38 protein-coding genes, 1 tRNA gene, 1 pseudogene and 1 CRISPR repeat array (1 of these 41 running past the window's edge) are annotated in these 45,316 nt (G+C 38.1%); of the genes and pseudogenes, 23 read left to right on the plus strand and 17 right to left on the minus strand.

What is annotated here, in order from left to right; translation table 11 throughout:
- Nucleotides 1-475, plus strand: partial view of a YtxH domain-containing protein gene (locus VER_RS05095; RefSeq protein ID WP_162099798.1) — the final stretch only. Its footprint begins 1,091 nt before the window's first position; 475 of the gene's 1,566 nt are visible here — the last part of the coding sequence; its start codon lies off the left edge, out of view; it ends in the stop codon at nucleotides 473-475.
- A gap of 490 nt (nucleotides 476-965) precedes the next feature.
- Here the strand turns inward: VER_RS05095 and VER_RS05100 are convergent, their stop codons facing one another.
- Nucleotides 966-1,904, minus strand: coding sequence for a LysR family transcriptional regulator (locus VER_RS05100; RefSeq protein ID WP_162099799.1), 939 nt, complete (start codon nucleotides 1,902-1,904; stop codon nucleotides 966-968).
- A gap of 284 nt (nucleotides 1,905-2,188) precedes the next feature.
- Between VER_RS05100 and VER_RS05105 the strand changes: the two genes are divergently transcribed.
- The 4 genes from VER_RS05105 (at nucleotide 2,189) to VER_RS05120 (ending at nucleotide 5,026) form a co-directional block, all read left to right on the plus strand.
- Nucleotides 2,189-2,566 (plus strand): CidA/LrgA family protein, encoded by a 378-nt coding sequence (locus VER_RS05105; RefSeq protein ID WP_162099800.1) that lies wholly within the window; start codon nucleotides 2,189-2,191, stop codon nucleotides 2,564-2,566.
- Nucleotides 2,560-3,279: an LrgB family protein gene (locus VER_RS05110; protein WP_162099801.1), complete on the plus strand. Its 720-nt coding sequence runs from the start codon at nucleotides 2,560-2,562 to the stop codon at nucleotides 3,277-3,279. The genes VER_RS05105 and VER_RS05110 overlap by 7 nt, the downstream gene beginning before the upstream one ends.
- A 288-nt stretch (nucleotides 3,280-3,567) precedes the next feature.
- Nucleotides 3,568-4,383, plus strand: coding sequence for a sulfite exporter TauE/SafE family protein (locus VER_RS05115; protein ID WP_162099802.1), 816 nt, complete (start codon nucleotides 3,568-3,570; stop codon nucleotides 4,381-4,383).
- A gap of 274 nt (nucleotides 4,384-4,657) precedes the next feature.
- Entirely contained in the window at nucleotides 4,658-5,026 is a 369-nt protein-coding gene (locus VER_RS05120; RefSeq protein ID WP_162099803.1) for a hypothetical protein, read from the plus strand.
- A gap of 255 nt (nucleotides 5,027-5,281) precedes the next feature.
- Nucleotides 5,282-5,718: a CRISPR direct-repeat array (repeat unit 23 nt; unit sequence TTTCGGGGAGCGTGGATTGAAGT).
- A gap of 536 nt (nucleotides 5,719-6,254) precedes the next feature.
- Here the strand turns inward: VER_RS05120 and VER_RS05125 are convergent.
- The 3 genes from VER_RS05125 to VER_RS05135 all read right to left on the minus strand — a co-directional run bounded on the left by VER_RS05125 (nucleotide 6,255) and on the right by VER_RS05135 (nucleotide 11,462).
- The gene (locus VER_RS05125; protein WP_238390143.1) at nucleotides 6,255-8,051 is read right to left on the minus strand and encodes an ABC transporter ATP-binding protein; all 1,797 of its coding nucleotides are present in this window, start codon (nucleotides 8,049-8,051) and stop codon (nucleotides 6,255-6,257) included.
- Nucleotides 8,052-8,162: 111 nt separating this feature from the next.
- Nucleotides 8,163-10,004 (minus strand): ABC transporter ATP-binding protein, encoded by a 1,842-nt coding sequence (locus VER_RS05130; protein WP_162099804.1) that lies wholly within the window; start codon nucleotides 10,002-10,004, stop codon nucleotides 8,163-8,165.
- A 111-nt stretch (nucleotides 10,005-10,115) separates the two neighbouring features.
- Nucleotides 10,116-11,462, minus strand: a complete 1,347-nt coding sequence (locus VER_RS05135; protein ID WP_162099805.1) for a hypothetical protein — start codon at nucleotides 11,460-11,462, stop codon at nucleotides 10,116-10,118.
- 358 nt (nucleotides 11,463-11,820) lie between these two features.
- Here VER_RS05135 and VER_RS05140 point away from each other — a divergent pair, with 358 nt between their 5' ends.
- On the plus strand, nucleotides 11,821-14,493 hold the full coding sequence (locus VER_RS05140) for a YadA-like family protein (RefSeq protein WP_162099806.1): 2,673 nt from the start codon (nucleotides 11,821-11,823) through the stop codon (nucleotides 14,491-14,493).
- A 158-nt stretch (nucleotides 14,494-14,651) separates the two neighbouring features.
- On the opposite strand, the gene VER_RS05145 is transcribed toward VER_RS05140, so the two are convergent.
- Nucleotides 14,652-14,933 (minus strand): helix-turn-helix domain-containing protein, encoded by a 282-nt coding sequence (locus tag VER_RS05145; protein ID WP_238390144.1) that lies wholly within the window; start codon nucleotides 14,931-14,933, stop codon nucleotides 14,652-14,654.
- Nucleotides 14,934-15,208: 275 nt separating this feature from the next.
- Between VER_RS05145 and VER_RS05150 the strand changes: the two genes are divergently transcribed.
- Nucleotides 15,209-15,297 (plus strand) — tRNA-Ser (locus tag VER_RS05150).
- Between the two features lie 260 nt (nucleotides 15,298-15,557).
- On the opposite strand, the gene VER_RS05155 is transcribed toward VER_RS05150, so the two are convergent.
- Nucleotides 15,558-16,820, minus strand: a complete 1,263-nt coding sequence (locus tag VER_RS05155) for a site-specific integrase (RefSeq protein WP_162099807.1) — start codon at nucleotides 16,818-16,820, stop codon at nucleotides 15,558-15,560.
- Nucleotides 16,821-16,833: 13 nt separating this feature from the next.
- Nucleotides 16,834-17,436 carry a helix-turn-helix transcriptional regulator gene (locus tag VER_RS05160; protein ID WP_162099808.1) on the minus strand — a complete coding sequence of 201 codons (603 nt, stop codon included), beginning with the start codon at nucleotides 17,434-17,436 and terminating at the stop codon, nucleotides 16,834-16,836.
- A gap of 249 nt (nucleotides 17,437-17,685) precedes the next feature.
- Between VER_RS05160 and VER_RS05165 the strand changes: the two genes are divergently transcribed.
- From VER_RS05165 to VER_RS05180, 4 genes are all read left to right on the plus strand, one after another.
- Complete coding sequence (locus tag VER_RS05165; protein ID WP_162099809.1) at nucleotides 17,686-17,889, plus strand: hypothetical protein; 204 nt, start codon at nucleotides 17,686-17,688, stop codon at nucleotides 17,887-17,889.
- Nucleotides 17,890-17,902: 13 nt separating this feature from the next.
- Nucleotides 17,903-18,103, plus strand: a complete 201-nt coding sequence (locus VER_RS05170) for a hypothetical protein (RefSeq protein ID WP_162099810.1) — start codon at nucleotides 17,903-17,905, stop codon at nucleotides 18,101-18,103.
- Complete coding sequence (locus VER_RS05175) at nucleotides 18,097-18,327, plus strand: transposase family protein (protein ID WP_162099811.1); 231 nt, start codon at nucleotides 18,097-18,099, stop codon at nucleotides 18,325-18,327. Before VER_RS05170 ends, VER_RS05175 begins: the two co-directional genes overlap by 7 nt.
- A 202-nt stretch (nucleotides 18,328-18,529) precedes the next feature.
- Nucleotides 18,530-19,084: a hypothetical protein gene (locus VER_RS05180; RefSeq protein ID WP_162099812.1), complete on the plus strand. Its 555-nt coding sequence runs from the start codon at nucleotides 18,530-18,532 to the stop codon at nucleotides 19,082-19,084.
- Between the two features lie 1,862 nt (nucleotides 19,085-20,946).
- On the opposite strand, the gene VER_RS05185 is transcribed toward VER_RS05180, so the two are convergent.
- Nucleotides 20,947-21,696, minus strand: coding sequence for a type II toxin-antitoxin system PemK/MazF family toxin (locus tag VER_RS05185; RefSeq protein WP_162099813.1), 750 nt, complete (start codon nucleotides 21,694-21,696; stop codon nucleotides 20,947-20,949).
- A 117-nt stretch (nucleotides 21,697-21,813) separates the two neighbouring features.
- Entirely contained in the window at nucleotides 21,814-22,236 is a 423-nt protein-coding gene (locus tag VER_RS05190) for a LexA family protein (protein ID WP_370456470.1), read from the minus strand.
- Between the two features lie 46 nt (nucleotides 22,237-22,282).
- Here VER_RS05190 and VER_RS05195 point away from each other — a divergent pair, with 46 nt between their 5' ends.
- The 4 genes from VER_RS05195 to VER_RS05210 all read left to right on the plus strand — a co-directional run bounded on the left by VER_RS05195 (nucleotide 22,283) and on the right by VER_RS05210 (nucleotide 26,608).
- Nucleotides 22,283-22,462: a hypothetical protein gene (locus VER_RS05195; protein ID WP_162099815.1), complete on the plus strand. Its 180-nt coding sequence runs from the start codon at nucleotides 22,283-22,285 to the stop codon at nucleotides 22,460-22,462.
- A 68-nt stretch (nucleotides 22,463-22,530) separates the two neighbouring features.
- Nucleotides 22,531-24,012 carry a Sau3AI family type II restriction endonuclease gene (locus VER_RS05200; protein WP_202922132.1) on the plus strand — a complete coding sequence of 494 codons (1,482 nt, stop codon included), beginning with the start codon at nucleotides 22,531-22,533 and terminating at the stop codon, nucleotides 24,010-24,012.
- Between the two features lie 49 nt (nucleotides 24,013-24,061).
- Nucleotides 24,062-25,312 carry a DNA (cytosine-5-)-methyltransferase gene (gene dcm / locus VER_RS05205; RefSeq protein ID WP_162099817.1) on the plus strand — a complete coding sequence of 417 codons (1,251 nt, stop codon included), beginning with the start codon at nucleotides 24,062-24,064 and terminating at the stop codon, nucleotides 25,310-25,312.
- A gap of 111 nt (nucleotides 25,313-25,423) precedes the next feature.
- On the plus strand, nucleotides 25,424-26,608 hold the full coding sequence (locus VER_RS05210) for a PTS transporter subunit EIIC (RefSeq protein WP_162099818.1): 1,185 nt from the start codon (nucleotides 25,424-25,426) through the stop codon (nucleotides 26,606-26,608).
- Between the two features lie 262 nt (nucleotides 26,609-26,870).
- Here the strand turns inward: VER_RS05210 and VER_RS05215 are convergent, their stop codons facing one another.
- Nucleotides 26,871-28,238, minus strand: a complete 1,368-nt coding sequence (locus tag VER_RS05215; RefSeq protein WP_162099819.1) for an NCS2 family permease — start codon at nucleotides 28,236-28,238, stop codon at nucleotides 26,871-26,873.
- Nucleotides 28,239-28,396: 158 nt separating this feature from the next.
- Between VER_RS05215 and VER_RS05220 the strand changes: the two are divergent.
- From VER_RS05220 to VER_RS05240, 5 genes and pseudogenes are all read left to right on the plus strand, one after another.
- Nucleotides 28,397-28,789: pseudogene (locus VER_RS05220) on the plus strand (Rrf2 family transcriptional regulator); the annotation flags it as partial.
- Nucleotides 28,790-29,074: 285 nt separating this feature from the next.
- Nucleotides 29,075-29,530 carry a MarR family winged helix-turn-helix transcriptional regulator gene (locus VER_RS05225; protein ID WP_162099821.1) on the plus strand — a complete coding sequence of 152 codons (456 nt, stop codon included), beginning with the start codon at nucleotides 29,075-29,077 and terminating at the stop codon, nucleotides 29,528-29,530.
- Between the two features lie 86 nt (nucleotides 29,531-29,616).
- Nucleotides 29,617-30,819: an MFS transporter gene (locus tag VER_RS05230; RefSeq protein ID WP_202922133.1), complete on the plus strand. Its 1,203-nt coding sequence runs from the start codon at nucleotides 29,617-29,619 to the stop codon at nucleotides 30,817-30,819.
- A 227-nt stretch (nucleotides 30,820-31,046) separates the two neighbouring features.
- Complete coding sequence (gene msrA, locus VER_RS05235; RefSeq protein WP_162099822.1) at nucleotides 31,047-32,036, plus strand: peptide-methionine (S)-S-oxide reductase MsrA; 990 nt, start codon at nucleotides 31,047-31,049, stop codon at nucleotides 32,034-32,036.
- Between the two features lie 346 nt (nucleotides 32,037-32,382).
- Nucleotides 32,383-33,873 (plus strand): aldehyde dehydrogenase family protein, encoded by a 1,491-nt coding sequence (locus VER_RS05240; protein WP_162099823.1) that lies wholly within the window; start codon nucleotides 32,383-32,385, stop codon nucleotides 33,871-33,873.
- A gap of 244 nt (nucleotides 33,874-34,117) precedes the next feature.
- Here the strand turns inward: VER_RS05240 and VER_RS05245 are convergent, their stop codons facing one another.
- The 6 genes from VER_RS05245 to VER_RS05270 all read right to left on the minus strand — a co-directional run bounded on the left by VER_RS05245 (nucleotide 34,118) and on the right by VER_RS05270 (nucleotide 39,681).
- A complete protein-coding gene (locus tag VER_RS05245; RefSeq protein WP_162099824.1) occupies nucleotides 34,118-34,777 on the minus strand; it encodes a radical SAM protein in 660 nt (219 codons plus the stop codon).
- A complete protein-coding gene (gene queD, locus VER_RS05250; protein WP_115310671.1) occupies nucleotides 34,764-35,102 on the minus strand; it encodes a 6-carboxytetrahydropterin synthase QueD in 339 nt (112 codons plus the stop codon). The genes VER_RS05245 and queD overlap by 14 nt, the downstream gene beginning before the upstream one ends.
- A gap of 19 nt (nucleotides 35,103-35,121) precedes the next feature.
- On the minus strand, nucleotides 35,122-36,351 hold the full coding sequence (locus VER_RS05255; protein WP_162099825.1) for an LL-diaminopimelate aminotransferase: 1,230 nt from the start codon (nucleotides 36,349-36,351) through the stop codon (nucleotides 35,122-35,124).
- A 504-nt stretch (nucleotides 36,352-36,855) separates the two neighbouring features.
- Nucleotides 36,856-37,572, minus strand: a complete 717-nt coding sequence (locus VER_RS05260; protein ID WP_162099826.1) for a hypothetical protein — start codon at nucleotides 37,570-37,572, stop codon at nucleotides 36,856-36,858.
- On the minus strand, nucleotides 37,569-39,029 hold the full coding sequence (locus VER_RS05265; RefSeq protein WP_162099827.1) for a cell wall metabolism sensor histidine kinase WalK: 1,461 nt from the start codon (nucleotides 39,027-39,029) through the stop codon (nucleotides 37,569-37,571). Before VER_RS05265 ends, VER_RS05260 begins: the two co-directional genes overlap by 4 nt.
- Nucleotides 39,007-39,681, minus strand: coding sequence for a response regulator transcription factor (locus VER_RS05270; RefSeq protein WP_162099828.1), 675 nt, complete (start codon nucleotides 39,679-39,681; stop codon nucleotides 39,007-39,009). Before VER_RS05270 ends, VER_RS05265 begins: the two co-directional genes overlap by 23 nt.
- 594 nt (nucleotides 39,682-40,275) lie before the next feature.
- On the opposite strand from VER_RS05270, the gene VER_RS05275 reads away from it, so the two are divergent.
- Genes VER_RS05275 through VER_RS05285 form a run of 3 tightly spaced genes read left to right on the plus strand, consistent with a single transcriptional unit; the run spans nucleotide 40,276 to nucleotide 43,830 of the window.
- Nucleotides 40,276-41,994, plus strand: a complete 1,719-nt coding sequence (locus VER_RS05275; protein ID WP_162099829.1) for an FAD-binding protein — start codon at nucleotides 40,276-40,278, stop codon at nucleotides 41,992-41,994.
- 1 nt (nucleotide 41,995) lies between these two features.
- Nucleotides 41,996-42,952, plus strand: a complete 957-nt coding sequence (locus VER_RS05280; protein ID WP_162099830.1) for a succinate dehydrogenase/fumarate reductase iron-sulfur subunit — start codon at nucleotides 41,996-41,998, stop codon at nucleotides 42,950-42,952.
- Entirely contained in the window at nucleotides 42,952-43,830 is an 879-nt protein-coding gene (locus VER_RS05285; protein ID WP_162099831.1) for a CoB--CoM heterodisulfide reductase iron-sulfur subunit B family protein, read from the plus strand. The genes VER_RS05280 and VER_RS05285 overlap by 1 nt, the downstream gene beginning before the upstream one ends.
- A 158-nt stretch (nucleotides 43,831-43,988) precedes the next feature.
- On the opposite strand, the gene VER_RS05290 is transcribed toward VER_RS05285, so the two are convergent.
- Nucleotides 43,989-45,101 carry an IS1249 family transposase gene (locus VER_RS05290; protein WP_162099832.1) on the minus strand — a complete coding sequence of 371 codons (1,113 nt, stop codon included), beginning with the start codon at nucleotides 45,099-45,101 and terminating at the stop codon, nucleotides 43,989-43,991.
- Nucleotides 45,102-45,316: the final 215 nt, after the last annotated feature.

A 45,316-nucleotide genomic window follows, 5' to 3' on the forward strand; every position in this document is an offset into this window, starting at 1 on the left:
AGCTTTAAAAAAAGCAAAGCGGGCTAAACAAGATGTAGAGTTGCTCAGCGAGTCTTGGTATCAAGACTTTGAAGCCACTAGTGAAGAATTAGCCAAAGAAGCTAAGGGAAAAACAAAAAAAGCTAAAGGCAAGGCTTGTGAAACGCTAGAGGCTACGAGAGATAAAGCTACGGAAGTAGCCAACAAAGTGGATCAGCAAAAGCAGGAGCTAGTAGCAAAAGCCACTGAAGTTAGTTCACAAGCAAAAGAAAAAGGGCATGAAGTAACAGCCAAAGCGAAAGATAAGGCTAGTGAAGTGAAGGAGCAAGCAAAAGATAAAGCTAGCGATGTAGTGGAACAAGCTAAAGCAACGGTACAAACAGTTACTGAAAAGGCTAGTGATGTGAAAGAAACTATGCAAGATTTAGGCCGTTCAGCGGTTCTTCAAGTACTAGATATTGTAGAAGCAGCGATTCAAAAAAAGCCAAAAAAGTAGTGCACCTTGGTGGCACTAATCCTAAAATAGCTGAGTCAGCCAAGGTAGTTAAGAGAACATCTTTAACGGATGAGAAGGGGCGCTGTCAAGTTTGTAGTAATCGTTGTAAACCGGTACGAACAAATTGTAAAAAGCGGCAACGAGCCTTAGCCAAACAAGGCTATTAATCCTATAAGGCGGAATATGTAAGTCTTAGTTGTGAAGTGGTTCAGTTTTGGCCTATAATCGTCTGTTTTACTATTTTGTCTTATAACCTTTTGATAAAAGTTATATACAGATACTTAAAGCTCCGTTCAGGATTTAGGCTGAACGGAGCTTTTGTTGTGCTAATTATATTTGATTGTTAGTTTCTTAATGTATTAGTTAAGGCGTTAGCTAGTTTAGAAAGTTGGTTAGCTAGTTGGTTAGCTAGTTTAGGAAGTTGCTTACTTCCTAAACTCCTAAAACGCCTAATTTAACGTCTAACTTAACTCCTAATTTAATTCCTAATTTAACGTTCCTCTGTATCAGGTAAAACAGGTGCTAAGTGACTGGCTGTTTGTTCAATTACATGTGAACGGAAATAGTTCACCCATAAACGAATGGCTGGTACAATCATGGAACGTTCATTCCAAATCATGCCTAATACCCAATTAATTCGGGGTTCGATAGGAATGGAAACGAGATGCTTACGGTCTAGTCGTTCACAAATTGTCTGGGGAAGAATAGCTGTGCCAAGGCCACTTTTCACGAGCTCAGTAATAAAATCCCAGTTGTTACTTTGGGCCACGATTTGTGGTACTACGCCGATTTCCTGGAAACGACCTAGAATGATGTCGTACAGGGAAAAGGACGGATGGAAGAACACTAGCGGTTCTTTGCGAATTTCCTGTAAGGTAATAGATTCATAATTGGCAAATGGGGAATCTGGTTGCATAACATAATATAGGGGTTGATGATTAAAAATGTAGGTTTGCGTATCAGGATTTGTAAAATCTGATACGGGTAAGGTAACAAAGCCTACTTGTAGCTGACCATCTTGTACCAATTGGGCAATTTGGGGGGAGCCATGTTCGCTAACTTTTAGCGAAATTTGTGGGTACGCAGCCATAAAGTCGCGAATAATGGGCGATAAGAAGGACGAACCAATCATAGGGGGAATACCAAGGCTTAATTCGCCAGATTCCATATCATTAGTGTGATGCATTTGATGCTCTAATACTTCAAATTGGCGTACTAAGGCTTCGATTTGTGGCAATACGGCACAGGCTTCATTAGTTAACTCAATACGATGGCCACGACGGCGAAAGAGTTGCTTATTCCATTCTCCTTCTAATAGGCGTACGGCCTTACTGAGGGAGGGCTGGCTTACATGTAAGGTTTGGGCTGCTTTGGTAAAACTTTTTTGACGAGCTACTTCTACAAAATATTTTAAATGGGTAATATCCATAATTTCCTCCTGCTATATATTTCTTCTTTTATTATAACTAATAAGAATATTGCCGTATAGGGAAAAAATATTATTTTTTTTATAAAAAATGAGATACAATAAGTCATGCCAAAGAGGATATCGAAAAATTCCTATTTGAGTAAACTATTCGTTCCACATTCATTTCAAGAATGAACAGACCTAGTAAGCTTGCTATTTTATATTGATATAGGGCAAGTATGAGGCGGTGTTTTTTAACACGGATAGTGGTAACGAGCGTATTGATGTAGGGGAGGCAATGATAGATGAAACGTGTGGCGATTGTAGTAGGTCAGATTCTATTGCTCGCCTTAATTGGAGTGTTAGGCGGGTACCTTAAAGAATGGTTAAATTTGCCATTGCCAGGAACTTTGGTGGGCATGATTTTATTGTTCTTGTTACTTTGCTCAGGGATTATTAAACTTAACTGGGTAGAACAAGGGGCGGCCGTATTAATTGGGGAATTATTGCTGTTTTTTATTCCATCCGCTATTGGAATTATTCAATATACACAACTTTTCGGTAGTACAGGGGCTATGCTATTAGGTGTAATCGTAACAAGTATTATTACCCTTTTAGTATCTGTAACTGTTATTACCTTGAGTGTTATGAAACTACGTAGAAAGGGGTACAGATTATGGTAAATTACACACTGTTTCAGATGATCAGTATTCATATCATCGAATCCTTAGTGGGTACTGTAGTATTGTACTTTCTTTTTAAAAAATTATATGAACGGTCGGGAAAGAAGTTATTCCTTACACCTTTGTTGGCCGTACCAGTGGTGATTGGTTTATTTTTAGTCACCATGAATATTCCTTATGATGTGTACCAAGAAGGTAGTCAGTACATTACGATGATGTTGCAACCGGCAACGGTAGCGTTTGCTGTACCTTTATATAAATTCCGGAGCGTGGTAAAAGAATACTTTATTCCACTGCTTGTTGTTATTGGTATGGGCTGTTCCATTGCGTTTCTTGGCTCGATGGGATTAGCTGAATTAGTGGGGCTAAGCCCTGAATTAGTTCACAGTGTGGCACCGCGTTCGGTGACAACGCCATTAGCCTTAGCCGCGTCTAATACAATGGGCGGGGATCCTACGATTACGGCTATTTTGGTTATTGCCACGGGGTTAATTGGTATGATTATGACTACCATGATGATAAAACGAGCGCATATTCATAATCGCTTGTTAAAAGGTATGTTATATGGCATATCGGCTCATGGTACGGGGACAGCTAAGGCGTATGAAGATGGTCCTAAAACGGGGGCTATTGCATCGTTAGCTATGATTTTCATGGGCATTATGACGACAGTTATTGCGCCAATTGTAACGGCTGTTTCAGCCGTCTTGTAAGGGCTATAATAGATAGATTGAAAAGAACTTAATAAGGGTAGTTCTTTGATTGGTTTAGCCAGTCAGTTAACTATATACGTATTTACACAAACTTACACAAACTTACTTAACAGATATGCCATGGTTGCTTAGTGGTAGTTAATTATTTAACTATGACTAGGAAATCATGGCGTTTCTGTTTATTTTACGATATACTAAGTTAAACTAAGTTTAACTACAATCATTAATGTAGTATGTGTAACAATAATCATTAATACAGTATGTATAGCAATGTAGGAGCGGACTTATATGGATGGTGCAAGCGGTGTAATTTTAGGTATGTCGTTGGGGATGTTATTACAATTTATTGTGCTTGGTATCGGCGTCGGGGCTTTTGGTACTTTAATCGGTGCTGGTGGAGGCCTTGTATTCGTGCCTGTTTTTTTGTACACGTTTACCGATTGGTCACCCGCTATGGTGGTAGGCACCTCGCTTACTATTGTAATGTTTAATGCCATGTCTGCTTCAACGGCGTTTATTAAACAAAAGAAGATTTTATATAGTGCGGCTATATGGTTTACATTAGCTACTATTCCTGGGTCGTATTTGGGGGCAGTAGCTTCTGAGAGTTTTGATATAGCTATGTTGAAATTCTGGTTTGGGTTATTTTTGCTTTGCATGTCTACTTTTATCGGGTATAAGAATTTTACCAAGGGACAACGTAAAGAAGAATCCTTGCAACTTCATGAATTAACCTATAGCAAAACGATTGGCTGTTTGATTAGTGTAGTGGTCGGTTTTATTTCTAGTGTATTTGGCATTGGTGGTGGCTTGATTCATGTAGCGGCACTTGTATATTTGCTAGGATTTCCCACTCATGTAGCAACGGCTACAAGCCAGTTTATTTTATTCTTATCCACGATTAGTGGGGTAGCTACACATTTTTACTTAGGTCATATTCAGTGGAATATCGCTATTGCTTGTGGTATTGGGGCTGTCATAGGGGCTCAATTAGGGGCGGCGCTTGCTAAACGATTGAAAGCAACTAGTATCTTGATGGTCTTTTCAGTAGGAGTAGGTTTATTAGCGTTACAATTGATTTGGTCTTCAGGAAAGTTATGGTAAAAAGAGATATCCTCGGGGCAGTTAGTGAACATAGTTCAAGGGCTGACTTTGAGGATATTTTTGTTAGTGAAAAACGAACAACTAAAGTGGCAAACTCTTTGGCGGAGTAACAAATGGCCTTGTTAAGTTGTGAAGATAAGTTGTGAAGATGTTTGGCGAAGTTCATATAGAGGCTATTTAAGTATGCTATTATAATTAATAATCATATGAGTATGAAAAGTAGTGTTATATGTGGTAAGATTGATATATAGGTGCGTAGATTGGAGGATGTCCCATGAATAAGATATTGGTAAGCTTGGCGTTGTTAACATTGGTTTCATCAACAGCTTTGGCTGAACTGCAGACAGAAGTCATTCGCCATCCTGATGGAAGTGCGACGATTAATCAATGGGATCCTGAAGATGGGTATTCGTATTCTGAAGATGTGGAACCTTCAAAGCCTATTGTTATCCCTATGAAAAAGATTATTATGACGCCGACTGAGGCTAACGAGCTACGGGATGTAAATATTAATGAAGCGGTAAAATCTTGGCAAGATAAAAATGTCATTATTGATACGGGAAATAGCGCTGAAAGTAGTAATTCATCCAATCAAAAACAGAAAGACTCAGAAGATGTAAATGGTTTCTTTAGTTGGTTTTAGGGGTAATAATGAATGGGCTGACTAGTGTTTATTTTAGGAAAATATCCTGAGCCTACTAGATATTGTAGATAAATATTCCTAGTTTGTAATGTGCTTGTGCGAAAATGTAGCATGTTGTGAATTGAGGCAGGTTTCGCACCAGAAAGTAGTAAAATTAATCTATCATATTTATATATATTGATGGAGTTAATAGTCTGAGCTTATGAAAAAGCTTAGTTTGCTGGGTATAGTAGAGGTTGTCTACTATATGTAGCTGTCGCTCCCTTTTCGGGGAGCGTGGATTGAAGTTAAACCCCTCAACCATTATGGTTGAGCCGGCTGATGTCGCTCCCTTTTCGGGGAGCGTGGATTGAAGTCGCAGCTTGATTTTTACCATTTTCAAATAATTGTTGTCGCTCCCTTTTCGGGGAGCGTGGATTGAAGTTGATAACTTGTTTTATATCATCTCCAGATAAATGTCGCTCCTCTTTCGGGGAGCGTGGATTGAAGTATTTGGCGTGTAGAATACACCAAGAGCAGTAGAAGTCGCTCCTCTTTCGGGGAGCATGGATTGAAGTACCGGCTTTGTACATAATGCCATTATGTGATAGAGTCGCTCCTCTTTCCGGGGAGCGTGGATTGAAGTATTGGTCATTAGTTTTGCAATATCGTTCTTAGTTGTCTTTCACTTTCCAGGGAGCGTGGATTGAAGTTTTAAAATATCCCCTGATAGCACTAATAAGCAATTTTGCTTCTCTTTCGTGAAGCCTGAACTGAAGTAGAGGTTGCTAACTTACAGTGGGCCAAGACATGAGTCGTACTTTTATCATTTAATGAGGTGAGGGGTCTTTGTTTCACGATAAGGCAGGTGTTTATATGCTAAACTTGCTATTATATTTTTCTTTTTAGTTTTTTTTATGCTAGGGATAAGCAAGCGCTCGAGAAAAATGGTAAAGAAAAAAGTCGAAGAAACAGCAAAGAAGCGGCAAAGAAATAGCAAGGAAACAGCTTAAAGATGGCAAAGAAACAACAAAGAAGAAACTAAGAAAAGTTAATAGAGTGAAATAGAAATATAGATTAATTCAAGTTGAAAATTAAAAATACAAATAGAAATAAATACAAATAGAAATATAAAAATATCCTCAAGCTATCAGTCGTAGTAGCTTTCTGCAATCTGATAGGCAAGAGGATATTTTTTATAGAGAATTATATATTAGATTTATATGTATTAGGATTACCCCTATTAAGGCTACACACTCATACCTTTCGCATAGTTTTCATATAATGTTGTGTAGTAGCCACCCTTAGCCAGTAGTTCTTGGTGTGTACCTTGTTCTACAATTTGGCCTTGGTTAACGACGAGCAATAAATCAGCATCTCGTATAGTAGATAAACGATGGGCGATAACAATGCCCGTACGGCCATGTAACAATTGTTGCATGGCTTTTTGTACTTCTACTTCGGTACGTGTATCTACGTTAGCCGTAGCTTCGTCGAGTATGAGAATACGAGGATTTGCTAAAAAGGCACGAGCAATAGTTAATAATTGCCGTTGTCCTTGTGATAAGTCATCGGCGCCATTTTTTAACACGGTATCATATCCTTGTGGCAAGGTACGAATGAAATGATCAGCCATAGCTAGTTTAGCAACAGCCATGATTTCGTCACGTGTAGCATTTGGTTTGCCATAGGCAATATTATCGGCGATGGTACCTGTAAAAATCCAGGTGTCTTGTAGAACCATTCCGACTAATTGGTGGAGCGTTTTACGACTGACATCACGTATATCCACGCCATCAATGGTAATGGCTCCACCATTAATTTCGTAGAAGCGCATAAGCAAGTTAACAATAGTCGTTTTACCCGCTCCCGTAGGACCTACAATAGCTACTACATGACCGCCAGGAATCGTGAAATTTACGGACTTCATCAATAGCTTGTTAGGCGTATATCCGAAGTCAACGTTATGAAATTCAATAGTGCCTTTGGCATTAGCGCCTAGAGGAGAGGTCAGCGACGTGTCAGATCCACTTATTTTATAGGAGACACTTACTTCATCGGACGCATTCATTTCATTGGATGCACTTATTTCCTCGAATGTCTTTACATCATCGGATGTATTTATTTTTTCGGAGGCACTTATTTCATCGGATATACTTATTTCAGTGGTACCGGCATCTTCTTCTGGGGCTTGATCGAGAATTTCATAAATTCGGCCCAGAGCGGCTTGTGTTTCTTGCAGTTTTGTTAAAATATAGGAGCTCCTAGAAATTGGATCAGACACTTGGGTGACGTATAGGAAAAAAGCTTGAATATCTCCTAGCGAAATTTGACCACGCAATACTAGCAGTCCACCTTGGATAGCTACCAGGACATAACCGATTTGATTAATGAAGTTAACTAATGGCATAATGATTTGGCCCATGAAACCAGCTTTACGTTCATGCTTGAAAAGATTTGTATTTAAGCTGTTCAAGTGATTGGAGGTTACCGCCTCCAAGTTAAAGGCTTGAACGATTTGTTTACCTGAAATAAGTTCTTCAATGCCACCGTTGACAGCCCCTAAGGCCTCTTGATTACGTAGATAAATAGTACGCGCTTTTTTAGAGGTAATGAGTAAACCAATCACGCCTAAGGCGATGACGCCTAAGATAATGCTAGCTAAAAGTGGGCTAATCCAAATCATCATGGCTACGGCTCCCACAATGCCAATAAAAGAAGAAATGAGCCCTGGAATCCCTTCGCGCAGCGTTTCACCAATCGCATCTAAATCACTGGTGATGCGGCTTAAGAAATCGCCTCGATTATGAGCATTAAAATAGGACATAGGCAGGCGATAAAGATGTTGACTTACACGCTTGCGTAAGTCGAGCACCATATTTTGAGAAACGCCAGAAATAATATATTCGCTGGCATAGGTAAAAATGGCGTGACAGGTGTAGAGAATGATGAGGATGACCACCGTATCGCTAGTGCTATCTAAGACGTGGGCGATGTTTTGTTGATTCCGTAAACCCTGTACTATGGCATCGACAATTTGGCCCAATAAACGAGGGGCAATGATTTCAAAAGGATGCGGCTAGAATCAAGGCCAAGAAAATGGTAAGTAGCCAGCCCCATTGGGCTTTAGATTCGTATATAAAACGTTGAAATAACTTCATGCGGACACCTCCTGAGAGGCTACGATTTGTTGATAAATAGGACAGTTGACTATCAATTCATCATGCGTGCCAAAGCCAACAGCCTGTCCTTGATTAATGATGAGTACTTTGTGGGCTTTGCGAGCAGCGCTTACTTTTTGTTCAATAGAAATAAAGGCCCGTTCTGGATGCGTAGCTATTTCATTAGCTACGGCTTTGCGCACTTGTTGCTCAGTAATTCCGTCGAGAGCTGAAAAACTGTCGTCGAAGATGAGCAGTTGTGGTTTTCGGATTAAGGCTCGAGCCATGGCTAACCGTTGTCGTTGACCACCTGATAAGTTGGTGCCACCTTGGGCGAGTTGATGCTCATAGCCGTCGTTAAAGCGACTAATAAATTCATGAGCGCCTGCTAATTGACAAGCAGCTTCCATGGTTGCTTGGGAGAGGGATTGGCCACCTAGGCCATATTGCAAGTTTAACGCAATGGACCCAGTGAATAAATAGGCTTTTTGTGGTACATAGCCAATTTGACGGCGAATAGTAGTTAAGGGCTGTTTAAAGATAGATTGACCTTGAAATAGAATATCGCCCGATTCAATGGGATATAACCCTAAGATCAGTTTGGCAATGGTGCTTTTACCGGACCCAATATCACCCATAATAGCGAGCGTTTCACCAGCCTGGAGTGTAAAGGAAATGTTTTGCAAGGCCGGTTCTTCTGCATTGTCATAGCGAAAGGTAACATTTCGAAACTCGAGTACTGGTACCTTGTTAGTCGCAACTTCAGATATAGGATCTTCTGTTAAATGCGTTGTAGTTGATTTAGCGTTGTTGGTAATAGTCTCAATCGGATTGTTGGTAATAGCTGTAATTGGATTGTTAGTAATAGCCGTAATAGGATTGTTGGTAATAACCGTAATGGGATGGTTCAAAAGTTCTTGAATGCGTTGGTAGCAAATCATCGCTTCTGGTACATCGAGTAAGACAAATACAGCCATAACTAGGTTAAGTAAAATGAGGGTGGCATATTCAATAATAGCCATAATGTCACCAATTTGTAGTTCACCAGCACTAATTTGGTAACCGCCAAGCCATAAAATAACTACCGTGCTCATGTTGAAAATAATTAAAATACTAGGGAGACCAATAGCGTAGGTGCGTGATAAACGGGTGGCAGACCGAGCAATTTGAGAAAAGGCAGACGTTTCACGAGCTTGCTCATCGTCACTGCGGTTGAAGGCGCGAATTACGGCCATGCCAATCATATGATCGCGGACTAGGTCAATAATATAATCGAGTTGCTGTTGTACAGATTTTACAATCGGCAAGGCCTTTTTCTGTAAAATCGCCATTAAGACCACCATAATCATCATGAGTGAAAGGATGACGAGGCCCATTTCAAAACTTTTGTAAAATGTGAGCCCTAGGCCGACGAGAATCATCAGTGGCATAGGGAGAATCAGATTAATTCCTTCCGCTAGGACAGATTGAATCTTTTCGACATCTCGGGTGGCACGCATGAGTAAGGTGCCGGTGCCGTATTTTGAAAAGTCGGCTAGGGAAAAGTCTTGTAATGCTTGTACTAGTTGTTGGCGTAAGCGTAAGCTCACTTGCGCGGCAATGTGAGAACTCATATAGACCGCGCTAATAGCTGCTATTACGGTAATAAAAGCAGCCCCTAACATAGAAAGGCTGAGTTCGTGAATCGTGTCTAAATCACCTAAGAGAACCCCTTGGTTGATAATGTCCGCTGTTAGGGTAGGGACAATGAGCGCACTGACTACGTGAACCAGTGACAGTATACAGGCGCTCAAAAAAGCCCATTTTACTGGGCTTAAATAAGTCGTGATGAATTTCATGTATATCGTTCCTTTTCAATATATTGTTGCTATACCTATTGTAGCATATTTGCCGGTATACGCCTACATGAGGCACGTTGAAAAGGGTGAGCTTAGCCTGTTTATATATGTCTATTTTACAATTTGAACGGTATAGCCATTAGTGTGAATGTTACTATTCGTACTATCTTCATTGTTTAGTTCAGTCAGATATGAATCGGCTGTGACATTCCAAATTGAATCTTGGCTGAGGGTAAGACTGGCCTTTTTAGCGGTGTGATTTGGATTGATGGCACCTGTTAAGGTAGAACCTTGATTTAATTTAACCTCAACAGTGCTAGCGCTGTCTGCTTTAATATGGCCGTTAAGGGTTTGCTTGGTCCCTAAGAGTTTAGCTTGACCGCCGTTTTTACCATTGCGTCCCCATTGCTCGGCTTTAGCGTCTAATATGGTATCGCTATGGGGGGCTTGTAAATCTACTTGTTGTAACTTAATTTGGCCCTTTGTGTTAGATACTGTGAAAAATGGTGTTCGCCCCGTGTTAGTCAGTTTGCTATTTTGAAGCGTTAGCTGGGTAGTACCGTTATCGGCGGTATTAAGGTCGCTGAAGTATAAGTTGAAACCACCTGCACCGCTTAGGGTGGCATTGGTAAGATTTACATTAGCAGAGCCTTCTAAAGAACCGAGCGCGCTATTAGTAGCTTCACCTAAAACTTCAGTCAATTTCATAAGGCCTGTAGCTGAAACGAGCGGGCTGTTTACACCTGTAGTGGTAAGGCTGATTGTGTTACCTGTGAACTCGCTTTTGGTCTTGCTCCCTGTCAATAAGGCAGGACTAAGATCACCATGTGTGGTAATGGCACTTTGTTTTATGGTGGCTGTTGCACCATAAGCTAAAGATAAGCCTGGTGAAACGCGTCCATCAGTCCGCAAGGTGATACCGGTGGCTTGTATTTCAACGCCTTTACCACTGCCTACTAAAGCGGCAGCTCCTTGGCCATTGGTACGCAAGGTGCTATTAGTTACGGTTGCTTTGCTATAAGGTGCTACTAAGAGAGCTGCATTTTGACCCCGCCAAAGCGCAATGCCTTCATTATCGGCATTCCCTGTTTTGGAAAGCGTAGCCCCTTTTAATTTGGCGTGACCTGTTTTTTGCGCGAGAATTACATTTTCATTGTCTTTAGTATTAGCAAGGCTCTTTTTAAAGGTTTGTGTGCCATTGACAATTTTAGTAGCTTTGAACTTGTAATTTTTATCTATCTTTTTACCTTTTTTGATAGCATCATCGGAATCACTGACAAGGCCTAACAGTTTGCCCGCTGCTTTAATAGGATTAATCGTGGGCATGTCAGGCAATACTTTGCTTGCTATATAGGCACTGACAGGGTCAGCGGCTTGGGCCGGTGGGGCCATATATATGGCGAAGGTGCTAGCAATGAGAGTAGCAGTTATGATTCGTTTGAGCAATGTGTGTTTCATAGGAACTCCTTTGTTAGTGAAATGGGGGAGAAAAATAAAAAGGTTTAGTCAAATTTATTATATCGCAAATTTTAATAATTTGAATTTTGAATGAGAAAATTATGAATCTAAAATGCTTGGTACATAGCGACATGTACTTCCTTTTATTTATTATATCGTAAAAAGCTATCATAAAAAACGAAGAAAAGATGAAGTTTAAAGTGACTGGAAAGAATAGACATTGCTATTATTTGTCTTGTCGGGGGGGATGTTTGTGTTACGATAAAATTAATTAATGAAACATCAGTGAAGAATTAAGTTGATGTTTTGTGCATTAGTAGGTTAGTAGGAACAACATGTTTTGGAAGGAGCGTTACATATGGATTGGAAACACAAACGACAAAGCAAGATTGTGAAAGCTACATTGGGAGCTGCTGTATTGGGAACTTTGTTAGGGGGCTATGGTAGTGTTTGGGCTGCTGATAATATTGTAGTAGATGGTACACAAGACGGTAGTAAAAATACCGTAGAAGCTGATAAATCTGCACGTGTTGTCGGTACAGAAAATACAGTTAATGAAGGCAGTGAAGAGGTTAAGATTGTTGGGGATAGAAATACGGTAACGAATAGTGATAGGGAATTGATATTTGGGGATGATAATTCAATTATTGATAGGGATATTGCTGATACTAACGGAGAAGTTAGAGCGAATAATGTCTCTGATATTATTGTAGGTAAAGGAAATACTATTCAAGGACATGCTACATGGGGAGAACGTGACGCATCAGCGACTATTATTGGGAATAATAATACTGGTATGGGTGTTGTTTCTGGTGTAGTTATAGGTGACAATCAAGAGATTTCAGGCACTTCGGAAGCTGTTATTATTGGGGCCTTAAGTGCTGAACAACGTGAGCAAGGTGAAGTGAATGCAGCCGGTTATAATGTTGTAATTGGGTATGGAACAGTAAATAATAATGGCAGAAGTGTAGCTATAGGTCATCGGGCAACAGCTGGTGGGATTGATCAAACGGTAGTTGGAAATGGGGCCACATTTGAAAGAGATGCGGGGCGATTTGGATCTATATATGGCGTTCATAATCATGTTTATTTGAGTGATGATACGCCAAAACATGATCCAGATAATCCTCGTGGTCCTGAAGGTCAACCCATAGATGGAAATGGGACTCATATAATTGGCGCCTTTAATAATGCGAAAGCTGTTAATTTGGCGTTAATATATGGCTCTGGAAATTCAGTTAGTCATGCCGAAGGTTATAAAGCAATTACTAATGAGGATATGGACGGTGGAATAAAAAATGATATGAATGAGGGTATTTTTACTGTATTAGATGTGTATTCTAATAAATTTACAGGTGATCCATTGGCTATTCCAATGCCTGTAACATATGAGCAGGCAATAAAGCTCATGAGAGATTATGCAAGAGTAAGCGGTGGTAATATGTCTGTTTTAGGCAGTGGCAATATGACTGATTTTGCTCAGCGTTCTCGAATTTTGGGCGATGGTAATGTTCTGACTGGAGACACTGACATTTATAGTACTGATAATACAATAAGTGGGTTTTTAAATACAGGGGAGAAAATTAATAATAGTACAATTATAGGTTCTAGTAATACCATCAAAAATAGTGAAGATAATGTTGTGTTAGGAGATTATCATAGTCTTGATGGTGGCAAACATAACATTATTATTGGTTCTAGTAAATTTGTTGAAAATGATGTAGAAAGAAAGTTAGATCTTGGGAAAGGTTTCACATATACAGTTACTGAGCGCACTGCAGAAACACCTCACACTGAAAATATTTCTAACGCCGTAATGCTTGGCTACAATACAGACGTTTCACAAAATGGTGGGGTAGCATTAGGTAGTGAATCAGTAGGTTCTGTAGGAGTTAATAATACAGGCGGCTACAACGTAGGAAAGAATGAAAATAATTTTAAAACTGGAGCAGATACGACTTGGAACTCTAATTTAGCGGCCATTTCCGTAGGGGATAGTTCGGATGTAGCAAATGTTAAAACACGTCAAATTACTAACTTAGCAGCTGGTAAAAATGATACGGATGCTGTTAACGTAGCGCAGTTAAAATCCGCTCGTATAGAGTTAACAGGCGGTGCTAATATTAGTATTAAACCAGATTATGATGTTAATGATGGACATTTGAAATATATTATTTCAAGTACTGGTGGTAGCTTTGAAGGTGGTTCTGGGACTACATATACTCCTGGGGATAATATTTCTATTACAGATGGTGTTATTTCAGCAAAGGATACTCGTAATACGCTCGAAGCTGGTGATCATGTAGTCCTTGGTGAAACTAAGTTGACCGATGGTAGCATTAAATACAAGGTTAATGTAAAGGCCGATGGCAAAGTGGAATCTGGCAATACAGGGCTTGTAACAGGTGGCGTTATCTATAATGAAACACGAGTTTCAAAAGATGGCAATTATGTAAAACAGAGTAATACAGCTGGGCAAAACTTAGTAGCTTTAGATGGTCAGGTGAAAACTAATACAGACAGCATTCAATCGATTAATAGCCAAATTACAGATATGAACAGTAGTGTAGCTAATTTGGGCAATCAAGTTAATCGCTTAGATAACCGAATTGAACGTGTTGGTGCTGGCGCAGCTGCTTTAGCAGCGTTACATCCACAGGATTTTGACCCAGATGCTAAATGGGACATTGCGGCTGGTTATGGTCATTATCGGTCTGCTAATGCCGTGGCGATAGGCGCTTTTTACCGTCCATCGACGGATATGATGTTCTCTATTGGCACTAGCCTTGGTGGCGGGGAAAATATGATCAATGCTGGGGTAAGTTTGAAGCTTGGTAGTAGTAGCCCTTACACTGGTTATTCAAAAGCTGCGCTTGCTAATGTGGTGGCTGAGCAATCAGAACAGTTAAATGCTCAAAGCTCTACTATTTCAGAGTTGCGTGAAAAAGTAGAATTACAGGCGCAAGAAAATGAAGCCTTACGCACGCAGGTACAAGATATCATGCGTCAGCTAGCAGAGATTAAAAAATAAGTTATGGTTATTTGATTTTATATTTTACCTATATCAGTGATGATGTATCTAGTTAAGATGTATCCGTTAAGACGTATCAGTTAAGATGTATCCGTTAAGGTGTAGAGATAATTGATTAAAAGAAAAACGTAGCATTCGTAAAGGAGTGCTACGTTTTTTTAGTCTTGTATAGATTCTAAACATATTTGTTGATCTTTTTCGTTGAGGTTTAACAGCATACTTATTTCAATTTGCAATCCTGTAGCAATATGAACTAGCATCGCAATGGATACATTGTCGTTGTATTTGCCTCGTTCAATACGCCCCAGTGCTCCGGGACTGATGGACGCTCTTTTAGCGAGTTCGTCTTGTGTTAAACCTCGCAAGGTTCGATAGTAGGCAATGCGCGCGCCAATTTGCTTAATTACGGCTCGCTTTTTTGTATCTATGTCTGTATCCACCTAGGTCACCTCGCGTTGTTAGTTATTACTTGTTTCTTATTTGCTCTTTATTATTTGTTATTTTAATTATTACTTGTTACTTGTTGGTTACTTGCTATTTGTTACTTAGTTATTACTTGTTATTTGTATATATAAATTATGTCATAAAACGATTAGTAGGAAGGCACCTAAATATGGCGTATTTACGACTAAATAGTTTTCTTTTGTATTTTAGCGCATGGGGGCTTGATTTGTTGGTGAAAACAAGGTAATATAGTAGGGTAATAAATTAATATGGAGAGGTGTCCGAGTGGTTTAAGGAGCTGGTCTTGAAAACCAGTGACTCCGCAAGGGGCCGTGGGTTCGAATCCCACTCTCTCCGCCATCTAATACGGCTTTTACTTGATAATATTCAATAAAAGTCAAAACCCCTATAAAGCTAGTTATTGACTAGAGTATAGGGGTCTTTTTATGTTCGTGTGTTATTCTCGTTTAAGGCTGTTTTGTGCAATAATAAACACCACTTTGTTAACAATTTGTTAACATTTTTAGGGGTTTTAATACCCTCTAATCTTGAAAAATAAATCAAGTTTTGTAAATGAGAACCCAGTATTCATAATGGTTCAAAGGCTTTTTTTAGGATTCTTAAACCATGTTAACATTTTTTGCGTTATTTTTGTTAACATTTCCGAGTGGTCTATAATCTTCTAACGCTTTTCTTGCTTCGCCTCTCATCTTATTAGTTACATGCATGTAAATCTTTGTAGTAACCCTTGAATCTTTGTGACCTACTCTTTCTAAAACGGCTATAAGAGGTACTTTCATTTCTGCAAGTAGTGTTATATGAGTATGTCTAAACGTATGACAAGTAACTTTCTTTTTCTTATAAAAGGGGGTTTTTTTAATTTTCTTATTTATGTCTTGATTCTCCATAAGGTTTCCTTTGGAGTTTGTGAAAATAAAGTTATTTTTGTTGAAGTTTTCACCGTGAATTGATTTTAAAGCGTGATTCTCTTTAATTAATAGGTCTAAAATCTCAACACATCGAGGTGAAATGTCAACGCTTCTAATGCTACTTTGTGTTTTTGGTGTATCTGTTTTTCTTGTCTTGCTATCGAGTGTTTCTTCTATAAATATTTGTGAAATTCTTTCACCATTCAAAGTCACATGATTATAATTTGATTCTTTTAAGGCTAATGCTTCACCGATTCTAAGCCCACTTAAAGCCATAAATTCACAAATCATAGAATACCGTTTGTTAGGTTCTGCTTTAGGTAGTAACAATAGTTGTTGTAAGACTTCTGTTAGTTCTTCATGTTCAAGATATAGGTCTTTAGTTGCCTGTACATCTGAAGCGGATAATTTAGCTTTCTGTATTTGATACTCTAGTATATCATCAATATCACGAATATATTTCTTCCTTTTAGCATAAGTATATATAGCTTTTACTCGTTGTAATGTTGGTCTGATAGTATTGTTTTTATAAGGCTTTTCTATCAGTTTGATATTTACTTCGTGTAATATATCAGCGGTTATTTGATGTAACAGTATTCCTTTAGGTAGATACTTTATAAGTCTTTTAATATCATCTTTACGATTTAAGTTAGTGGAGGGTTTAACAGTAGCTTCTGAATCTTTCGCCCATTCATTAGCAACCGCTTCAAAAGTTACCCCTTTGTAGTAATTTAAGGGGTCTAATGCTTCTTTTATCTTTTCTTCTATCTCTCCTAAAGCCTTCGCTTGGTCTGTTTTTGTTACACCGTAAACAGTTGCTACTGCTGTTTTATACCTGCCTGTTAAAGGGTCTTTAAATTTTCTTCCAAATTGATAAGATACCCCTTTTTTACCTTCGTTTATTCGTGCAACAAATATGTTAGGAAAGTATAGCTTTATGTCTTGTTTATCCATAGCTATTTACCAGTTATTCATTATCTTGAACTTTTGTTTTTTTGTCAATACTGTAAGTAGCCCGTTGTTTTCGTACTTCTTCTATTAACTCTTTTTTTAGTTCTTCTGTTAACATCAAGAATATTTTAGTTTTTAATTTCATTTCTATATAACTTTGTAATTTCCCTAATATATATTGCTTTAATTCTTCTCCATATACTTCTATAATTTCACTCCATTTACTATTATTTTCCATACTAGAAACTTCTACTATTGAAAAAGGGATAGTTTGAGACCAGGCCTTTTTAAAATCAAATTCGATTTTGAATTGACTACTCGTGTTAGAGTTTAAATCTGTTATATCAAACGTTAAATAATAAGCATTATCGAACTCTTTACCTCTTCGCCTTACAAGTTTAAGATTTTCAACCTCTAAAGGAATGTAAATAAATAAATCATTTAAACCATCAAGATTCAAATAAGATATTGCACGATTCAAACTATCTACATTCAAATCTTTAAAGCTATTTGTTAATAAATTTTCTGTAAACGGTCTTGTAAGACCCGCTTCTTTTGCAAATACTGACTTTTTAATGTCTCTTTCTTCTAAAATATCTTTCAATTTGCATATTATCATATATTACACCTCCTATTACTTCATTATAACATATATAATGACATTGTATACAACAATTCTACTTTTAAGTGTAATCATAGATTACATTATAATACTATTGACATTTTATCACAAATATGGTATAATATGCATAACATAGAATTTTATAATATTTTGTAACATTGAAAGGAGAGATGTATAAAAACTACAACAAGCAGAAATAACATGTATTTTGTTTATACGCTATAAAGCGTAAGAAAGGGGTTTATTATGCAAACAGAATCAAATAAAACAAAATGGCTTTTAATGTGGGAATGGACAAAAGACAATGAAATATGTTCTGATTCAGAAGTCTTTGATACTGAATCAGAAGCTAGAGATTTTTATGATGATTTATCAGTATTATATGTCAATTCACCAACAATAGCATATTTACACGAATTTAATTCAACGCCTAATGTAGTTTTACGTTAAAAGGGGGCTAATCATGAAACAATACATGGTAAGTTTCGGGAGAGATAAAGACCATGTAACGAATGAGGTATTTAATACGATTCAAGAGAGGGACGACTTTTGTTTCAACCTTATAAATGATGAAAAGAACGAAGGTCTAGTAATAAATGTTTTTGAGATTCAAGGAGAGTTTTTATTTTCGCATGTGGTAACAGGGGGCTATAACTTATGGTAGATTTAAGTAAAGGGAATTATAAACAAAAGGGAGAATTAACAGACTTGTTCAATATTAGTAGAAGTACGGTACAACGATATGTAGAAAGAATGGTTAAGATACCAAAATACAAGGAAGCTGTAACAAGATTGAGTCACAAGCTAGTGTTAGTTAATGTAGACATGTTCGCTAAATTTATAAGTGAATTAGACAAAGGCTACTACAGAAATGAAAAAACCGCCTAGTAACTGCAATTACTAAACGGCTAAAAATCAAAGATTTATTATTTTTACTGTACTTATATTATAACATAAATCGAGGGAAAAATAAAGGGGGCTTTCACAAGTCGGATACTATTAGAGAGAATTGGTATTTAAATAATAAAACTGACAATCAAGAATAGAATCCTACCCTCTCCCTCTTTTTGTTATAAGGAAATGAGGTTATATGGGAATTATACCGAGAGAAGATATTCAAAGCAAAAATATATTCGGTGCAATCAACACTGATAAGTTATGTAAAGTAACGTTCCAAGGAAAAGATAAAAACGGTAATTATGTTACATGGGATAATTGCCACCTTACCGCCAAAACAATGCCAATGAAAGATGTTGACTTAACCACGAGAGGCAATTTTACAGCTATACCGATTGAAATACTATTAAACCCTCATATAAGCAGTGGTGCAAAAACTGTTCTCGGTGTTATTTTATCAAAGAGAATCTATAATTCATGTATGATATTATTAAATCTATCTAATTTGATAAAAGCCACTGATTTTAGCGAGAATACATTTAAAAAATATATAGATGAACTTGTAGGATATAATATAATTAAACTACATGAATTTTCAACAAAAAACGGCAAACAAAAACCGATAGAATTACTTGATTTTGATAAATGGTTGCTACCCGAAATAGAAGATGATTTAAAATCTTTATTGTGGGGAAAACATGCTATAGAGAAATCAACTACGAATCAAGAAGAAATTATACCGTTTTAGGCAACCTCAAAAATTGAGGATACCCACCTTCAAAAAGCCCGTAAAATCAATATTGAAAAAATGATGTAACCTCAAAAATTGAGATATAGAATAATTAAAGAAATAACTAAATAGCGACAACGAAGTTGTCCCGTCCTTTCAAATCAAAGATTTGAGGGACGGTTTTTCTTTTATTGAAACACTTCTCTACGATTCGTGTTTTTAAACAAAATAAAAAACACTTTCTCTTGCGATTCAGTGTTTTAGAAAAAGTATTATAGAGTAATTAATTAATAATATACTCGCAAGACTTTAATTAACTAAAGTGTTAAAATCGCACTATAATTCACATACTATAAATCATACCCTATTTACTACCTTATAACATACTGGTTATATATCAATCGTTGTATAATCCTTACTGATTTAAAAAAGATAGAAATAAGGTAATAATCAAGTAATAACTATATATTTTTAGGAGTATCTTTTATGCGTGATTATAGATTCTCCATATATAAGCCCCACCCCTCGGGGGTCTAAATACGAAGCCCTACACTCCCCCCTATCGGTCACCACTGATTCAAGATTATAAGACCGTGTGCCACTATTTTATGTACCGCTTCAAGATTCTGTAACTGGTGTAGTATTAAACAATATCACCCTTGATTCTAACCTATAGTAATAATACAATAGTTAGTATATAATTAAGATACAATAATACAACAACGATATAAGACTTAATACTATCATTGAATAACGTCTATTTCTCTTGATTCTACAAACAGTTAAAAATGGGGGGGCTACCCCTAAAAATAACGCATTTTGAGAATGATTGAGAATGGCTTAATACTGCATGTTTTGAGGGTATCGCTCTAATTGAGAATAGTGAGAATTTGACCTGTAAGCGTTTTTATTTTTTCTCTAGGGTAATTATACCTACCGCATATTTTAGTGACCGTACAGGCGAAAATACGACGTTATTTTTCACCCTAAAAAGGGCTATTTTCTGATTCGTGCGATTCATGATATTAAATGTCTGATTCTACATCATAAACCACCAGTTTAAAAGTGGAGATGTTATGTATCAAGTAAATTCTCTTAAATGAAAATAATTGTGTATACTTATTTAAAAATAATGTATAAAAACTGCACAATATACAGAAAATCATGTATAAAGACTTCATTTGTAACATCAATAATACACTACCCACGATTAACCCGCATTATTACTACATTCTTGACTTTCGCAAGGTAAAGGATTAGTTCCGATAATACTTTGTTATCGGAAGTAATAATGGTTATCAAATAAGTTGGAAATCTTGTCTAAATCATGTTAACATTTTGTTAACAAAATGAAGAAGTCTTATTAAAACCTTTTATTTATAGGCTTTAAACTACAAAACCCACCCTCTCCGCCATAGTAAATAAGCGACTTTTCAGATTTTTGAAAAGTCGCTTCATTTTTTTAGATTTAATTTTAGGTGTTTATTTTAGGTGTTTATTTTAGAGATTTTATGAGGCAAGGGGGAATAAAGATAATAACATATAGGAAAATAGATAGGGGAAGTTAACTGATGTTGCAACCATTTGCCCCTATTTTGCCCCTATTTTGCCCCTATGGCTGCCCCTATGAGAAAAGAGCTCCTATAGTGTGTAGAGAATCTTTTCTTAATGTTTTATTTGGATGTTTCTGATAATTTTGATATTTGTTTAAATTGTTGGTTATTAAGAGTTTTTTTAAAGTGTTATATTTATTGGCTCTTTCATATATAGTTTCTATATTATAAAAATTAAAACGCCCTCTAAATCATTAGAGAGCGTTGTTTTTTTACCATAAAGGTAAAGATGAAAATATTTTTTGGGACTAAGCCCAATCTGTATAATTATTGTACACTCTTTGGTAAATTATTGTCAATATTTTTAAAGATAAAGGAGCGCATTAGTTTAATGCGAATAGCAGCTAAGTCTTGTTCGGATACACATATATTATATAAAGGGTCTGAAGCTTTTTTAGGGCTAATAATACGAGCTTTACTAATTGTTCGTATTTGTTCACATTCTACAATACTACCTTCTTTCATTTTATTGCGAAGCTCCATAATATCTTTATTGTTATCGGAAATAGCTTGTACGCCTTGTTGCACCAATTCTTTATATTTTCTATTAAAATCAGTATTAGATAATTTTTGTTGGGCAAGGCGTAAAATATCTTCACGGAGCTCTGTATATTCAGGTTTAAATAAATCAAAATTATTAAGGGCTTTTTGCCCTAGTAAATTTGGAATAGGCCATATCAATTCATGTTCAAAAGGCTTCAGTTTTTTATGGCATTCTTTTTTTGATGTAAGTGGAACTATAGTAAGTAATGAATTATTTTTTTTATCATGACAGTTTAATATTATTGCATAATGCGGATAACTGAACTCGTGCTCAATACCGCAACCAAAGTCTACAAATATTATTTGTCCTTCCTGATATTTGGGCAAATAATATGGCTTAAAACTATGTTCGGATGTTTTTAGATGAATATATTGTTTAAGCCAATTAATAAAACGGGTAAAATTTTTAGTATTACGATTTTCAAGTATAGAAATATATTTTATGTATTTCTGTAATATACTTTTAAATTTCAATGATTAGCATCTCCTTAAGATATAATAATTATTGGAACGAAGATAGTTAATAATAAACTTCGAATATTTCGGTATGTTGTAACTTTTAGATAAGCCATAGAAGATTAATTTGCTCTATTAAAAGTATCGTCTTAACTCTATAACTTTACCAATAATAGTAACAGGTAAATTAATAATATCTTCGTTACTGTAAAAGGTAGGGGGATAAACCGCTACATTGTAACCGATAAGGGTAATGCCATTATCGGCTTTTTTTATTTGTTTGATGGTTGCTTCATCGCCATTTACAAGTACAACAGCAATTTCACCGCTTTCAACATCAGGTTGCTGTTTAACGATAATAATATCATCTTCGAAAAGACGAGGCTCCATACTAGATTCCTTTACTTTTAAGCAAAAGAAGGAACCAGTGGAGGCTAATTCGAGTGATATTTCTTCATAGCCTAGTACATCTTCAATAGCACTAATAGGGGTACCAGCCATAATATAGCCTAAGATAGGAAAAAGATTCGAAAGATTATAAAAAATATAAGGCTTGATCTTTTATTATAGATATTGTAGACTTTTAGATAAGGAGGGACATGTTATGAAATATAAATCTGAAATATTAACTATAATGGATTCTGATTATGAGGCCTTTTGCAAAGCATTATTCAGTATTGAGTTAGGCGTTAATGATGAGGAAGAATTGGCGTTATTATATACTCGATATATGAGGGGTGATAATATTTCCTTATTAAATGAAAACCTTGTAGTAAAGGAATAATTAAAACTGGTGACTTTATGTTATAATAAGCCATACGTTCAATTTTTGCGAGAAGTATGGTGATAACAGTGACTAAGTTACCTTATGATAAAACAAATCCAGCAGACATTTTGAGATATTCAGAAGAATTAGAAGGAATTACTTTTCAGAATGTACTCCAAAAAATCTTTAGTGGTGAAGAATTGGAGGAAAAAGTAAAATATTATAATAATCCGCGTAGTAAAGGTGGTCTTGGTAATTTATTAGAAGAGCACTATTATTTTTATTCACCCAATAGTATTTCAGACGCTGATTTTGTTGAAGCCGGCGTAGAATTAAAGGTTACACCTTATGAGATAAATAAAAATAACCAATATAAAGCGGGCGAACGTTTGGTTATTACTATGATTCCGAATAATGAACCTATATCGAATGATTTTGAAACTTCTCACTTAAAACAAAAGATTAGTCATATTTTAATGGTTTGGTATGAAAGGATTCGTGGCGAAGCGCGGACTAAACAACGAATTCAGTATGTTAATTTATATAATCTATATAGTGAAATTTGTAAGAATGATTTAGAGATTATTCGTAATGATTATAAACGAATTACAGAGAAGATTATAGCTGGCAAAGCGCATGAACTGTCTGAGGGCGACACACAGTATTTGGGAGCTTGTACAAAAGGGGCAACGGCTGAACGTAGTTTGCAACCACAGTATTATAATGATAGTATTCCAGCAAAACGGCGTGCATTTTCTTTGAAACAGTCGTATATGACATATGTATTAAATCAGTATGTTAAAAAACGTAAAATGAGTTTTGATGCTATTTTTACACCGGCTGATTTACAGAAGGCAGATTTAGAAACTCAAGTTATTGAACGGATTGAAAAGTATGTAGGTAACACTGAAGAAGCATTATATTCCATGTTCGGTTTTACAAATACGCAAGGTAATCGGCCAAAACATATTAATACATTATTAGTTAATCGAATGCTTGGGGTTCAGACTGATCAAGCGGAAGAATTTGCAAAAGCAGATATTAAGATTAAAACGATTAGAGTTCAGAAGAATGGTAAGCCAAAAGAAAGTATGTCGTTTCCAAAAATAAAGATTAAAGAGTTTGTTAGGCAAGACTTTGAGGAGTCTGCCGAATATAATTTTTTCCAAGAAACCAAGTTCTTGTTTGTTGTCTTTAAAGAGACAAACACTGGTGAATATATTCTAAAAGGTGCTAAATTTTGGAATATGCCAATTATGGAATTAGAAGAAATTGGTAGAGTTGAATGGGAATCATATAAGAAAAAGTTTTTAACTGGAGTTAATTTTACTATAACTAAAGATAAATCAGGTAAAGAAATTATTAAAAACGATTTACCTAGTAAATCAGAACATACAATATTTCATTTACGACCACATGCACAAAAGAGTGCTTATGTAATTAACGGTAAACGTTATGGTATGGGAAATGATAGGGATATGGATGACTTGCCAAATGGAGATAAGATGACTTGCCAATGTTTCTGGTTGAATAATAATTATATTGCAAAGATTATTGAAGATATATAATAAATTATTTAATGAAATAATTTGTTTATTATAAAGGAGATTATAGTTAATGAGGCTAACTGTAGCAGAGTTGTTTGCTGGTGTTGGAGGGTTTCGCGTAGGGCTGAATCACATTAAAGAAGTTGATAGGCAAGAGCGAGCTGTTGAAAATGGTCCTTGGGAATTTGTATGGGCTAATCAGTTTGAACCATCTACTAAGGAACAACATGCTTTTAATTGTTATGTAACACGGTTTGGTGAAGCGAATCATTCTAATCTTGATATTCATGAAGTGGATAAAAGAATAATTCCAGATCATTCGTTAGTAGTAGGTGGATTCCCGTGCCAAGATTATTCGGTAGCACGCTCTTTATCTAACGAGCAAGGGATTGAAGGGAAAAAAGGGGTTTTATTTTGGGACATTAAAGATGTATTAGTGGCAAAACAGCCCCCATTTGTTTTATTAGAGAATGTAGATCGTCTTTTAAAATCACCAGCCAGTCGTCGTGGTCGAGATTTTGCAATTATGCTAAAAACGTTTGATGAACTCGGCTATATAGTGCAATGGCGCGTATTAAATGCAGGCGAATATGGAATGCCTCAGAAACGGCGCCGTGTATTCATTTGGGCGCACAAGCGTGATCTACAGTATTCGCAGGAGTTTTTGGATAACGTTTTAGATTTAAAGGAAAATAATATTTTTAATCAAGTATTCCCTGTTGTGGATATAGAGGTTTCTAAAGACATTGATTTGAATTTATACGAGTCTATTTTAGAAACTTCTAATGGGTACAAGGATGGTAAATTTTTAGAGACAGGCATAATGGTTAATGGACATGTTATACATGGAAAGCCGATAGCTAGAATGGAAGTTGTATATCCATTGTCTAATATTTTAAAAAAGGCTCAAGTGTATAATGAAGATTTGTTAGCATATAAGGTCTCTGAAGATAAATTAGAAAAATGGCAATATTTAAAAGGTCCGAAAAAGATTGAACGTACATCTAGCAATGGGCATAAGTATATTTATAGTGAAGGTGGTATGGCTTTTCCTGAAAAAATGGATGAACCAGCTCGAACAATGCTTACTAGCGAAGGTACTTTAAATAGATCCTCTCATATAGTATATGATGAAAGTTTACAAGCTTATCGTATTTTGACCCCTGTAGAATGCGAATTAATTCAAATGTTTCCTCCTAATTGGACGAATACAATGCCAAATCGAAAGAGATATTTTATGATGGGGAATGCTTTGGTTACGGGAATTGTATCGCGGTTAGAGCCAGTGATACGAGATATTATTGAACAAGAAGTAGAATAAGAAGGGGATACCCTCATTGTCTGAGGGTATCCCTTTTGTTATACTTATATAGCGGTCGTACGTAACACTAACAATGTAATTAGATAATTTTCATATATTCAAGGAGCTTTTATGTTATCCAAATATTCTGTTTACCATCGTATTAAATCAGTGGCTAATGGGATGATTGATTTATTGTCGTCTTTATTTTTGCCTATCATAGCGTTATTAGTATCTACTGGTATTTTAAAGGGCTTATTTATTCTGCTCACGGTGAATCAGTTTGTATTGCCTGAAACGAGTACGTATGCGATTTTAAATGCTATGAGTGATGCTTTTTTCTATTTTATACCCGTATTTTTAGCATATACAGCGGCTAAGCGTTTTCAAGTAGATCCCTTTACAGCTATGTTACTTGCGTGTGTATTAGCATATCCTGATGTTACGCAGCTTATGAAAGCACCGGCGGCAGGTGGCATGGAATCAGCAGAAGCACTAGTGAAAGGTATGACCGGGCAATCAAATTGGGTAGGTCCCGATTTATTCGGTTGGCCCGTCGGACAAGTGATGTACCCTTCGTCAGTGATTCCTATTTTACTAGCCGTATATTGCATGAAATATGTACAGCGCTTGGGTGAAACAATCTTTCCTGAAGCGGTGAGGGGGCTATTTACACCACCTTTATGTATTGTTGTGATGACACCATTTACACTTGTTGTGTTAGGACCTATTGGCACTTGGTTAGGGGCTTTATTGGGTACTGGTTATGAATTAATTTATAGTTTAAGTCCTTTATTAGCTGGGCTAGTCGTAGGGACGGTACAGCCGTTTTTAGGGATGCTTGGTTTGCAGTGGGGCTTTTTCCCTATTGCCATTAATAATGTAGCGGTATACGGCTTTGATACTTTAATGCCTTTGTTTGGTTCTGCTATGTTTGCCCAAGCGGGCGCTGCATTAGCTGTAGCGGTGAGGACACGTAATACATTATTTAAGTCAGAGGCTTTTTCTGCGGGGATTATTGCATTATTAGGGGTTACGGAACCCGCTGTATTTGGTGTCACACTTCGTTTGAAACGGCCTATGGTTTGTGCTTGTATAGCTGGTGGTCTTGGGGGTGCTGTGGCGGGATTTTTCAAAGTAAGTGCGGCTTCTTTTGCCATTCCCGCTGTTACGACTTTGCCAGTCTTTATGGGGCCTTCCTTTCTATGGTATGTAACAGCCTTGGGGCTTGCTTTCGGATTAAGCTTTGTGTTGACTTTGATTGTTGGTTTTAAGGACATTGTAGAAGTACCAAACAATGAGCATAAAAATATATAGAATGTATAGAGTTTATAGAGAGATTTTTAGGTTAATTTTATAGCTTTACATTTGGTATAGGTTTTGCTATAGTAAAGTTGCTAGATGGGTGGAGCTGAGTATCCGGTGAAGAAACCCTATCACTAGAGGGCCGTCGGCGATACTGCGACAGGCAGCCTTTGATGAATAAGATAAAGCTGAATAAAAAAGGTTGTAACTTCTATGTACGTGCATAGTTGTTACAACCTTTTTTGTTATATTTTGTCCTAACGTATCTTTTGCCTTAGTACCAAATGTAGCGAATCAATACGATGATAGCTAGTGGGTACATAATCCAATGTACTTCTTTAGTGCGACCAGCGATAATTTTAAGAAGTGGATACATGATAAGGCCTGCAGCCACACCATTAGCAATGCTGTAAGTGAAAGGCATTAAGGCGATAACCATGAAAGATGGGAAGGCTTCGGTCCAATCGGAGAAATCGATGTCACGAATTGGTTCCATCATAAGGGCGCCTACTAAGATTAAAATAGGAGCCGTCGCACAGTTTGGTACGAGGGTAATAAGTGGTGCAAAGAGCAAGGCTAAAAGGAATAGTACGCCACAGGTAACCGCTGTTAAGCCAGTACGACCACCGGCACCAACACCAGCCGCACTTTCTACGAAGGCTGTAATGGTGCTAGCCCCCAGTAAAGCACCAAAGCTAACGCCTACAGCATCAACGGTCATAGCTTTGCCAAGACCAGGGAATTTACCTTCTTTTGGATTGGCAATACCCGCTTTAGTGGCGGTGCCAATGAGGGTGCCCATAGAGTCAAACAATTCTACGAAGGTGAAGGAGAAGATAATCGTTACAAGACCAAGGTGCATAGCACTGGCAATATCGAGTTCAAAGAACGCTGCTTTGCTGAAATCAGGAATGGCCATAATGGAGAAGTTTTCAGGGAGCTGAGCATTACCGGTAGCGTAAGCTAAGATACTAGTCACTACAGCGCCGATAATGAAAGAGCCTTGTACATTGCGAGCCATTAATAGAGCCGTAAAAATTAGACCAAAGAGGGCTAAGGCTACTTGCGGATCCATAAGATTACCCAAAGTAAGAATCGTTTCAGAAGAACCTGGCGTGGAATGACCTTGGGTAGCTACGACTTGGGCTAAACTATCAGGGGATAGCGACAAGGTTACGGTCATAAGGCCAGATAGTTTCAAGCCAATAATGGTAATGAAAAGGCCGATACCTACGGTAATGGCAATTTTCATAGCCGCTGGAATCCCTTCCACAATATGTTGCCGTACGGTCGTGAGGGTTAGAAAAAGGAAGACTAGGCCTGAAATGAAGACGGCCCCTAAAGCGGTTTGCCAAGCGATGCCCATGCCTAGTACAACAGTAAAGGTGTAAAAGGCGAGAAGCCCTACGCCAGGAGCTAAGCAGATTGGATAGTTAACGAGTACGCCCATCGCGATGGTTACGAGACCGCCCCCTAATGCGGTGGCGATAAGTACTGCATCTTTATCCATGCCGGCGATGCTTAGTAGATTGGGCGCTAGAAATAGGATATACGCCATGGTGATAAAGGTGGTTAAACCGGCGATAATTTCACCTTTCACCGTAGTGTTGCGTTCTTTAAGCGCAAACAGTTTTTCTAACATAATAACCTCCTAATAGATGGTATAGAAATAAATTCAACATTATTGTATCATGCTCGGTAGGAAATGTGGAGCGGATTTTTAATTCCCCTCTATGATAGGGGAAAATACTATGTTATAATGAATTTAGTAATTCCTACTGTGAAAGAGGTATATGAGAGATGAAAATATCAACTAAGGGTCGTTATGCTTTACGCGTATTAGTTGACCTAGCAGAAAATGGTAAAAAGAAAAATGTTTCAATCCGTGAGATTGCTGAACGTCAGCGTATTTCCGATAAATATTTAGAAGGTATTGTGGCACGTTTGAGTGCAGCTGGCTATGTAAAGAGTGTTCGCGGTAAATATGGTGGCTATCGTTTAGCAAAAGAGCCTAAAGAGTATACGGTGTATGATATTTTGCGCGCTGCTGAAGATTCCATCGCCTTAGTCGCTTGTTTAGAGGATGAAGTCAATCAATGTCCACGTAGCAAGACCTGTATGACGTTGCCTTTGTGGGAACATATGCAAGCTCAATTTAAAGAGTATATGGAAAAGTTGACCTTACAAGATGTACTGGATAAGAAATTTGATGTGCCAGCCGATGATGAGGAGGTAGCCGATGAAGTGCTGACCGATGAAACGTCGTCTGAAACGAAGAAAGATACATCTACTAAGACAGATACGGTCGCCCATGCATCTGTATAGTATAGGAATACTATGAGTAAACGCACCTTTGAGGAATACTTAAAGGGCGTTTTTCTTTACCTAATTAACATTTCAAGGTCATTCGCTTGACAGTGCTAGTATAGTTGTATAGAATTATATTGTAAGCTAATTAATTGAGATGAGGAGATAACCTTGATAGAAAAAAATATAGATGAATTGGCCCTAAAAAATCAATTGTGCTTTCCTTTATATGCCTGTGCCAAAGAGATTGTCCGAGCCTATCAACCCTTGTTAGAACCATTGAATTTAACCTATACACAGTATATTGTCATGATGGTGCTTTGGGAACATAGTCATTTGAATGTGAAATCCTTAGGAGAGTATTTATACTTAGATTCAGGCACGTTGACACCGTTACTACGTAAAATGGAAGCCAAGGGCTTTTTAACACGAACCCGTTCTAAAGAGGATGAACGGACGGTTATTATTTCCATTACCGAGGAAGGCCGTGCTTTACAACAACGTGTAGCCCATGTGCCACAAGCTATGGCGAAGGTGGTAGATTTAACACAAGACGAGTTTGAAACGATGTATCGCTTGTTGTATAAGATGATTGCCCAACTTACCGGGCGTGAACAAAAAATATAAAGTGTATTGTAGCTCCGTAAGCTCCTTGGATGTAGTTCAAGGGGCTTTTGCGTGCTTTATTAGGAATATAAGAAAGAAGGAATCCTATGACAGAAGTGAATGGCGGTATGCGTAATGTTTGGATTTTAACCGTTTGTATGACAGGCTTATCCATATGCTACACGATGCTTGTTCCTTTTTTACCAGTGTATTTACTGGAATTAGGGGTGGGGCATGATCGGGTGGCCTTGTGGTCAGGGGTAGTATTTTCTATTACCTTTTTCGTGGCCGGTATTATGGCTCCTATTTGGGGACGTATGGCGGATACGAAAGGTAAGAAAATTATGGCTATTCGTGCTGGTATTTTTATCGGTATTGCTTATATATTAACTGGCTTTGTACAGGATGCATGGCAGTTGTTAGCCACGCGGGCGCTCATGGGCTTTGCCAATGGGTTTATGCCAGCTGCTATGACCATGGTATCTCTAAGCGTGGCCAAAGAAAAAACGGGGACGGCGCTGGGGATTTTTCAGACTGGCCTTATAGTGGGGAACGTTATTGGCCCTTCCTTAGGGGGGCTTATTGAAGCGGCGGTGGGCATGCGGCCTGTTTTCTTTATTGCTGGTATCGTTTTATTTATAGCCAGCGCTGTAGTATTCTTTTTTGTAAAAGAACCAAAAGTAACTGAGGCAGCCACCGTGACGACTAGTTCATTCCGTGAGGATTGGCAGTTCGTGAAACAACGTAAAGTATTAACTGACCTATTATGGTTATTCTTTATTATGCAGTCCGCTATTTTGATGTTGCAACCAATTCTTGCTCTCTATGTAGGACAGTTACAGGGCACTATGGAAGGGGCTGCTTTATTGTCCGGTATGATTTTAAGTATTGGTGGCTTAGCGGGCGCTGTGACCACTAACTTATGGGCTGCTTTTGGGCAACGAAAGGGTTATTTTAAAGCAGTTTGTTATGCTCTTTGTGGTACTGGTTTATTCTTGTTCTTGCAAAGTATGCCACTGGGGATTACCTGGTTTGGCAGTTTACAAATTTTAGTAGGCTGTTTTATTGTTGGTGTAAATCCCTTGTTGAGTGCGGCTGTAGCGCATTATACAGAACCTGCTTTTCGAGGCCGTGTTTTTGGTATGACGACGACGGCTAATCAATTTGGTTCGATGGTAGGTCCTTTATTTGCTAGTGGTGTTACCACTTTGTTGGGGATTCAATATGTATTTCTAGTAACCGGTGCGTTGTTGATGTTTGTAGCGTATCAGGTGTATCATCGTCGGGTAAAATCGGCGGATGCATTTTAGATTAAGTTGAATATTAGGATTAGCAAACGTTTTTATATTATGTATGATTCTGATTTGTATTGCGTGTGATTCTGATTTATATTACATGTGATTCTGGCTTTTATCCTAGGCTTATAGTATGATATACTATATTCATATCTATCTATGTAAAAGATGTTTATGGTATATTCGCATAGTAGTGCATTATATTGAGATGAGAGAGATTTATAGGAAAGTGAGGGTTTATTATGAATGTACAAACTGTATATGGTGATAAACGAACTATTTATGTAGCTGGTGGCTGTTTTTGGGGCGTAGAAGGCTATTTTAAGCGGGTAAAAGGCATTGTAGCGACGGAAGTAGGCTATGCTAATGGTAAGACGGAAGCACCTACTTATGAGCAAGTATGCAAAGAAAATACGGGCCATGCAGAAACCGTTAAATTAGATTACGATCGTCATATTATTTCGTTAGAAGAAATCTTGCTTCACTTATTGCGAATTGTAGATCCTTATTCCGTTAATAAGCAAGGTGGCGATGTGGGGGTACAATACCGCACAGGCATTTACTATACGGATGAAGCGGATAAAGCTAAGGTAGAGCGTCTATTTAAGTATGTAGATCCAGAAGGTAAATTTGCTATTGAAGTGAAACCGTTGGAACAATTCTTTGATGCCGAAACCTATCATCAAGATTATTTAGATAAAAATCCAGATGGCTACTGCCATGTGTCATTGCATAAAGCGGAGGAGCCACTTGTAGGCTTGCCTGCGTATGTAAAAGAAGATGCGGCGGCGTTAAAGGCTCGAATTGGTGAAGAAGCGTATGCTATTACGCAAGAAAGTGATACAGAAGCACCATTTACTGGTGAATATGATGACCATTTTGAACGGGGCATTTATGTAGATATTGTGAGTGGGGAACCGCTATTTATGTCAGCTCATAAATATAACTCCGGTTGTGGTTGGCCTGCGTTTTCACGCCCCATTGTAGCCAATGCAGTGGATTATAAAGAGGATGATTCTATTATAGGCCGTCCTCGTGTGGAAGTGCGCAGTGCTCATGGTGATTCCCATTTAGGTCATGTTTTTACCGATGGTAAAGCCGAATTAGGTGGCTTACGGTATTGCATCAATAGTAAATCCTTGCGCTTCATTAAAGCGGACGATATGGTAGTGGAAGGGTATGGTGCGTGGTTACCAATTTTGGAAGCGGAAGAAGTAGAACAGAATAAATAAAGAACTTGTGATTACAAAGAACTGTACCTAAGAGACTGGATAAAGTCTTAGGGTTACAGTTCTTTTTGTTTATTAATAAGCAATCAAAATTACTATAATTATGATAATTTACCGTGAATACTTTTACAATGAATACAAAATACTTGTACACTCTATATTGAAAATTATCTATTTAAGGAGTATACTTAGTATATAGAAAAAAATAGATATTATAGAAATGATATGTATGGCTTTCTAATTAGTGTGACATATTGATTAGCATATCGTAAGTATGATAATGGATAATTACAATGCCCATCGCAAGATGCTGATAGTAGCACTTGCTCAATTACAAGGAGGAATGAATATGTCTTTAAATTTAAAAGAACAATACGGTTTATTTATTAATAATAAATGGGTGCCAGCTAGTGATGGTGGCACATATGAAGTACATAGCCCAGCGAATGGCCAGCTATTGGCTAAAGCCGCTGAAGCTACCAAAGAAGATGTGGATGCAGCGGTAGTGGCCGCAACGAAAGCGTTTGAAACTTGGAAAAAAACAAGCCCTCAGGAACGTTCTGAATATTTACTTAAAATTGCGGATGCTTTAGAAGCGCAGGCTGAACATTTTGCAATGGTTGAATCCTATGACAATGGTAAGCCAATTCGTGAAACCCGTGCTGTTGATGTACCTTTTGCTATTGACCACTTCCGCTATTTCGCTGGTGCTATTCGTGCTGAAGAAGGGTCTGCGACTATGCTGGATGAAAACACCTTATCGCTCATTTTAAATGAACCAATTGGCGTAGTAGGTCAGGTTATTCCTTGGAACTTCCCATTCTTGATGGCGGCTTGGAAGATTGCGCCTGCCTTAGCGGCTGGTTGTACCATTGTTATTAAACCATCCAATCACACCTCGCTTAGCTTGTTAGAATTTGCTAATATTTTTCAACAGATTTTACCACCAGGGGTTGTGAATATTATTACTGGTAAAGGTTCTCGTTCTGGTCAATACATTCTTGATCATCCTGGGTTCAACAAATTAGCCTTTACTGGCTCTACTGAAGTAGGCCTTAATGTATATAAAGCGGCGTCGGAACGTTTGATTCCAGCAACGCTTGAATTAGGTGGTAAGTCAGCGAATATCTTCTTTGAAGATGCTAAATGGGATATGGCCTTAGATGGGGCTATGCTTGGTATTTTATTCAACCAAGGGCAAGTATGTTGTGCTGGTTCCCGTATCTTCGTACAGGATACGATTTATGATAAATTTGTAGCTGATTTAGCTAAATTATTTGATAAAGTTAAAGTGGGGATGCCTTGGGACGATACCACGGAATTAGGCGCTCAGATTTATGAAGCTCAGACTGAAAAGATTCTTGAATATGTAGAAATTGCTAAACAAGAAGGGGCTCGTATTGCCGCTGGTGGTGTACGCGTAACCGACGGCGAATTTGGTAAAGGGTGCTTCGTTCGTCCAACATTAATCGTAGATGCTACGAATGATATGCGTGTAGCTCGTGAAGAAATTTTCGGACCAGTAGCCGTAGTTATTAAATTCCATAGCGAAGACGAAGTTATTAAAATGGCTAACGATAGCATTTATGGCCTTGGTGGTGGTGTATGGACTCGCGATATTAATCGTGCAGTTCGTGTAGCGCGCGCTATTGAAACCGGTCGTATGTGGGTTAACTGCTACAATAGCATTCCAGCAGGCGCTCCATTTGGTGGCTATAAACAGTCTGGTATTGGCCGTGAAACCCATAAAGTTATCCTAGACCATTACAGCCAGAAGAAGAGCATTTTAGTTAATATTGGTGAAATCCCATCTGGTCTATATAATTTAGATGTAAAATAATTTATAGATTTGATAACTAGATAAGTCAATAACTAGATAAGTCGACAATTAGACAATTAAGCAATTGAACAATTAGACAATTAGACAATTAGATAATTAGATAATTAGACAGTACGTCTTTATATTAACAAAGGACCGGACTGAGGTACATAAGGTGCAGCTCAGTTCGGTCCTTTTGGTTTTGCGAGTTAGGTTTTTGTTAGCTATAGTTTTAGTTAGGGCGAGTTAGGCGTTAGCTGTGATTTTAAACGCCTTTGGCATCAGGATCCCATATAAATTTATGAATTTGTAATTGTAAACGTACCTGTTGTAAGTGATTGGTGAGGAGATAGTCTACAATTTCCTTAGGGTCAATTTTACCAAATACAGGGGAGACAAAGATATGTCCTTTCGGCTGTTTTGTCGTAATGATTTCTTTCATCTTTTGTAAATCACTATAGGAGCTGACTACAAATTTGAGTACATCTTTGTCTGTTAAAGCTTCGCAAAGTTTTGGTTGCATATGCTCTTCAGCGGCTGAATCAGGACATTTGTAATCAAAGGTGTAGAAGACATTGTCACGTTGAAAAGGGGGCAAAATACTCCCATTAGTTTCAATGTTAAATTCATAAGGCCCATAGGGGGTAGGGCGGGCACTTAGTATATCAATGAGTGTTTCTACGTCTTTGGCTTGTAAAAGCGGTTCGCCACCAGTAATGGTGATATAGCGATTGCCTAAGGCTTCTAAGGCATCGGCCATTTCTGCTACGGTATGCGTTTCAAAAACGGCATCCTCACCATAGCTGTAGAGGGTATCGCAATAGACACAGCGCAAATTGCAGTCGTAAAGCCGTAAAAAGGAGCAAGGGAATCCTTGGCGGGTTCCTTCCCCCTCGATAGAGCTAAAAAGCTCAATCACGTTCATAAATAGCCACGTTCCCTTCTGATTCTTGAACGACTACTTTGAAACATTTTTCGCCTAATTCGTCGGCAATCCACTTGGCCATATTTTCAGCAGTAGGATTAATATCGCCCATAATATCATTTACATGTTTATGATCGAGGCGACCGTGAATGGCTTCTTTAATGTGACCAAAGTCAATAACCATACCATTTTCATCTAGCTCAGCACTGCGAGCATAGATATGAACAATCCAGTTATGGCCGTGTAAGTTTTGACATTTGCTTTTGTAGGTTAATTTTAATTGGTGCGACGCACTAATTTCTAATTTTTTTACAACAGTAAACATGAAATCCTCTCTTTAATACTTATATTTTTAAAGTTTTAATACGTTCAATGGCGCGTAAGGTATTTTCACGACTACCAAAGGAAGTAAGACGTAAATACCCTTCCCCACAAGGACCAAAGCCAGCACCTGGGGTGCTAACAATGTGTACTTTTTCTAAGAGCAAGTCGAAAAATTCCCAGCTCGTCATGCCGGTTGGTACTTTGAGCCAAATGTAAGGTGCATCGACGCCCCCAAATACTGTCAAACCAATGGCTTCAAGACCTTCACGAATGATGCGTGCATTTTCTTTATAGTAGGCAATGGCTTCACGTGTTTGCTGATAACCTGCTTTGGAATAGACAGCTTCAGCAGCGCGTTGAATGATGTAAGGTACACCATTGAATTTCGTGCATTGACGACGATTCCAAAGTGGATTTAAGGCTTGTTTTTCGCCAGTTGTGGTGTTAATAAGTAAATTTTTAGGTACTACAGTATAGGCACAGCGCGTACCAGTAAAGCCGGCAGTTTTAGAGAAAGAACGAAATTCGATAGCGACTTCGCGAGCCCCTTCGATTTCGTAGATACTATGTACTGTATCTTCACTGCTAATAAAGGCTTCATAGGCAGAGTCAAACATGAGTACTGTATCATTAGCCTTACACCAATCTACCCATTCTTTAAGACGTTTACGGCTTAAAACGGTGCCAGTTGGGTTATTAGGGCAGCAAAGATAGACGATGTCTACACGTTTTTCAGGAAACGCAGGGGAGAAATTATTTTCTGCATTCGTTGGCAAGTAGACAATGTTTTCAAATTTACCGTCTACAAAGTGACCAGAACGGCCACCCATTACATTACTATCTAAATATACTGGATATACAGGGTCGGTAATGGCTACAGTATTATGGGCGCTGAAAAGCTCTTGAATGTTGCCTACGTCAGATTTAGCCCCGTCAGAGATGAATACTTCGTCAATGGAAAGATCAATACCTAGGGGTTTGTAATCGTGGTCGACTACTGCTTGACGTAAAAACTCATAGCCTTGTTCGGGACCGTAACCACGGAAGGTATCGGCGTGGCCCATTTCGTCCACCGCTTTGTGCATGGCTTCAATAACAGCCGGTGCTAATGGTTGGGTCACATCACCAATGCCAAGGCGAATAATATCGGCATCAGGATGTTTTGCCTGAAATTCAGCTACTTTGCGGGCAATATTAGCGAATAAATAGGAACTTTGTAGATTGGCATAATTTTCATTAACTAAAGCCATAAGGGAACCTCCTTAACATACTAGAAACATATATAAATACTATATTACAGAGGTTTTACGTACTACATTAGTAAGTGGGTTAGTGAATAGAAAACTATATAATATAGAATAAATTAAATTTATTGTTTTATTTTACTATATTTAAGACCTAAATGGCAATAAATATAGTAAAATAAAGAAAAACAGGAATCCGGGGAGGGATTCCTGTTTTTCTTGTAAGGGGAGTGTTAGTGTTAATCAAATGAAATATTGATTACCTACATCGGCCGAACAGGGAGGGTTCAGTATCGATATAGTTCCCTGTAATCAATGATAGAGGGAATCTGAATGGGGTATCAGAATTACCATTCATTTGATGATATTATAATAAGCTATCAATATGAAAGCAAAATGAACGTTTTGAGAATTTATCGACTTTTTTTGTGAAAATTTTATATTTAAGTTAGTCGACTTGATTTCATGTAAACCTATGTATTTATAGGTGTTTACGTTTATCCTAGAAAGTTAGTGTACTATAGATTTAATTATATGTCCATTAACCCCGTCAATAATTAATTCATAGGTTAAACCAGAGCGGGTAGCTCTGATTTGATAGAACGGATGCTTCTGAAATTCCTGCGGCGGTGTACGGCTAAAATCATTGGCTGGCACCGTTTTATTAGCCTCATTAGTAGGGCTAGTTTGTTTGCCTGTTTCACCATTAGGCACTGGATCCATTAGTGGTGGATTAGTGGCGGATGCTTTATGAGCCATATCATTTTTAGCAGGCACCTTTAATGGTGGTAAGGAGGCTACATTGCCATCTTCTTCATCAGGAATTACCATTTTTTCAGGCCCGTTAGGAGCATGTTGATTGTCCGCATCAGCAGGACGGTTTTTGCGTAACTGCGGTGGTGCTGGTAAATCATCAAAGCTAATGAGGGAAATCTCCTTAAAGGTTAGTTCACTCAAAGGTACGCCCGTGTTGATAGAGGTGAGTTCTTTGATGCGGTCCTCACCAAGTAAGGTTAAATTATTAGCCAGTGCTTGGGCTTTAACCATTTCGGTGCGCGCCGCAATGACTTTGGCGTGTTCTTCGGCTTTGATATAATCGTGAATCCCATATACTAAAGCTCCAACGATACAGATTGCAATAAAGAGTGAAAGGATACGACGTAAACGTCGCGTTGGCGGTTCTGTATCATTCGTTTCAACGGAAACGGGTTGTAATAAATGTTTCATGGTAAATCCTTTCCAGAGGCCTCAACGGTCGTTGTAGGAAATTCCAAAATAAAGCTCGTTGACACATGAGGTTCACTTGTTGCATAGGCTTTGGCATGATGTAACTTTATGATGTTTTGTACAAAATAAAGTCCTAAGCCAAGTCCTTGATTGGCCTTTTTAGTGCGGGCCTGGTCAACTTGATATAAACGATCCCAAATTTTAGCTAAGTCTTCCTGACTAATGCCAGCCCCATTATCGCTTACGGTAATGCGAATGGCTTCATCAACTTTGGCTAATTGGATGGTAATCGTATCTTTGGTAAACTTAATGGCATTGTCCACTAAATTACCTACAGCACGTTTCAAAAATGGAAGATTACCGGTTATGGATAGATTTGGTTCTAGCGTAGCTTGTAAGGTAATTTGTTTCTCCTTACAAATACGCTGATAGCTATCTACCACTTCTTGCATCATATGGCTTAAATCAAGCGGATCTTTTTTGATATTGGCCATATTATCAAGCCGGGCAATATCGAGTAATTGAGTGACCATGGCGGTCATGAAACGGCTTTGTTGAAAAATATGTTCAAAGCTTTCTTTCGCTTCGTCAATATTATCGATATAGGCACGACCATAATCGCTTTCCGCTTGGATAACGGCAATTGGGGTACGTAATTCGTGAGATACATCAGAACTGAATTGCTTTTCACGAAGTGACGAATTTTCTAGACTATCTAGCATGCTATTAAAGGTTTGGGATAACGAAGAAATTTCGTCATGACTATCAACTAGTTGTTCTATACGTTGTGATAAGTCGCGCTTTTGACCGATAGTAGCAGCCGTTTGGGTCATATTACGAATAGGCCGTAACCCTCGTTTTATAATCCAATAACCACCACTGGTACCAATGACGAGGAAAATGACGCCCCCTAAGATTAAGGACCATAACATAATGTTGGCAGCTCGGCTAGCTGTAGTAGCTGGTAGCACACCACGGACCCAGCCATGGAAAGCTGGATCAGCTACGGGCGCATCATAGTAATAGAAGGTAGAATTTTTTACCGTTATCTCTGTGATATGATGGGGCGAAAGCATACTTTCTGGTGGGAAACCATCAGGAATGGCCCCTTTAATAGCTACCCCATTATCCATGTACAGCACAGTAAAAACACCTTCTTGGAAGGGGCGAAAACGAGTTAAATTATCGGCTGTATTAATGACCCGTGATTGTAAGGTACTGCGCATTTCAGAGTCTTCCCATAATTGTGTGAATTGCAAAATGAAAACAGACAGCATGAGTAGCATGAGCAATAGGAAAATTGAGTACCAACCAGTAATTTTTAAGGTAATGGGTAAACGGTTAAAGGGATTGCTCCAATGTCCATTTTCATTGCGTGCAAAGAGGGAACGAAACCACTGCAAACAGTGGCTTAGATTCTGTAGTTTGGGTGATTTATTCTTCCACTTTAAATACATAGCCAACACCTCGTACGGTATGAATTAGTTTTGCTTCGTCGGCTACATCAAGTTTCTTACGTAAATCCTTAATATATACATCTATTAGATTAGAATAACTTTCATAGTCGTATTCCCAAACGTGATCAAGAATCTGTTGACGGGATAATACGATGTTTACATTGCTAGCTAAATAATACAATAAGTCGAATTCTTTGGCTGTTAATACCAATTCATGGCCATGTAAGGTCGCTGTACGACTTTGGCTGTTGATTGTTAATGGGCCGGCTTCGAGGTCATTGTGGGCATGATTATAACTACGACGAGATAAGGCGTAGATACGAGCGATTAATTCTTCAAATTCAAAAGGCTTTACTAAATAGTCATCGCCACCGTGATTAAGGCCTTTAACTTTGTCTTGAAGAGCATCTTTCGCAGTTAAGAATAAAACGGGTGTTTTATTGCCTTCTTGACGTAAATGTTGTACTACGGTAAAACCGTCCATTTTAGGAATCATTACGTCCATAACAACTACGTCGTAACTAGAGGTATTAATGTGGTCTAGCGCTGTTTCACCATCAAAACAGCAATCCACTGTCATGGATTCCACACGGAGACGCTTAGCAATAATATTATTTAACATTTCTTCGTCTTCAACTAGTAAAACTTTCATACGATCACTCCTGTCTTACAGAAATAAGCCTGTTTCACACCCGCTTAGGGAAAGTAACAGACTATATCAAACTACAAATATATTGGATGCTCTTCGTAATTAATTATAACAATTAATTAATAGCAATTTTATGCGCTCAGTATAACGTAAGGGAATGAACACCTTATGAAGAGATATCCTTTATGCATTAAATTTATGATAACTTAATTGTGCACCTTTGTGTTTTATGCATAGATTGGACGTTTTTTGGACGTTTGACAAAAATCATAAAAAAAACTGTGATAATGATTTTCGATTAGCTATTCCTTTTTTCTATTTTGAAATATAAAAGAATGGAATACTTGTAAAATGAATGTTGATTTACTGGGAAATGACAGTTGTTCATGGTTTAATTCTACCCTAAACTGAGGGGATTTAACTAATTGATATAAATTATCATTTATTAGGGTTGTTTTCAAGTATGAGTAATTGAGTTTGGACAAAAACCTTCAAAAACCGCTATAATTAAGTAACAAGCTATAGGATTGGTATGCATTAGGTATTGCATACCGTTAATAAGACTGTAGGAAGTAGGTACAAGTTTAGGAGGTTATTATGGAACAGTTTGATGTTCTAGTAATAGGCAGCGGCGGAGCTGGCCAACGAGCAGCTTTAGAAGCAGCTCATCAAGAAGGTTTGCGCGTTGCTCTTATTACCAAAATTTTCCCTAGTCGTTCTGCAACGGCTATGGCTCAGGGCGGTATTAATGGCGTATTAAACAATGTAGCAAAAGAAGACACTATTGAAGATCATATCTTCGATACCGTTAAAGGTAGTGACTATCTTGCTGACCAGGATGCTGTTGAATTCTTTATCAACCGTTGTCCTGAATTAATCAAAGAACTTGATTATTTTGGTGTACCATTCTCCCGTACAAGTGAAAACAAAATTGCACAACGTAACTTCGGTGGTCAAGCATATCCTCGTACATGCTATAGTGCCGATAAAACAGGTCATGTAATTTTGCATACTTTGTATGAACAATGCTTAAAGGAAAATGTACATTTCCTTCAAGATTGGTACTTATTAGACATCGTAAAAACTGACGACGGCGCCGTAGGTGGCGTTGTTGCTTGGAACATGAAAGAAGGCCGTGTAGAAAAAATCGCTACTACTGCATTAGTAATCGCTACTGGCGGTGCTGGCCGTATGTACTGGACACGTACTTCTAACCCTTACCTCTCCACTGGTGACGGCATGGCAGCATGCTTCCGCGCTGGTGTAGCTTTGAAAGACCCTGAAATGGTTCAGTTCCATCCAACTGGTCTTGGTAAGAGCGGTATCTTAATGTCCGAAGCAGTTCGTGGTGAAGGTGGTTACCTCTTAAATAATAAAGGGGAACGTTTTATGAAGGACTATGCGCCTAGTAAAATGGAATTAGCACCTCGTGACGTTGTTGCTAAAGCAATCGAAACTGAAATCGCTGAAGGTCGTGGCTTCGGTACTGGTCTTGATGCGTATGTAGTAGCTGATGTTCGTCACTTACCAAAAGAAGTTATTCTTGAAAAACTTCATGGTATCCGTGACTTGGCTATCACTTTCGAACATGCTGACCCATTAGTTCAACCAATCCCAATTCGTCCAACTTGTCACTATTCCATGGGCGGTATTGATGTAAACGATTATAAAACTTGCGGTACTTGCGTACCAGGTTTATTCGCTGCTGGCGAAGCTGCTTGCGTATCCATTCACGGTGCTAACCGTCTTGGTGGTAACTCCTTAGCAGACGCTGTTGTATTCGGTAAAGTAGCTGGTGAAGGCGCTGTAGACTATGTTAAAAACAACGCAGCTAAAGATGCTACTAAAGCTCTTAATGATGCAGCTAATAGCTGGGAACAGAAATTCCGCGAAGTAACTGGTCGTACAACAGGTCGTCCTATTGCTGAAATTCGTGATGAAATGGCTCTTTCCATGTGGAATAACGTAGGTATTTTCCGCGAAGAAAAGAAAATGGAATTAGAATTAGAAACTTTGAATCGTTTGATTGAAGAATATAAAACTTGCTACGTTGGAGATACTAACCGTACGTTCAATATGGCTTTCGTAAACTACATTGAAGTAGGTAGCTTGTTGACAGTTGCTAAAGCTGTTACCTTAGGCGCTCTTCGTCGTAAAGAAAGTCGTGGTAGTCACCTTCGTGAAGACTTCGCGAAACGTGATGATGCTAACTTCTTAAATCACACTATTATCAAACTTAAAGAAGATGGCGAATACGAAGTGGGGCAGAGTGAAGTTGTAATCACTCGCTTCGAACCAAAAGAAAGGACGTACTAAGATGAGACAGATTACTTATAATATCCATCGTTATAATGAAGGTCGCTCCTATGTACAGACCTATTCCTTTGACTATGAACCAGATCGTACAATCCTTTGGGGCCTTCAAAAAATTAAAGATACTATCGATCCAACCTTAACATTCATCGCTGCTTGCCGTAGTGCTGTTTGTGGTGCTTGCTCCATCAAAGTTAATGGTCAAGCTATGCTTGGTTGTGAAAGTAAAATCGACGATATTACAGAACGTTTTGGTAGCGATACTATTGAAATCGCACCAATCGGTAACTTCGACGTAATCCGTGACCTTGCTGTTGACTGGGAAGCTAAAGTTAACCGTCTTAAAACAGTGGCTCCATGGATTTTCATGAAACCTGAATTCAATCGTGATATGGGTTCTCGTCAGACTCCAGAAGATTTCAAAAAATTTGTTACTAACACAGAATGTATCCTTTGTGGTTGCTGTGCTTCTGAATGTAACAAATTGTCTGCAAATCGTGAAGACTTCTTGGATCCATATGTTTACACAAAAGCAAATCGTTTTGTTCAAGATTCCCGTGATGCAGCTCCAATGGCTCACGTTAATCCTGCTTTTGAAAATGGTCTTTGGAAATGCGTTCATTGCATGAACTGTATCTCCCGTTGTCCAAAACATTTAAAACCAGCTAAAGATATTTCTGAACTTCGTGCTGTAGCTACTAAAGCTGGCTTAAGCAATAAAGGTACTCGACATGCTCTTGCATTCCGCGATGATCTTATCAAAACTGGCCGCTTAAACGAAGTAACAATGAGTCTTAAAACAGATGGTCTTGTAGATTCCGCTAAACAAGGTCTCTACGCTATGCGTCTCTGGGCACATGGTAAGATTAATCCTCTTGAACTTGTAGTTCCACATAAACCTGTTCAAGGTATTAAGGATGTGCGCACCATTGTTAAAGCAGCAGAGGAGGCAGAAAGATAATGAAATACGCATTTTTCCCTGGTTGTGTACTTGAAGGTGCCGCCAAAGAAGATTTTATCGCCACTGTTGCGGTTGCTAAAAAATTAGGCATTCAAATTGAAGAATTAGAAGGTTGGACTTGCTGTGGTGCATCCCATGTTCAAGATATCGACCCATTAGGCGTTCTTGCTACGAATGCTCGTAATATTGCTTTAGCTGAAGCACAAGGCGTTCAGTTAATGACAGTTTGTAACACTTGTACGTTGATGCTTCGTGAAGCTAAAAACGAACTTGATCGTGACGAAACTCAACGCGCTCGCGTTAACAATATTTTAGGTCAAGCTGGCTTAAAATATAAAGGTACTAGCGATGTAACTCATTTCTTATGGGTATTAATTCGCGACTATGGTTTGAACAACCTTAAAGCTAAAGTTGTTAAACCTTTAAGCGGTCTTCGCGTAGCTGAATATTATGGTTGTCATCTTCTTCGCCCAGCTGAAGAAACTGGTTTTGAAGACTTCCAGATTCCAACTAGCTTGGCTGATGTAATCAAAGCTATTGGCGCTACTCCAATCGATTTTTCTCGTAAACTTGATTGCTGTGGTTTCCATGCTGTATATCCAGCTCATGATTCCGTAATGAAAATGACTGGTTCTATCAATGCTGATGCCGCTAAAGAAGGGGCTGACTGTGTAGTAACACCTTGCCCACTTTGCCAAATGCAGCTTGATATGTTCCAAAAAGAAGCAAAACAATATGTTGCAAACGACAAAGATATGCCTATCATTCATATGAGCCAATTAATCGGCTTAGCATTAGGCATTAGCCCTGCTGAACTTGGCATGACTAAACGTCATATGACTAGCACAGCTGCTTTGAACCGTTTTGTAGGTGCATAATTGCATAAGTTTAGGTAATACAGGCCTTCATTAGATAGCTTGTACCTATAGAAAACCCCTGCTCATCGTTGGTGAGCAGGGGTTTTGTTATATTCTAAAAGCCTAAGTCTTCGTTGATGATGATAATTTCCGGGTTATAGGACAAAACGTGTTGGTTTTTAATCCCAATAAGTAGGAAACTCTGTGCTCCGATGAAGTTCATTCCATGCAAGCCCATCTCCCCATTGAGGAATAGAATAATCTACTTTCTCCCTTTCGTTAAATCGTTGGTAGATCAGAGAAATAGATTCATCTGTCGGCATAACTTTTAATATTTCAGATATAGAAAGCGGTCTAGGTGAGTGCATATAGCACCACCAATAGACCGCTTTTAATCGTCTCTCGAGAGATAATCCTCTATGTGCTCTTAACATATCTCTTAATTGTGCATTCACCCCACCTTCTATACGGTTATTAGTATTAGGCACTGAAATATCTGCTATCTCAATAAATGTAAATAAGGTATGCTGTTTAACAAGCTTTAATAAGGAGTTCTCAGCTTTTAACAAACGCTCATGAGTAGCACGTTTATTACCATATTCATCTGTAGTCATTTCTTGCAGAAATGTGTTATAGAGGATCCGCCAATTTCTTAATTCATTTATCCATGCACAGGCAGCTTCAGGTGTTTTTACTTTAAATAAATTACGTGCGATCGATAATAAATCTCTCCCTGCCATTGTCTTAGGGGCATTTGTTATATATCTTCTAACTTGGCAAAAAGCATGAAATAAACATCTCTGATGGCTTGCCAAAGGCCATACATACTTAAGTGCTTTAGTAAACCCTGTACCACCATCAGATATAACTACTTTGGGTTCAGCAATTCGTTTCATTAAGTTACTCCAAGCCCTAAAGTTCTCAGTTCTACACACATACCAGCCTAATACATGTGTATTATCGCAACAAATCAAAACGCATAGATTCCTTGAAAGGTAAATACCATCAACGTATACAACATCTCTAGACACATCAATCTTTGGCGGAAGTGGCCAAAGGTTCCAAAATCGCTTTGTCGTTCGTCTAAACGTACGCCCTTGACCTGGCATATCTTTTTGAGTTTTTTTACTGAATAACCAATTTAAAAAACTTTGAAATATCTTTGTAGCATCATTATAAACATTAGTAAAAGAAAGATGGCAGACTTTACAAAACCATCTCTGTACACCAGCTCTTGTTTTTCCATACTTCATAACTTTCCGACTGCAGGTTGGACATTTTACGCTTTTCATGGACAATCCTCCTAAAAAATTTATTCTTAGGAATATAAAAACCTATTTATCTTAGAAATTGCAAGACTTTATCCATGTTTTTACCAACACATTTTGTCCAACCTTTAAATATTATGTGTAAATTTAAAACAGCTATAACACCAGATAATTACTGATATTATAGCTGTTTTTGCCAACACGTTTTGTCCTATAACCCTATATTTATATAAGAGAAA

Source organism: Veillonella sp. R32 (assembly GCF_010093125.1).
Classification (GTDB): domain Bacteria; phylum Bacillota; class Negativicutes; order Veillonellales; family Veillonellaceae; genus Veillonella_A.

Bases quoted from the DNA above. Each gene is read 5' to 3' on its own strand.
- VER_RS05100 (WP_162099799.1), bottom strand. From the start codon at position 1,904: ATGGATATTACCCATTTAAAATATTTTGTAGAAGTAGCTCGTCAAAAA.
- VER_RS05105 (WP_162099800.1), top strand. From the start codon at position 2,189: ATGAAACGTGTGGCGATTGTAGTAGGTCAGATTCTATTGCTCGCCTTA.
- VER_RS05110 (WP_162099801.1), top strand. From the start codon at position 2,560: ATGGTAAATTACACACTGTTTCAGATGATCAGTATTCATATCATCGAA.
- VER_RS05115 (WP_162099802.1), top strand. From the start codon at position 3,568: ATGGATGGTGCAAGCGGTGTAATTTTAGGTATGTCGTTGGGGATGTTA.
- VER_RS05120 (WP_162099803.1), top strand. From the start codon at position 4,658: ATGAATAAGATATTGGTAAGCTTGGCGTTGTTAACATTGGTTTCATCA.
- VER_RS05130 (WP_162099804.1), bottom strand. From the start codon at position 10,004: ATGAAATTCATCACGACTTATTTAAGCCCAGTAAAATGGGCTTTTTTG.
- VER_RS05135 (WP_162099805.1), bottom strand. From the start codon at position 11,462: ATGAAACACACATTGCTCAAACGAATCATAACTGCTACTCTCATTGCT.
- VER_RS05140 (WP_162099806.1), top strand. From the start codon at position 11,821: ATGGATTGGAAACACAAACGACAAAGCAAGATTGTGAAAGCTACATTG.
- VER_RS05155 (WP_162099807.1), bottom strand. From the start codon at position 16,820: ATGGATAAACAAGACATAAAGCTATACTTTCCTAACATATTTGTTGCA.
- VER_RS05160 (WP_162099808.1), bottom strand. From the start codon at position 17,436: ATGATAATATGCAAATTGAAAGATATTTTAGAAGAAAGAGACATTAAA.
- VER_RS05165 (WP_162099809.1), top strand. From the start codon at position 17,686: ATGCAAACAGAATCAAATAAAACAAAATGGCTTTTAATGTGGGAATGG.
- VER_RS05170 (WP_162099810.1), top strand. From the start codon at position 17,903: ATGAAACAATACATGGTAAGTTTCGGGAGAGATAAAGACCATGTAACG.
- VER_RS05175 (WP_162099811.1), top strand. From the start codon at position 18,097: ATGGTAGATTTAAGTAAAGGGAATTATAAACAAAAGGGAGAATTAACA.
- VER_RS05180 (WP_162099812.1), top strand. From the start codon at position 18,530: ATGGGAATTATACCGAGAGAAGATATTCAAAGCAAAAATATATTCGGT.
- VER_RS05195 (WP_162099815.1), top strand. From the start codon at position 22,283: ATGAAATATAAATCTGAAATATTAACTATAATGGATTCTGATTATGAG.
- dcm (WP_162099817.1), top strand. From the start codon at position 24,062: ATGAGGCTAACTGTAGCAGAGTTGTTTGCTGGTGTTGGAGGGTTTCGC.
- VER_RS05210 (WP_162099818.1), top strand. From the start codon at position 25,424: ATGTTATCCAAATATTCTGTTTACCATCGTATTAAATCAGTGGCTAAT.
- VER_RS05215 (WP_162099819.1), bottom strand. From the start codon at position 28,238: ATGTTAGAAAAACTGTTTGCGCTTAAAGAACGCAACACTACGGTGAAA.
- VER_RS05230 (WP_202922133.1), top strand. From the start codon at position 29,617: ATGACAGAAGTGAATGGCGGTATGCGTAATGTTTGGATTTTAACCGTT.
- msrA (WP_162099822.1), top strand. From the start codon at position 31,047: ATGAATGTACAAACTGTATATGGTGATAAACGAACTATTTATGTAGCT.
- VER_RS05240 (WP_162099823.1), top strand. From the start codon at position 32,383: ATGTCTTTAAATTTAAAAGAACAATACGGTTTATTTATTAATAATAAA.
- VER_RS05245 (WP_162099824.1), bottom strand. From the start codon at position 34,777: ATGAACGTGATTGAGCTTTTTAGCTCTATCGAGGGGGAAGGAACCCGC.
- queD (WP_115310671.1), bottom strand. From the start codon at position 35,102: ATGTTTACTGTTGTAAAAAAATTAGAAATTAGTGCGTCGCACCAATTA.
- VER_RS05255 (WP_162099825.1), bottom strand. From the start codon at position 36,351: ATGGCTTTAGTTAATGAAAATTATGCCAATCTACAAAGTTCCTATTTA.
- VER_RS05260 (WP_162099826.1), bottom strand. From the start codon at position 37,572: ATGAAACATTTATTACAACCCGTTTCCGTTGAAACGAATGATACAGAA.
- VER_RS05265 (WP_162099827.1), bottom strand. From the start codon at position 39,029: ATGTATTTAAAGTGGAAGAATAAATCACCCAAACTACAGAATCTAAGC.
- VER_RS05270 (WP_162099828.1), bottom strand. From the start codon at position 39,681: ATGAAAGTTTTACTAGTTGAAGACGAAGAAATGTTAAATAATATTATT.
- VER_RS05275 (WP_162099829.1), top strand. From the start codon at position 40,276: ATGGAACAGTTTGATGTTCTAGTAATAGGCAGCGGCGGAGCTGGCCAA.
- VER_RS05280 (WP_162099830.1), top strand. From the start codon at position 41,996: ATGAGACAGATTACTTATAATATCCATCGTTATAATGAAGGTCGCTCC.
- VER_RS05285 (WP_162099831.1), top strand. From the start codon at position 42,952: ATGAAATACGCATTTTTCCCTGGTTGTGTACTTGAAGGTGCCGCCAAA.
- VER_RS05290 (WP_162099832.1), bottom strand. From the start codon at position 45,101: ATGAAAAGCGTAAAATGTCCAACCTGCAGTCGGAAAGTTATGAAGTAT.